The organism is Saccharopolyspora thermophila (assembly GCF_014646075.1).
GTDB lineage: Bacteria > Actinomycetota > Actinomycetes > Mycobacteriales > Pseudonocardiaceae > Saccharopolyspora > Saccharopolyspora thermophila.
This window is the reverse complement of the sequence record NZ_BMMT01000019.1, coordinates 1-57,671: the sequence shown is the minus strand read 5'-3', so window position 1 is coordinate 57,671 and position 57,671 is coordinate 1. Positions and strand designations below refer to the sequence as shown.

The following is a 57,671-nucleotide window of genomic DNA, read 5'->3' as shown; positions in this document are numbered from 1 at the left end:
GGACGTGGACTCGGGCGCCTTGCGCGAGCGCAACCTGTGCGCACAGGTGGGCGCTGCCGCCGAACCCGTAGAGGCCCAGTCGGCCACCTTCCGGCAGCGACGCCCGGCGGAGTGCGCGGTAGCCGATGATGCCCGCGCACAGCAGTGGCGCGAGTGCGACGCTGTCGATCTCGGTGGGCAGTCGGTAGGCGTAGGCCGCGGGCACGGTGGTGTACTGGGCGTAACCGCCGTCGGCGTCCCATCCGGTGTAGCGGGATCGTGGGCAGAGATTCTCGTCGCCCCGGCGGCAGAACGCGCATTCCCCGCAGGTGTGGCGAAGCCAGGCCGCACCGACGCGTTCGCCGACCCGGAAGGTGGTGGCGTCCTCGCCGTGCGCGACGACCCGGCCGACGACCTCGTGGCCGGGCACCACGTGCTCGCGGTGCACCGGCAGGTCACCCTCGCTGACGTGCAGGTCGGTCCGGCACACCCCGCACGCCAGGACCTCGACCAGCAGTTCGTCCCGCGCGGGAGTCGGCACGGGCCGCTCTTGGCAGCTCAACGGCCCGGTCTCGATCGCGCCTGGTGCGCGCACGCTCCACGCCCGCATCCTCGGCACGCCGGATGACGTCACGAGCGGATCCTTCCCATCGGTCCTGACCCACGGGTACCCACGCACGAGCCAGGCGGGTCCGCCTGCACGGCACGCGGTGCCCCGCATGGCACGCGGGGCATCGCGAAGCCGGGAAGGCTCACCGCGTCGCAGCGACCACCCTGGTCTGAAAGATCGAGGATGCGGAGGTTGACCTCCAGGCGCCAGCGCGGTGGCCTGCCGGCGGCCGCCGGTAACCCGCGGCGTCCGCCGCGGGTTACCGGGCGGCTCGGCCCGTCATGGCCGTGCCGATCCCGATCGCGGCGGCGACCGGCCATTCGATCACGCCCAGGGCCGCGACGAGGCCCAGGCCCGCGTAGTAGGTCAGCTGGTCCGGTGGTGGCAGGTACCGGCGTGCGGTGCTGACCGCGTTGTCGAGATCCTGCCGGCTCGGCACGTGCAGGTCCGGGCGGTGGAACTCGGCGGTGACCCCGGGGAGGTGGAGGGTCGGGCCGTGGCTGGTCTCGGCCTTCGCTCGCTGGGCCCCGGCGGCCCGGCCGCCTGTTGATCGGGTGCGTTGAGGGCTTGCCATGAATCCTCCTCGCCTGATCTCGGGCCGGGGCGTGCCCGGTGCGCGGCCGGCGCGCCGAGGTCGACGACCCCGGCGACCCGAACGTAGGCACCACGCGGCGAGGGGCGCAACGGCAAGAAGTCCCGGTGCCGCGTGCCGATCAGAAAGCGTTCCGCCAGAAAGCGTTCCGCGGAACTTCGGTCGCGGCGGTCACCTCCGTCCACTGTGCTCGGTGTGCGGGGGCACGTCAGCGGATCGGAGCGCCCGGTGCATCTTGCGGCAGAGCATCGCCGAAGAGCGGGGTCCGCGTCGATTGTCCCGCCCGCCTCGGCGCCGCGAGTGGTTGGGGCGGTCCGCTTGTTGCTGTCCTCACAGGACGCGGGCGCGTCGGGCTGTGTGAGCTGAGAGACGAAACCGACTGCGGCGCAGCTCTTTTCGCGTTACATGTGATCTGTTTCACATGAAATGGCCGCGTGTGTTCGCTTGTCGGGGGCATCGACGCGTGTTAGCACTCTTTGTGGGGGAGTGCTAACTGAAAACCAGGCGGTGGCTCGCCTGGCGGCTTGAGGAGGCAGCTTGAGCAGCGCGCATCGTCCTGCGTGGCCCGTTCGACCTGTTTCGAAGGCCGGGGTCCGGTCCATCCCGGAAGCCGGTCGTCCGCTGCGCGTGGCATTGGTGGCCCCGCCCTACTTCGACGTGCCGCCGCGGGCCTACGGCGGCGTGGAAGCGGTCGTCGCCGACCTCGCCGACGCGCTGGTGGCACGCGGCCACGCCGTGACGCTCCTCGGCGCCGGGCGCCCCGGAACCAAAGCGCGGTTCGTGCCCGTCTGGGACCGGACCGTGCCGGAACTGCTGGGCGAGCCTTACCCGGAGGTGATGCACGCCATCGCGGTCCGCCGGGCGGTCGAACGGCTCGCAAGGACCGAAGGGCTCGACGTGGTCCACGACCACACCCTCGCCGGTCCGCTCAACGTCCCCGCCTACGGCGTGCCGACCGTGGTCACCGTGCACGGACCGGTGGTCCCCGACATGGAGCGCTACTACCAGCATCTCGGGTCGGACGTGCACCTGGTGGCGATCAGCAACCGGCAGCGGGAACTGGCCCCGGAGCTCAACTGGGTTGCGACCGTGCACAACGCCGTGCGCGTGGCCGACTGGCCGTTCCAGGCGGACAAGGACGACTACGCGCTGTTCCTGGGTCGCTTCCACCCGGACAAGGCGCCGCACCTGGCGCTGGAGGCGGCCCACGCGGCGGGTCTGCGGCTCGTCCTGGCGGGCAAGTGCGCCGAACCGGTCGAGAAGGAATACTTCGAGCGCGAGGTACGGCCCCGGCTGACCGAGTCCGACCACGTCTTCGGGGTCGCCGACGCACAGCAGAAGCGGCAGCTGCTGGCGTCCGCGCGGTGCCTGCTGTTCCCGATCCGCTGGGAGGAGCCGTTCGGCATGGTCATGATCGAGGCGATGGCCTGCGGCACCCCGGTCGTGGCGCTGCGGTCCGGCGCCGTGCCCGAGGTGGTCGTGGACGGCGTCACCGGCCTGGTGCGGGACGATCCGGCCGAGCTGCCCGCGGCGCTGACCGAGGTCGCCGAGCTCGATCCCGCCGCGTGCCGGGCGCACGTCGCCGAGCACTTCGACGTCGATGGCCTCGGCGCCGGCTACGAGGCCGCCTACCGGCGTGCGATCGAGCTCAGCGCGCTGCGCCGGGACTACGCCGCACTCGACTCCGCTCTGGACCGCGCCTACGACCGGGCGGGCGACGGCGGTCCGACCCTGCAGGCGTCAGGGGACCGGCCATGACCCCTGGGGTGTTCAACGCCGGGGAGCCAGTGCCCGTCGCGACCGTCGGGGGAACCGTGACCCTGGTGGAGGGCAGCACCTTCTGCCTGTCCGACTCCTGCGGCGACGTCCGCCCCGGCAGCTCCCACGGGTTGTTCTTCCGCGACGCGCGGCTGCTGTCCCGCTGGGAGCTGCGCCTGGACGGGCAGCCGCCGTTCCCGCTGACGGTGATCTCCGCAGACGCGTTCGCGGCGCGGTTCGTGCTGCGCCGCCCGCCGAAACCCGGGCAGGCCGACAGCACGCTGCTGCTGGTCCGCGAACGCCTGGTCGCGGACGGGCTGCGGGAGCGGATCACACTGCGCAACCTCGGATCGGAGGCCACGGTCGCCAGCCTCTCGCTGCACGTCGACGCGGACTTCGCCGATCTGTTCGCCGTCAAGGAAGGGCGTGCCGGGCACGGCGGCGCCGAGGTCACCGTCGCCGGCGCGGAACTGCTGCTGCGCGACCGGTCCGACGGTCTGCGCGGCCTGTCGGTGAACGCCTCCGGCGACCCGGTGGTGGCGCCGGGCGCGCTGACCTGGCGCGTGGTCGTCCCGGCACGCGGGCGGTGGGACACCGAGATCGTGGTGCAGCCCAGCGTCGGCAACCACCGGGTGCGGCCGCAGTTCGACCGGGGCGACGAGGTCGAGGACACCGGTCCGGCGCGCAAGATGCAGGCGTGGCGGCGGGTCAGCACGGTCGTCACCGCCGACGACCCGGTGCTCACACAGGTCCTGCACCGCACCGAAAGCGACCTGGGCGCGCTGCAGATCCACGACGGCAGCCACGACGGCCGGCCCTTCGTGGCTGCCGGCGCCCCGTGGTTCATGACGCTGTTCGGGCGGGACAGCCTGCTCACCGCCTGGATGGCCCTGCCGCTGGACGTGGACCTGGCGCTGGGCACCCTGGCGAAGCTGGCCGAGTCGCAGGGCAAGCGCGTCAATCCGCTCACCGAGGAGGAGCCGGGCCGCATCCTGCACGAGTCCCGCCTGGGCCCCGACCACGACCAGGTGCTCGGTGGCAGCCACTACTACGGCACCGCCGACGCGACACCGCTGTTCGTCATGCTGCTCGCGGAGTGCTGGCGGTGGGGTGCCGACGAGGCCCAGGTGCGCTTCCTGCTCCCCGCGGCGGACGCGGCGCTGGGGTGGGTGGACGGCTACGGGGACCGGGACGGCGACGGTTTCGTGGAGTACCGCAGGGCGACCGACCGCGGCCTGGTCAACCAGGGCTGGAAGGACAGCTTCGACGGCATCAACGACGCGGCGGGGCGGGTGGCCACCGGTCCGGTCGCCCTGTGCGAGGTGCAGGGCTACGTCTACGCGGCGTGGCTCGCCCGGGCCGAACTGGCGGAGGCGTTCAACGACCCGGCCACCGCCGCACGGTGCCGGGACCGGGCGGCGGACCTGCGCGCCCGGTTCCACGAAGCGTTCTGGCTGCCGGAGCAGGGGTGGTATGCCGTCGCGCTGGACGGCCGCAAGCAGCCGGTGGACGCTCTGACGAGCAACGCCGCGCACTGCCTGTGGTCGGGTATCGCCAGCGACGAGCACGCCGCTGCGTTGGTGCGCAACCTCGGAACTCGGGACATGGACAGCGGTTTCGGCCTGCGGACGCTGTCGGCGTCGATGGGCGCCTACAACCCGATGAGCTACCACAACGGCTCGGTGTGGCCGCACGACACGGCGATCGCCGTGGCCGGTCTGCTCCGCTACGCGCACCTGCCCGGGGCGGCGGAGCTGGCCCAGCGGCTGGCGACCGGCCTGCTCGACGCGGCGGCGGCGTTCGGGAGCAGGCTGCCGGAACTGTTCTGCGGTTTCTCCCGCGACGAGTTCAGCCCGCCGGTGCCGTATCCCACGTCCTGCTCGCCGCAGGCGTGGGCGAGCGCGGCCCCGCTGCTGCTGGTGCGGTCGTTCCTCGGCCTGGAACCGCACGTGCCGCGGCGCCGCCTCCACCTCCGCCCGCACCTGCCGGACCGGTGGGGACGCCTCGTGCTCACCGACCTCCGCCTGGGCGCGACGACGCTCCACCTGGAGGCCCACGGCACCACGGCGGAGGTGCGCGGACTACCGGAGGACTGGGAACTGCACAAGGAGGAATAAGCGGCCACGGCGCGCACCCGATCCGCCTCCGCGGTGCGAACCTCGTCCTCGTGGCGCTCCCAAATTCGCCTGAAGTGGGGAACTTCGTCCGCACGACCCGCGGGATCCGGCGAGCCGCACGACCCGCGGGCGGGGGAGCCGCAGGCCCGCGGGCGCGGTAGGCACTGACCGTGCTGGCGTCCGGATCTCGCACGGTCCGAAGTGGACCGAGTCGTCGGGGGTGAGCCGCACGTAAGCGGCCGCGGCACCGGTTGTCGGCCAGAACCACGACCCGCTGAACCGGTTCTGTCACGGTTCGGCGGTTGACCCTCCGCTCGGGCGTTCCTAGGCTGGGCCGCCGGACGTGGTGGGAAAGGTGGCGGTGCCGGTGGCTGGGCTCCGGTACGTCGAGCTCGACGCCGGATTCGGGTGCTACATGCCGGAATCCGGGGACACGACCGAAATCAAATTCATTTACTCGGAGATCTTCCGCGGCAACTGTTACCTGCGCGGTGGACTGGCGCTCCACGACGACGCGGTCGTGGTCGACGTCGGCGCGAACGTCGGGCTGTTCACCCTGTACGTCAAGCAGCGCTGGCCGCGGGCGCGGGTGGTCGCGATCGAACCGATGCCCCGCACCTACGAGGCGCTGCTCGCCAACCTCGACCGGCACGGCGCCACCGGTGTCACGCCGTTGCGGCGGGCGCTCGGTGCGCGGGCGGAGCCGGACGTCGCGTTCACGTACTTCCTCGACCTGCCGGGCAACTCCACCCGGTACCCGGAGCAGAAGGCCCGGATCGGCGAGCTGGCAGGCACACCGGAGGAACGCGCGCACCGCCGACGGCTGCTCGCGGACCGGTACGAGGTACGGATGCCGGTCGAACGGCTCTCCGACGTGCTCGCCGAGGTCGGCCCGTCCGGCCCGATCGACCTGGTGAAGATCGACATCGAGGGTTCCGAGGCGGACGCGCTCGCCGGTATCGACGACCACGACTGGGCTCGGATCCGGCAGGTCGTGCTGGAGGTGCAGGACTTCGCCGGCGCCCCGGCCGTGCTGGCGGAACGCGGGTTCACCGTCACCTCGGAGCAGCCGGGCGACGTGCTCGGCGACCTGGGCACCCAAACCGTCTACGCGCGGCGGTGACCGTGCGGATCGTCCTCACCTGCCTGCCCTACTACTCTCACCTCGTGCCGATCGTGGTCCCGGTGGCGCACGCGCTGCGGCGCGCCGGACACGCCGTGTGCGTCGCGACCGCTCCGGCCATGGCCGCGGAACTCGCGCGGCACGGCGTCGAACACCTGCCGCTGCCGAACGTCCGCACCCTCGAACAGCTGCTCGCCGACCCAGCGTTCCGCACCAGTCCCGGCATGCCCGGCGCGGAGGGGGAGGACGAGGCGCAGACCGAGCGCGCCCGCGCCGACCCCGGTCCGCTGACCAGGGCGTTCGCCGGGCCGCTGGCCGGGATCTTCGCCCGCGACCTGATCGCGGCGGCCGCGCGCTGGAGGCCGGACGTGATTGTCCGGGAGTGCAACGAGTTCGGCGGTTACCTCGCCGCGGAACGGCTCGGGCTGCCTCGAGCGGTGCTCGACATCGCGCCGTACTCGTCGGCGCACCTGCCCGTCCTGCGCGGCGTACTCAACAGCCAGCTGGCCGATCTCGGCGTCGCGCCGTCGGACGATCCGTGGCGGCCGAACGACGGTCTGCTCGCCGCCGTCGTGCCCGCCGCGTGGTACCCGGAGTGGCTGCGCGTGCCGTCGCTGCGGTCCTATCGGCCCAACATCCCTTCGCCACAAGGGTTTTCGTATTCGGCTGAACGGCCGCTGGTGCTCGCCGGCCTCGGCACGGTCGCGCACACCGTCATACCGGAGGCCCCGCGGCTGCTCGCCGCGATGGTCGCGGCACTCGGCGAACTGCCGTGCAGGGGGCTGGTGTCCGTCGGCCCGGCGTTGGACACCTGGTCCGGGCCGCGGCCGGAGAACGTCCGGCTGGTGTCCTTCGCGCCACAGCGCGAACTGCTCGGCGGGGCCGCGCTCTTGCTCTCGCACGGCGGATTCGGCGGTGTCCACGAGGCGCTGCAGGCCGGGACGCCGATGGTGAACGTGCCGTTGTTCGCCGACCAGCCGGACAACGCGCGTCGCGTTACCGACCTGGGCCTGGGCCTGCACGTCGGCCCCACCGAGGCGACGCCCGAAGCACTGGCCGACGCGGTCCACCGCGTGCTCGCCGACGACGGTTTCCGGTGTCGTGCCGCGAACTTCGCCCGACAGGTGCGGGACGCGCCGGGCTTCGACGTGCTCGCCGAGGACATCGCCGCTCTGGTTTGAGCCGGGAACCGACCGCACCACCCGGGAAGCGAAACGCTCCCTCGTCGGGCGCGCGATCCTACGACAATGCCCTCGGGTTGTCGATCCGCCAGCGGAACTGTGCGCGAAAATGTCCGGGTTTCTGCCCGAAGAAACACGATTCCTTTCTGTTGCGCCCCCGTTCGCGGTAGTGCGGAACCCCCGTTCGTCCCTGGAAAAGGTGCTTTCACGCTTCTTGACATTTGATCACGGTGGCCAGCACACTGACCGTGACTGAACCGGAATGTGGCGGCAGGCAACGGAAAGCCTGTGCGCGGCACGGGAAAGGCCGACATTCGCGTGGCCCAGATCATCCATCAGCTGTCGTTGAACGAAAACTGTTCCCCTCCATTGCCCGGCGTGCTCGAGGCGGCCGAGCGCAGTCTGCGCACCATGCACCTCACCCTCGACGCGTTGGCCACCGGCCTCACCGGTGCGATCGCGGAGCGGTTCGCGATCGCACCGGAGCGGGTGGTCGCCGGTGCCGGTTCGGGCGCGCTGCTCCAGCAGTTCCTCACCGCACACTCCGGTCCCGGCGCGGCCGTGCTGCACGCCTGGCCGTCGTTCGAGCTCTACCCGTTGCTGATCCGCAACGCCCTGGCCGAACCGGTCGCGGTGCCCTCGGACGGCGACCGCCAGGACCTGGCCGCACTGGCCGACGCCGTCACACCGGAGACGAAGGTCGTGCTGCTGTGCAACCCGAACAACCCGACCGGCGAGGTGCTCGGCGAGGCGGAGCTGGCCGACTTCCTCGCCGCGTTGCCACCGCACGTGCTCGTGCTGATCGACGAGGCATACCGCGAGTTCGCCGACCCCGCGCGGATCGCCGACGGGCTCGCCCTCGCGGCGGCCGACGACCGGGTCGCCGTCGTGCGCACCTTCTCCAAGTCCCACGGCCTGCTCGGACTCCGCGTCGGCTACCTGGTGGCGGCCGAACCGGTGGCTGCGGCATTGCGGCCGACGCTGCCGTTCTACCGCGTGCCGACGGTCGCGCAGGCCGCGGCGCTGGCCGCGCTCGACGCCGAGGACGCGATGCGCGAGCGCTGCCGCGCGGTGGCGGCCGAACGCGACCGCGTGCGGGCCGGACTGCTCGAACTGGGCTGGGACGTCCCGCCCAGCGGCGGCAACTTCCTGTGGCTGCGGCTGGGGGAGCGGAGCAAGCCGTTCGTGGCGTACCTGGCCGCCAACGGCGTCGCGGTGCGCGAGATCGCCGGTGCCGGGGTGCGCGTGAGCACCGGGACACCGGAGGCCAACGACGCGGTGCTGATGCTCGCCAAGGAGTTCGCCGCCAAGGAGTTCGCCGGATGACCACCGACGCCCTGAGCCACGAGGTCGCCGCGTCCCCGGTCGCGGCGGAGGTCCGGCGCGCCCTCACCGAACGTTGGCCCGCCACCGGGGAACACCTCGACGAGATCTCCCGTTACGCGCTGCTGTCCCCGGGGAAGCTGCTGCGACCGCTGCTGCTGGTGGCCTCGGCCGAGGCCGTCGGCGGCGACCGGGAGGCGGTGATGCCCGCGGCGCTGGCGGTGGAGTATCTGCACGCGGCGACGCTGGTACACGACGACATCATCGACGGCGACGACACCCGCCGCGGCCGGGCGTCCGTGCACGCCCGCTACGGCGTGCCCGCGGCGATCGTCATCGGGGACGCATTGATCATCAGGTTGTTCGGTGCGCTCGCCGAATGCGCGGCGCCGGAAGCCGACATCGTGACCGCGGTGCGCATGCTCGCGCGGGCGGGCGAGGACCTGTGCCGCGGCCAGGTGCAGGAGGGGCTGCTGGTACCTCCCGGACCCGGCACGCCGGGCAGCGGTCTCACGGCGTACCTCAGGGTGGCCGCGCTGAAGACCGGTGCGCTGTTCCGCGGTGCCTGCCAGGCCGGTGCGGTGCTCGGCGGCGGCACGGTCGGCGAGGTCGACGTCGTCGCGGAGTTCGCCGAGCACACCGGGCTCGCCTTCCAGATGTACGACGATCTGCTGCCGTTCCTCGGCGACCCGGCGGTCACCGGGAAACCGGGCACCAGCGACGCGGCCAACCGCCGCGCGACGTTCCCGGTACTGCTGGCCCACCGTGAGGGCGGGCCGGCTGAGCGGCGGCGGATCGAGCGGGTGCTGGCGGGCGAGCTCGCGCCCGGTGCGGCGCTGGCCGCCCTGCGTGAGGTCGTGGCGGCGACGGGGGCGCTGGAGCTCGGTCTGGCGCGCGCCCGGGAGGAGGTGCGGCTGGCGAAGTCCGGGCTCGGCGTGCTGCCGGTCGCGGAGGCAGCCGGTCTGCTCGGCGCGATGGCCGAGTTCGCGGTGCGGCGGGACCGCTGACCGTGGCGCTGGCAACCACGGGACTGCCGCGGCGGATCGGCCGGTCGGTCCTGGCGCACGTGCAGACCTGGCGGCCCTACACGTCCTGTTATCCCGGGCTGCTCGGGCTCGCCGGGGCCGTGGTGGCCGGCGGCGCCGACCGGCCGGGCACGCTGGTCGCCGCGGCGCTGGCCCCGGTGCTGGGCTGGTTGTCCGGGCACTACCTCGGTGACTACTTCGACCGCGGTCTCGACGCGATCGGCAAACCGCACCGGCCGATCCCGTCCGGACGGCTGTCCATTGCGGCCGCGCTGCGCGGCGGCCTGGTGTGCGCGGCCCTCTCGGCCGTGCTGGTGCTGTCGGCGAACTGGCGGATCGTCCCGCTGTTCGTCGCCGCGATGGCCGGGATCGTCGGCTACAGCACGGTGTTCAAGCGACGCGGCATCGCCGGGAACCTCGCGCGCGGCGGGCTCACCGCGCTCGCCCTCGTCATCGGTGCGATGGTGGCCGCGCCGTGGCCGCCGTGGAGGCTGCTGCCGGTGGTGGTGGGTTTCCTCCTGCACGACACCGCGTCGAACCTCGTGGGAACCATCCGCGACGTTGACGGCGACCGTGCCGGGGGATACCGCTCGGTGCCGGTCCGCTGCGGCGTCCGGCACGCGGTGCGGCTCGCGCTGCGTCTGTACGCCGGAGGTCTCCTGCTGGTCGTGCTCGGCGCGGCCTGGGCGGTGGCGGACCCGGCCGCCCAGCTCGCGCTCACCGCTGTCGCCGCCGCCTGCGGGGCCTGCGCGTTCACGCCGCTGCTGCGCGCGGGCGACGTCGTGGCCGCGCGGACCGCGTTGCGTGCACACGAACTGCTGGTGGCCGAGCGGCTCGTGCTCGCCGCCGCGGTCGTCGCCGGCGCCGCCGGCGGCCGGTTCGCCGTCGCACTCGTGCTCCCCGTCCTGCTGTTCTCCCTGCTCACCCAGGCGTTGATGCGAGCCCACCACGAGTTCCCGCCCGCCGCGGTGGCGGCCGGGGGAAAGGACCCGGCATGACCTTTCTGCGCGCTGACCGGATCACCGAGGCGATCACCGAAGGCGCCGAGGCGCTGTTCGCCGCCCAACGTGCGGACGGGGTGTTCGACTACGGCGGAGCGAACCTGACCTCCACGCTCGGCACCGTCGGCGCGGTGTGCGCGCTGCACTTCGCCGATCCCGGTGGGGCGGCGGATCTGATCGAAGCCGGTGTGGGCTGGCTCAAGCGCACTCAGGCGGACGACGGCGGCTGGGCGATGGTGCCCGGCGGCGCCTCCGAGTCCGGGCCGACGGCGGTGGCGTCGGCGGTACTGCACCTGGTGGATCCGCGCGGCAACGCCGCCGAGGTCGAGGCAGGCCAGGAGTGGATGCGCAGGACCGGGGACCTGCAGGCGATCCCGCACGCGGAGGTCGTCGCCTGGTGCCGCCAGTTCTACGGCTTCGCGGGCTGGCTCGACCCGCGCCAGATGCGGCGGTTCCCGCTCGAACTCGCGCTGCTGCCCGGGCTGTACCGGCGGCTGTTCGACCTGCGCGCCCCGATGGTCTCCGCACTCGGCCTGGCCCAGACGCGGCACAAACCGCTGACCCGCCTGCAGCGGGCGCTGGCGAGGCTGGCGGAGCCGAAGGCGCTTGCCGTGATCCGGCAGGTCTACGAGCACGAGGGCAGCACCGGTGCCTGGTGCGAGGACGCCTGGGTGACCGGGCTGATCTGCACCGGGCTCGCCCGCGCCGGGCTGGGCAGTGACATGGTGGAGGGCGCCGTCGGCTGGTTCCGCCGGATGGTCGCGCCCGACGGTTCGTGGTCCAGCGGCCCGCTGGATCTGACCTGGACGGTGTACGCCACCGCCGGGCTGCTCGAAGCCGGGTACGCCGACGACCCGCGGCTGGCCGCCGCCAAGGAGCTCTTCCTCCGCCTGCAGCAGGACCGGCCCTTCACCGCGTTCGGCTGCCCGCCCGGGTTCTGGGGCTGGTCGGGCACCCGCGGCTGGCCCGCGACCCTGGAGACCGGCGAGGTGCTGTCCGTGCTGAACCACCTGCCCGGCGTGGACCAGGCCGACGCCATACGGCGCGGCGTCACGTGGCTGACGCTGCAGCAGGACACCCGCGGCTCGTGGGGCCTGTGCGTGCGCAACACCAAGGTGGCCAACAGCGGACCGTGCCCGCACATGACCGCGCAGGCCGTGGACGGGCTGCTGGACTCGGGCGTCCCCGCCGACGACCGCCGCGTCCGCCGTGCGCTGCGCTGGCTGGCCACGGCGCAGCGGCCGGACGGCAGCTACGAGTCCGTCTGGTACCGCATGCACACCGCAGGCACCTCGGCCGTGCTCCAGACGTTCGCCAAGGCCGGTGCCGCGGGCAGTGAACCGGCGCGGCGGGCGCGGGCCTGGCTCGAACGCACACGGCTGCCCGACGGCTCGTGGGGCACCGGCGACGGCGAACCCGGAACCGTCGAGGAAACCGGGTGGGCGGTGTCGGCGCTGCTCGCCGCCGGGGCGGAACCGGATGCCGTGCGGCCCGGTGTGGACTGGCTGCTGGCGCACCGGCTGCCCGGCGGCGGCTGGCCGGCCGCGAACGTCAACGAGTACGTGCGGCACGTGTGCCGGTACCCGAATCCCGCGCTGGCGCATGGTCTCGCGCTCAAAGCCCTCGCCCGCTACCGGAAGGCGGTGGCGCGATGACCTACGACATCGTGGTGTGTGGTGCGGGCGTCGCCGGGCTGGCGGCCGCGTGCGCGCTCGGTCGGCTGGGCCGGCGCGTGCTGCTGCTGGACAAGCAGGAGCGGGTGCGGCCGGTCGCCAAGGGAGAAGTGCTCCAGCCGGGATCGCTGGCGATCCTGCACGAGTGGGGTGTCCTACCACGGCTGGCGGAGGCTGGGGCGTTACGGCTCGAGAAGCTGGTGGCCCGCGACGCCGAGGGACGCGCGCAGATGGTCCTCGACTACGCGCGCCTGCCCGCGCGGCACAACTGGCTGCTGGCCCACGACTATGCGGTGATCCTCGAGGCGCTCGAGAAGTCCCTGCCGGACAGCGTCGAGTTCCGCCGCGGTGCACTGGTCACCGGCCTGGCGTCCGCCGGTGGTCGGGTCACCGGCGTCCGGCTGGCCGGTGACGTCGTCGAGGCGGCGCTCGTGGTCGCCGCCGACGGCGTGTCGTCCCGGCTGCGTCGCGCTGCCGGGATCGAGTTCCGCCGCGACGACTACCCCCACCGGCTGGTCGCGTTGGAACTGCACGACGCCCCGGCCGTCGAACCCGACTTCTCCGCCTACGTCACGCCGCGCGGGCTGCGGCTGCGCTATCCGTTGCCGGACGGTCGCATCCGACTCTACGCACAGACCGGTGCGCACGAGCTGCGCGGGCTCGACGCCGACGGGCTGGACCGCTGGGCCACCGGCCTGGTCCGGGAGACTCCCGCGCTCGCACCGCTGGCGGAGTCGATACGCGTGAGCCTCGCCGGACGGCAGGTGTTGCCGGTGTCCCGGTTTCTCGCGCCCTCGCTGGCCGCACCGGGACTGGCACTGGTCGGGGAGAGCGGGCACGCCGTGCACCCGATGGCCGCGCAGGGCATGAACAGCGCGATCGCCGACGCCCACGAACTCGCCGCGATGCTGCGGCAGGGCGGGTCACTGGCCCCCGCCGTGGTGGACCACGCGCTCGCGCGGTACTCGGCCGCCCGGCGCGCGAATCTCGCGCACGTCGGGCGGACGAGCCACAACGCGGCGCGGATGATCACCGACCTGTCGTGGGTGGGCCGGGTCGTGGGCCGCCGGGCGCTGCGCGGCACCGGGCGCAACGACCGGATCCGCTACACCGTGATGCACACGATGTCCGGGCTCGGCGTGCACCCGCTGACGCCGCTGGACCGGCTGCACCAGCTCGGGGTGCTGCCGGATCCGCGGGCCCGGCGGCTGCCGAGCTGGGCATGAGCGCGGTGTCAGTTCACGCACTCGACGACGACCAGCCCGCTCGGCCAGTCGTGCGTGGCGCACACCGACAGGCCCGCGGCCGTGGCCAGCGCGTGGAAGTCGGCGACGGTGCGCTCGCGACCGCCCAGCAGCGTGAGCGACTGCAGGTCGAACGACGAGTTGTTCTTCGCGTGCTCCTGGCCGGCGAGCACCTCGACGATCAGCACGCGTCCGTCCGGCCGCGCGGCCTCACCGCAGCGGCGCAGGATCGCCGTGGCGTTCTCGTCGTTCCAGTCGGTCAGCACCCGCGACACCAGCAGCACGTCGTAGCCGCGGGGCAGCGGGTCGAAGAAGCTGCCGCCGACGAACTCCGCGCGCCCGGTCAACCCGGCGTCGGCGAACGCCTGCTCGGCCTCGGGACGCACCGGCGGCAGGTCCAGCACGGCACCGGTCAGGTGCGGGTGTTTGAGCAGAATCTCCGACAGCAGGGCCCCGGTCCCGCCGCCGACGTCGAGCACCCGCCGCACCCCGGTCCAGTCGTACTCCGCGGCCACGGTCGGGCCGGTCTGCCAGGCGTGCCCGGCCATGATCGCGCCGAAGAACAGCCGCAGCCGTTCGTCGCGCTGGTAGTCCGCCCAGAAGTCGATGCCGTGCACCCGGCCGTACGCGGATTCGCCGGTGCGCACCGAATGCAGCATCCCGGTGTAGGCGAGGTCCATCTTCGCGCCCGGGCCGTCGATGTCGAGCCAGCGGCGCTGCCAGCGGTGCTCCGCACCGAGCAGTTCGCGCGACAGCGGCGTGAGACCGTAGGTGCCCGGTGCGGTTTCGGCGAACAGGCCGACGGACACCAGGTGTCGCAGCAGCCGCGCCAGCGAGTCCTTGTCGCACTCGGTCGCGGCGGCGAGCTCGGCGAGACCGGTGGTCCCCGCCTCGACCAGCTCGGGCAGCCGCAGCGCGACCGCGGTGCGGATCGCGAACGGGGTAGCCAGGTCCACGAGGCGGGCAAGCTCGGCTGCGGCGTCCTGCGGCATGGGCGTCCTTTCGACGGGGGAGTACGGGATCCGCCGGGAACGATCACCGGCACGGTCAGCGTGTCAGTCGAAAACAATTCCTGTCAACCATCACCCGCATTTCCTGGTTTTGTTCCGGAATGCTGCTCCACGCTGCCCGGAAACAGCAAGAAAATGGAGGAAGAATGACCGAGAACCGTTTCGACGTGCGTCCGGTGTCCGGTGCCCTCGGCGCGGAAGTGCGCGGTGTGCCGCTCGATTCGCTGACCGACGCCGATTTCGCCACGGTGCGGGAACTGCTCCTCAAGCACCTCGTGCTGTTCTTCCCCGACGCCGCGGGGCTCGAACCGGAGGCGCACAAGGCGTTCGGTCGCCGGTTCGGTGAACTGGAGGTGCACCCGTTCCTGCCGAAACTGCCTGGGCACGACGAGATCGTGGTGCTGGATTCCGACGAGGGCGCGCGCGCCGACGTCTGGCACACCGACGTCACGTTCAGCCCCGCCCCGCCGATCGCGTCGGTGCTGCAGCTCGTGGAGTGCCCACCGGCCGGCGGCGACACGATGTGGAGCAACCAGTACCTGGCCTACGAAGCGGTGTCCGCGCCGGTGCGCGACCTGCTCGACGGGCTCACCGCGGTGCACGTCTTCGAACACCCCAACGGCTCGTTCCGCAGCGAGGCCGAGCATCCTGTGGTGCGCACGCACCCGGAGACCGGCCGCCGCTCCCTGTACGTCAACCGCATGTTCACCCGCCGCATCCCGCAGCTGACCCCCGGCGAGAGCGACGCGCTGCTGAATCACCTGTTCGAGGTTTCCGAGAGCCCGCAACGGGTCTGCCGCTACCGCTGGGTGCCGGGCGCGGTCGCGGTGTGGGACAACCGCGTCACCCAGCACTACGCGGTCAACGACTACGCGGGCCGCCGGGTCGGACGCCGCGTCACGATCCTCGGCGACAAGCCGGTCGGCGAAGCACCCCGCTGGCCCCACCACGAGGCAGGAGCCCTGAGCGCTTCCACGAGCCGCTGAACCACCAGCGCGGCTCGGCGGTCCGGGCGACGCCGACGTCAAGGCATGAGGGTGCGGGCACTCCCAGCGCCGCGGGGGCGTTGGGAGTGCCCGCAGGTTTCACTCCTCGAGGAGGTCCTCGATCTGGATCGGGAGCTTGCGGACGCGGATGCCGGTGGCGTTGGCAACGGCGTTGGCGACGGCCGCCGCCATGCCGACCGTGCCGATCTCGCCCAGGCCCTTCGCGCCGACCGCGTTGTGCAGCGTGTCCGGGTACTCGACGAAGTGGACGTCGACCTCGGGGATGTCCGCGTTCACCGGGATCAGGTAGCCCGCGAAGTCACCGTTGGCCAGCCGGCCGTTCTCCTCGATCTCCAGGCCCTCGTGCAGCGCTGCCGACACGCCCCAGATCATGCCGCCCATGATCTGGCTGCGCGCCGTCTTCTCGTTGATGATCCGGCCGGCGTCGAACACGCCCAGCATGCGCGACACCCGAATCTCGCGGGTCCACCGGTGCACCCGGACCTCGCAGAACTGGGCGCCGAACGAGCTGAAGGAGTGCTTGGTCACCTCCTCGCCGGGTCCCGACGACCCGGTCGCGGAGATCGACGGGCGGTTCACCGCCCGCAGGAGCTCACCGAAGGTCATCGACCGGCCGTCGGCCAGCACGCGCCCGTCCGCGTAGGAGACCTCCAGGCCGTCGAACGGCGCCCCCGGGGACGACGCCAGGGCCAGCAGGTCGTCGATCACCTGGGCGGCGGCGATCACGATGGCCGAACCCGCGCTCGCCGTGGCGGTCGAGCCGCCGGACAAGCCACCGGGCGGCAACGCCGAGTCGCCCAGCCGCGGCGTGACCCTCTCCGGTGCGATGTCCAGCGATTCGGCACCCACCAGGGACAGCACGGTCAGCAGACCGGTTCCCGGGTCCGCCCCGGAGGTCGCGACCACCGCCGTGTCGTCCGCGTGCAGGGTGATCTCGACCGTGGCCGGGAACCGCAGGGCGGGGAACATCGCGGTGGCCGTGCCCATGCCCACCAGCCAGTCGCCGTCGGTCCGGCCCCGTGGTGAGCGGTTCGCCCAGCCGAACCGGGCCGCGCCGATGCGGAAGCACTCGTCGAGGTGCTTGCTCGACCACTGCAGGTCCTTGCCGGGCGGTGCGGTCGAGTTGTTGCGCAGGCGCAGCTCGATCGGATCCATCTCCAGCGCGACCGCGAGTTCGTCGATCGCGCTCTCCAGCGCGAACGACCCGGGCGCCTCGCCCGGCGCCCGCATGAACGTCGTCGGCGGGACGTGCAGCGGCACGATCTTCTGGCTGATGGCCAGGTTCTGCGTGGCGTACCACTCCCGCGAGGTGCCGTGCGAGGTCCGCTCGACGAAGGACCGGTCCACTGGTGTGCTGCACCACGAGTCGTGCCGCAGCGCGATCAGCGTGCCGTCGGTGTCCGCGCCGAGGGCGATCTTCTGCACCGTCGCGGCGCGGCCCGCGGTCGCCGTGAAGACCTGCTCCCGGGTGAGGACGGCCTTGACCGGGCGCCCGAGGTCCCTGGCCGCGGCCGCGGCCAGGAACGCCGGAGCGGACGTGCGGGCCTTGCCACCGAAAGCGCCGCCCACGAACGGGTTCACCGCGCGGACCGACGACGCTTCCACGCCCAGCGCGGCGGCCAGCTCCGCCGCCTGGAGGTCCGCGCCCTGGTTCCCGCTGTAGATGGTGAGGCCGTCGGAGTCCCACACCGCGACCGCGGAGTGCGGCTCCATCGCGGCGTGGTTCTGGGTCGCGGTGGTGTACGTCGCCTCGACGACCACCGGGCTCGCCGCCAGGGCGTCCTCAATGGACTCCACGTCGGGGGCGAGAACCTCCAGGGCCGCGGGCGAACCGTCCCAGGAGACCGGCGCCTCCTCGGCCGCGGCGAGCCCGTCCTCCAGCGAGGTCAGCACGGGCCGCTGCCGGTACGAGACCTCGACGAGCATCGCCGCGTCCCGGGCCTGCTCGAAGGTTTCCGCCACCACGAAGCCGATCGGCTGGCCGTAGTAGGTGACCTCCCTGTTCTGCAGCGGAACCCACGTCTTGCCGAACATCGAATCCGGCGTGTGCAGCTTGAGCGGGTCGAACGGCGAGTACACGCCGAGCACGCCCGGAGCGGTCTTGGCCGCCGTGACGTCCATGGCCTCGATCTCGCCGTGGGCGATGGTGCTGAGCACGATGTACCCGTGGACCATGCCGGGGAAGCTGTGGTCCGCCCCGTACTTGGCCCGTCCGGTGACCTTCACCGGACCGTCCAGCCGGTTGCTCATCAGCGGCTCCCCTCGGTCAGTTCGATCAGTGCGCGGATCACGGTCCGCTTCAGCAGGGACACCTTGAAGCCGTTGGCGGACAACGGCCTGGCGCCGTCGGCGGCCGCGGCGGCAGCGGTCTCGAAGGACGCCGGCGTCGCGGGCGCACCGCGCAGCGCCTCCTCGACCGCGGAGAGCCGCCACGGCACGGTCGCCACACCGCCGACCGCCACCCGGGCGTCGACGATGTGCGAGTCCCGCACGTCCAGCGCGACCGCGGCCGAGCACAGCGCGAACTCGTAGGACTGGCGGTCCCGGACCTTGACGTAGGTGGAGTGCGACGCCCAGTCTAGCCGCGGCACCAGGACCTCGGCGATCAGCTCGCCGGGTCGCAGGTCGTTCTCCACCTCGGGGGTGTCGCCCGGCAGGCGGTAGAAGTCGGCCAGCCGGACGGTGCGGCTCCCGGTGGCGCTGACCAGCCGGAGCTCCGCGTCGAGCGCGACGAGGGCCACCGCCAGGTCGCTGGCGTGCGTTGCCACGCACGCGTCGCTGGTGCCCAGCACGGCATGCATCCGGTTGGCCCCGGTGATCGCGGGACAACCGCTGCCCGGTTGCCGCTTGTTGCACGGCATGGCGACATGGCGGAAGTACGTGCAGCGGGTGCGCTGCAACAGGTTTCCGCCGATGCTGGCCATGTTGCGCAGCTGCTGGGAGGCGCTCTGCAGCAGGGCGCGGGTGACGGCCGGGTACACCCCGGGGTGCGCGGCGACGTCGCTCATCCGCTCCAGCGCGCCGATCCGCAGTCCGTCGCTGGTGTCGATGCCCCGCAACGGCAGCTCGTTGATGTCCACCACGTGCTGTGGTGTCAGCACGTCGAGTTTCATCAGGTCGACGAGCGTGGTCCCGCCGGCCAGGAACGCGCCGGGCGAGGTGAGCGCGGCTTCGATGGTGGTGGGTCGGGTGAGTTCAAAGGGACGCATCGGCCTGCCTCGCTTGTTCGACTGCCGCGATGATGTTCGGGTAGGCCGCGCAGCGGCAGAGGTTGCCGGACATGAACTCCCGGACGTCCTCGACGCCCTGTTCGACCGCGGCGACCGCCGACATGATCTGCCCGGACGTGCAGAATCCGCACTGCAGCGCGTCCTGGTCGACGAACGCCTGCTGGACCGGGTGCAATCGGTCCTCGGTGGACAGTCCTTCCACCGTCGTTACCGGCTGCCGCACGGTGGCGGCCAGGGTGAGGCAGGACAACACGGGCCGGCCGCCGACGTGCACCGTGCAGGCGCCGCACTGGCCCCGGTCGCAGCCCTTCTTCGGGCCGGTGATACCGAGGCGCTCCCGCAGGGCGTCCAGCAGCGTCACACCGGGGTCGATGCTGAGCTGTTCGGTCCGGCCGTTGATATCGAGTGAGATGTCCACTGGGTCTCTTTCCCGCGGATCGTCCGCGTAGGAAGCCTGACGGCGTGGCTGCGGTGGTGGCTGCGCCGAACCCACCGCGAGATGAAACGGATATTTATCCGCTTCACGATCTGAGACTAGCGGATGACAATCCGCTTCGCAACGAGCGCGCACCGGCGCCGCTCGGGCCCGAGCGGCGCCGTGCATTACATTCAGGCCGGACGAGGCAGACGACCGGGGAGGGACGATGACGACGGGATCGGTCAGCCCCCGGCGTGCGGACACCCGGCGCAACCACGAGCGCATCCTCGCGGCGGCGGCGAAGTCGCTGGCCTGCTCGAGCGAGGTCTCGTTCAACGCCATCGCCAAGCAGGCCGGGGTGGGCGTCGGCACGGTGTACCGGCACTTCCCGACGCCCGAAGCGCTCATCCTGGCGGTCTACCAGCGCGAGCTGCGGCATCTCGTCGAGGTCGTGCCGAGCCTGCTGGAGAAGCACACCCCGGAACAGGCGTTCCGGGTGTGGACGACCGACCACCTGGCGCACTACATGATGACCAAGCGGGGACTGGCCAAGGCGCTGCGCGCCGCGACGGCCGCCCAGGGCGAACTGCCCGTCGTCAGTGCCCACGAGAGCATGGTCGGCGCGGTCGCCACCCTGCTGGAGGCCAACGTCGCGGCCGGCACCGTCCGTGCCGACCTGGACCCGGAGACCGTCCTGCGCGGACTGGGCGGCCTGCTGTTCCTCGACCCGGGCGGGGACTGGCGGAGCCAGGCCGAAAGCCTCACCGACCTGCTGTGGTGGGGCATCCGCGCGGAACGCGACGAAGCGTGAGCGGATCGAGTCGCCGGATTCCCGTGCCTCGACTGTCCTGTTCGGACTCCGTGCTCTCGCTCGCGTCGGCATGACCGGGAAGCCGCTGATGCGTCGGGGTGTTGCGGCCTTCCCGGGGTCCCACTGGATCTCCGCAGCGCGGTTTCACGGCGGGGTAAAGGTCCTGAGGTTCTCCAGGGTGTCGGTGAGGCCCGCCCAGGCCATCTCGGTGTCGGTGGTGCGGAGGTGCGGGCTGCGGAACCACTCAAGGAACTCGGCGAGGTCGGTGAGGCTCCAGCGCAGGCGGTACAGCGCCAGCGCCGCCGGGTCCGGGTCGTTGCCGGTGAGCTCGGCGTAGTGGCCGAGCGCCGCGGGATCACCGGAGAGCAGGGCGAGGTCGCGTTCGGGCACGGCAAGCCCGACGGTGTCCCAGTCGATCAGCAGGAGGTGGCCGTCCTCGGTGCGCAGGAGGTTTCCGGGATGCGGTTCGCCGTGCGTGACGACCTGCGGCCTGCCGCTGCGCCGGACCTGCTCGGCCAGGCGGTCGAAATCGGCCAGGCGCGTGCGGAGCAGCTCCTCCGCGTCGACCACGAGCTTACGGGCGGGTTCGGCGAACGGGCCGCCGGACCAGGGGGCGGACAGCTCAGCGAGGGTGTTCTCCAGGTCGGCCCGTCCCGGTGGGTCCAGCACGGTGGCCGGAGTGGATGCCGGCGGTGCGCTGCGGTGCAGCCGGGCGAGCAGCCCGAGGACCTGGTCCCGCTCCGCGCCGGGCAGCTCCTGGCGGAAGTCGCCGGACTGGCCCGCGATGCGGGGGAAGACGCTGAGCGCGAACCGGTCGTCCAACGCGACCACGGGCGATCCGCCGCGCGAGCGCCGCGGTGCCACCACGAAGTCCAGGCCGTCGCGCTCGCGCAGGGTGGCCGCGGTTTCCATGGCCTCGCGCAGGCCCGCACACGCCGTCTCGGCAGTCGGTCCACAGTGCTGCTTGTGCGTCAGGTCGGAGACCGTGACGAACCACTGCCCGCCGTCATCGCCGGTCACGTGCCAGTGGTGGTCGCCGAAACCGACCGGGGCATAGGACATCGTGGTCGCCACGATGCCGAAGTGCTCGGCGAGCCCGATCGACAGGTCTTCGTCGTCGACGTTGTCCGGACGGGTCTCCACGCCACCACGCTAGCAGTCGAACTGCGCACAACGCCCGCGGTTTTCGGTCGTCGACGTTGGTCATGGTGCTCTGGACTGGTCGAAGGTGCCGTCGATGATCAGACCACCGTCGACCGGCAGCAGCACGCCGGTGATGAAGCCGGCGGCAGGGGAGACGAGGAAGCCGATTGCCGCGGCGATGTCCTCCGGGGTGGCGAGCCGCCGCAGCGGGGTGCGGTCCAGCAGAGCTCGTTCGTCCAGGGTGCCGGCCCGGAAACCGGAACGGACCATCTCGGTGTCGACATACCCCGGCGCGACCGCGTTGACCCGGATCCCGTGCGGTCCCCACTCGGCGGCGAGAGTCCGCGTCATGCCGACGACGCCGGTCTTGGCGGCGGCGTAGGCCACGCGGCGGGGCAGCCCGAGCGTCGCGGCGACCGACGCGATCGTGACGACCGAGCCGCCGGTTCGCCGGAGGTGCTCGAACGCCGACTGCGCCAGCAGGAAGCTGCCGGTCAGGTGGATGTCGAGGTGCCGCCGCCAGACGTCCGCCCCGAGCTCGGTGGCCGGTGCCCGCACCAGGTTGCCCGCACCGCACACCACGGCATCGATCCGGCCGGACGAGCGGGCCACCAGCCCGGTGGCCCGCAGCACCTCCGCCTCGTCGGAGACGTCGCAGCGGATACCGAGGTGACCGCCGTCGACCGGGAACTCCGCGTCGAGCTGCTCGGCCCGCTGCTCCGCGCCGTCGCCGTTCACGTCCAGGACGGCGATCCGCCACCCGTCACGGGCGAGTTGCGCCGCGGTCGCGGCACCGATCCCCTGGGCCGCGCCGCTCACCACGGCCGTGCGCCGCGGATCGCCGGTCATGACAGTTCCTCGGCGATCGCGGTGACCTGAGCGGCGACCGCTTCGGCCGACAACCCGTACCGGTCGAGGAGGTAGTCGTTCGACCCGGACTCGACCCAGGTGTCCGCGAGGCCGATCCGGCGCACCGGGACGGGGCGCGGTCCCCCGGAGACGATCTCGGCGACGAGCCCGCCCAGACCGCCGAACGTGGAGTGGTCCTCGACAGTGACGACGTAGGGCGCGTCGCCGATCGCCTCGATCAGGGACTGCTCGTCGAGCGGTTTGATCGTGGGCAGGTGCAGCACCCGCAGGTCCAGGCCGTCGGCCGCGGCCAGCTCGGCGGCCTGCAGCGTCCGAGCGGTCTGGGACCCGGTGGACACCAGAACCGCGGTGGTGCCGGAGCGCAGCTCGCGGACGGCGCCCAGCTCGAACCCGGCCGGTGGGAGGTCGGGGCCCGGGTCCCGGGCCACCCGCAGGTAGACCGGTCCCTCGTACGCGGTCGCCCAGCGCGTCATCGCGGCGCATTCGGCGGCGTCGCCCGGCGCCAGCACCACCATCCCCGGCATCGCACGCATGATCGCCAGATCGGCGTGGTCGTGGTGGGACTTGCCGGCCATGCCGAAGCAGATCCCGGTGTACCCGGCCGCGATCTTCACGTTGGCGTTCGTCTGCGCGACGAGCATCCGGATCGGGTCCAGGGCGCGGTGGGAGAAGAAGACACCGAACGAGGACAGCCACGCAATCATGCCCGTGGTGGCCAGCCCGGCCGCGGCCCCCACCAGGTTCTGCTCGGCGATCCCCATCTGCAGGAACCGGTCGGGGTACGCCGCGGCGAACTTGTCCGCCTTCGTGCTGGTGCCGAGGTCGCCGTCGAGCACCACGAGTTCGGGCACGTCCCGGCCGAGCTCGACCAGCGCGGTGCCCCACGCCTCCCGCATCGCGATGCTCATGCCGGTACTCCTTCGCCGTGATCGGTCGTCGTCTCGCGCAGTTCGGCCAGCGCCCGGGCCAGCTGCGCGTCGTCGGGGGCACCGGTGTGCCACCTGATCGACATCTCCATGAACGAGACGCCGGCTCCCTTGCGGGTGTGCGCGATGATCATCGTGGGCGGGTCCGTGGGGTCGGCGGTGCGTGTCCGCGCCAGCGCTGACCTGATCTCGGTGATGTCGTTGCCGTCGATGTCGACCACCCGCCAGCCGAGCCCACCGAACGTGGCGGCGAGGTCAGCCCCGGCCCAGGGGTCGCGCCGGTCTCCGCGCTCGCCGGCGCGCGGTGGCCAGCCGTACTGCTGAAGGCCGTTGTGATCCAGGATCGCGGTGAGCCGCCCGAGCCGGTAGCGCGGCGCGATGTGCAGCGCCTCCCAGGTCATGCCCTCCTGCAGCTCGCCGTCGCCGAGCAGCACGAAGGTGCGGGCGTGCGAGGTGCTGGCGGGTCCGCCGAGACGGGCGCCCAGCGCCATGCCGACGCCCGCGGACAACCCCTGCCCCAGCGAGCCCGTTGACATCTCGATGCCGGGCAGCTTGGTCATGTCGGGATGCATCTGCAGGCGCGACCCGCCCTGGTCGAACGTGGTCAGCTCCGCCTCGTCGAAGAAGCCGCGCATCGCGAGCACCACGTAGAGGCCGAGGGCGCAGTGCCCCTTCGACAGAACGAACCGATCCCGGGACGCATCGTGCGGTGCGGCCGGGTCGATGCGCAGCTCGTCGAAGTACAGGCTGACGAGCAGATCAGCCGCCGACATCGACCCGCCGACGTGCCCGGCACCCACGTGGTGTGCGGTCCGGAGGATCAGTTCGCGCGCTCGCGCGGCGAGGTTCCGGAGCTGCTCGTCGCTGTACCGGATCGAGAGAACACCTGTCATGACTGGATTCCTTCGCGGTCCACTGCGGACTCCGGATCAGAGTCTGATGACGAACGTCTTGGTCTGCGTATAGGCGTTCATCGCCTCGATGCCCTTCTCGCGGCCGTACCCCGATTTCCGGAATCCGCCGAACGGCAGCTCCACACCGCCGCCCGCACCGAACGCGTTGACGTACACCTGCCCGGCCTCGATGGCGCGGGCCGTCGTCAGGGCATTGCTGAGGTCGCGCGTCCACACCGCCCCCATCAGCGCGTAGTCGGTGCAGTTCGCGAGCCGGATCGCGTCCTGCCGCTCGGTGAAGGTCATGACCGCGAGAACCGGGCCGAACACCTCCTGCTGCGCCAGCGGACTCATCGGATCCACACCGTCAACGATGGTCGGCAGGAAGTACGCGCCGTCGGCGAGGTCGGGCTCCTGCGGTGCCCGGCCGCCGACCAGCACCTCCCCGGTAGCCAGCTCGTCGAGAAACCCCCGCACCCTGGCCTGCTGCTTGGCGCTGATCAACGGGCCGAGATCGGGGTCGTCGACACCAGCCCCGATCCGGACCCGGGTGAAGCGCTCCACCAGCTTCGCCACCAGCTCATCGTGCACCTGCTCCGCCACGATGAGGCGCGAACCGGCCGAGCAGGTCTGCCCGGCGTTCTGCAGGATCCCCCGGGTGATCGCGTCCGCCGCCTCGTCGAGCGCCGCGTCGGCAAAGACCACGTGGGCCGATTTCCCGCCCAGCTCCAGCACCACGGGCGTCACGCGGTCCGCGCCCGCCCGGGCCACCTCGGCGCCCACCCGCGTCGAACCGACGAAACCGATGTGGCGCACCCCGGGATGCGCGGTCAGCGCCGCGCCCGCTTCGACGCCGTACCCCGGCACCACGTTGATCACGCCGGCCGGAATGCCCACCGCCGCGGCGAGTTCGGCGATCCGGACCGCGGTGCGCGGAGTCTCGTCGGCAGGCTTGACCACCGAGCAGTTCCCGGTCGCGATGGCCGGCGCAACGCCCCGGGCGAACAACTGCATCGGGTAGTTCCAGGCCACGATGTGCCCGGTGACGCCGAACGGCTCGCGCGTGGTGAACGCGTGGACGCCAGGCTGCACGGGAATGGTGTCGCCGTAGTAGCTGTCGATGGCGTGCCCGTAGAACCGGAAGTAACGAGCGCACACCGCCGCGTCCGTTCTGGCCTGGGTGAGCGGCTTGCCGGTGTCCTCGCTCTCCAGTCGGGCCAGTTCCTCGGTGTGCGCACCGATCGCGTCGGCCAGCCCGGTCAGCAGCGCCGCGCGCTCGGCGGGAGGGGTGTCGTTCCAGGCCGGTTGCGCCGCCCAGGCGGCCTGCACGGCCGCGTCGATCTCCCCGGCGCCGGAACGGATCACGGTGCCGAGCGGCTTGCCGGTGGCCGGGTCGATGTTGTCGTACGCGGCGGACCCCGCGACGTGCAGACCGGCGATGAAGGCAGGGGTGTGCGTCACGAACTGCTCCTCTTCGGAGGGGGACTAGGCTGCGTCCGCTTCGGTGTAGAGATCGCGGTCCCGCGTTTCCGGGGTGCGGACGGTGGCGATGAGCGAGACGACGGTGACGGCCATCATCAGGATCGCGACCGGGACCCAGCTGCCGGACGCCCACGCGACCAGCGCCGAGCAGACCAGCGGGCCGGTGCCGCCGACCATCGAGGCCATCTCCCGGCCCAGCGTGACGCCCGCGTACCGGTACCGGGAGCCGAAGATCTCCGGCAGGAAGGCCGCCTGAGCGCTGACCGATCCCTCGGCCGCGAACACGAAGCCGAGGACGATCACCAGCGCGATCAGTACCGGGTGGCCGGTGTCGAGCAGCAGGTACGACGGCACCGGCATGGCGATCATGCCGACCGCGACGACGGTGAACGCGCGGCGCCGGCCGATCCGGTCGGACAGCCAGCCGAAGAAGTAGGCCGCGGGCATCCCGGCCAGCGCGCCGACGAGCAACGACTGCGTGAAGACCGACTTGTCCACCTGGACCTCGGCCACCAGGTAGCTGCCCAGGAACACCTGGTAGATGTAGGAGTTGATGCTCACCCCGACGACCATGGCGAAGACCCGGAGCACGTTGCGCCGGCTGTTGCGCCAGACGTCCTTGATGGGCGAGGTCTCGACCGCGGCCTGCTTGCGGGTCTCGGTGAACACGTGCGAGTCCCGCAGTGTGCGCCGCAGCACGAAAGCCAGGACCGTCACGGCCGCCGAGCTGAAGAAGACCAGCCGCCAGCCGTGGGAAACCAGGTCTTCCTCCGGCATGAGCTGCACGACCAGCCAGACCAGCGCGCCGAGTGCCGTGCCACCGGACGCTCCGACCCAGACCATGGCCGCATTGCGGCCACGCCGCCCCTCCGGCGCGGTCTCGGTGAGCAGGACCGTGCCGCCGGCCATCTCGGCCCCCGCGCCGAAGCCCTGCGCACAGCGCAGCAGCACCAGCAGGACCGGTGCGACAAAGCCGATGGAGGCGTATCCCGGCAGCAGGCCGATCGCGAACGTCGCCGTCCCCATCAGGGCCAGCGTCGCCACCAGCACCCACTTGCGGCCCAGCCGGTCACCGAACCGGGAGAAGAACAGGCCGCCCAGCGGGCGGGCGAAGAAACCGACGGCATAGGCAGAGAAACTGCCGAGGTAGCCGACCGTCGCACTGACGTCGGGGAAGAAGACGGTGTTGAAGACCAGGGCTGACGCCGTGCCGTAGATGACGAAGTCGTACTGCTCCAGCGCGGTGCCGATCAGTCCGGCCCAGCGGGCACGTCGTTGGTTGTGGTGCATCTCGGCCGCGCCGGGCTCTGTGGGCGCGCCGGTGGGTAATCCAAACAAGACGATCTTCTCCGTTGAAGTCGTGGATGTCGCGTGGCATCACGTGGCGGTAGGGGGAGCGGTGCACGAGTCGGCGGGCTCGAAGGTGGTGGGTAGCTGGACGGTGCGGGCGGGTTGGCCGTCGAGCGCGGCGAGCAGCAGATCGGCGCTGAGGCGGCCGATCTCCTGGACGTCCCGGCGGATGGTGGCCAGCCTGGGGCGGACGAACGCGGCCATCGGCACCTCGTCGCAGGTGACCAGGCTGACGTCGCGCGGCACCTCGACGGGCAGCTCCGCCAGGGCGGACAACACGCCCACCAGGATCTGGTTGCTGCCCGCGATCAGGGCGGTCGGCCGATCCGGCCGGCTCATCAGGTTGTAGGTCTGCTTCGCGCCGTGCTCGCTGCTGAAGTCACCCGACACGACCTGCACCCGGAGATCCGGTGCGGCCGAGGCGATCTCCCGCAGCGCCCTCGCGCGTTCGCGGGACGGGCGCACGGTCGGCGAGCCGTTCACCAGACCGATCGAGCGGTGCCCCAGCGCGACGAGGTGCTCGACCGCGGCGGTCAGTCCGGTGGCGTGGTCGAAGCGCGCCGCCGAGGCGTCGGCGAGTTCGGGGATGTCCCGGTCGACGAGCACGATCGGCACGCCCGCGGCCGTCAGCTGCCGCACCGTCTCGGGGTGCTGCTCGTCGGTCACCGACACCAGCAGGCCGTCCACCCGCCGCTGCTGCAGCCGGCGCAGGTGCTCGACCTCGAGGTCCGGGTCGTGCAGCGAGCTCATCATCAGCAGGGAGTAGCCCCGCTTCTCGAGCCTGGTCTCCGCGGCGTGCGCGATCTCGGAGAACAGGGGGTTGCGGATGTCGCTGAGCGGGAAGCCGATCGTCATCGTCGCGCCCGTGCGGATGCTCTGCGCGGCGAGGTCGGGCACGTACCCGAGTTCCTCGATCGCCCGGAGCACCCGCTCGCGCATCTTGTCGCTCACGTCCGGGTGCCCCGAGATGACCCGCGACACGGAGGAGACCGCGACTCCCGCGTGCTGCGCGACCTCCCGGATTACCGGACGACGCGGCTTCGCACCGCGCATCCCCAGGCTCTTGTCCGCCATGTCACCCCCCGAGGTCGATGCGGTGCCGGCCCACGTAGTCCTCGTCGAGCCGCCAGCCCAGCCCGGGTGCGTCGGAGAGCTGGAGCTTGCCGTCGACGAGCGGCCGTTCGGACTCGATCAGGTGCCACCAGAACGGATCGCGGTCCGGGTGGAAGCATTCGGCGTAGGTGCCGTGCGGCTGGCTCGCCAGCAGGTGCGCCGCGATGTGCGGTTCTTCGTGGTGCCCCATCTCCACGTCGTAGGCCAGGGCCACCGCCGCCGCGCGCCGCCACGCGGTCGGCCCACCGGACCAGGAGGCGTCGAAGTTGCAGACGTCGATCGCCCCGGCCTCCATCAGGTCGCGGCAGCCGCTCGGGCTGTGTTCGCTCTGCCCGGCGGCGATCGGAATCCGGCACCTGGTCCGCACGTCGCGCAGTGAGCGCCGGTCGTTGTGCCACCGCACCGGTTCCTCGAACCACCGGATGTCGAGGTCCTCGACCCGCCAGGCGAACTCCAGGGCCTCGGCCACCTCATAGCCCTGGTTGGCGTCGACGGTGATGATGAAGTCGTCCCCGGCGGCCTCGCGGACCAGGGCGACGCGTTTCGCGTCGACCTCCGGTGTGGCTCCGCCGACCTTGAACTTCACCCCGGCCAGCCCGCGCTCGCGGTAGAACGCGATCTCGTCGGCGATTGACCCCAGCGGTTCCCCGTAGTAGCCGCCGATCGCCATCAGCTCGACCTCGCGTCGGTATCCGCCCCACAGCCGGTGCAGCGGCATCCCGAGCGCCTTGCCGACGGCGTCCCAGATCGCGCTGTCCACACCGGCGAGCGCCACCAGGCCGAGCCGGCGGTCGCGCAGGATGTCGAAGGTCGCCGGGTAGGCGAGTTGCCAGCACCGTTCGGTGGCGAAGGCGTCCTCACCGAGGAGCTTCGGTTCGATCTCCCGCTTGATGATCGCGGCGATCGCGGCCAGGGCGCCGTCCTCGTCGCCCACGTATGCCTCGCCGGTGATCCCGTCGGCCGTGCGCACGCGGGTGATCAGCGTGGCCCGGTGGGTCATCCGGTAGTAGCTGCCCTTGAACTCGCGGGGCAGGGGTGCGCGCACCCCCACGACCTCGATGCCCGTGATGGTCAGGCCAGCGAGCTGCGCGCGGGCATCTCGCTGCTCGACAGGGGTCCCGACGCTCGTCATCCGCGCTCCATTGCCGGGTCCCGGCGGGCCGGTCGGGGTGGTGGACCGGCCGTTTGCCGAGACGGGAATCGGTTCTGGTATCGATTCCAGAAACTAGGGGCCCGACTCGGCGGCGTCAAGGCCCGAAGTCCGAGGGGCGTTCCTGGGGACGACGCCGGACTTACTCCGGGCGCGGTGGCCCGGAGGTCTCCCGGATGACGAGGCGGGCCGGGGTCACGATTTCCTCGCCCGGTGCGGGGTTCTCCGCGCGCCTGATGGCTCGTTCCACCGCGGTCCGCGCGAGCTGGGCGGCGTCCTGGCTGACCGACGTGAGCTGGACCGTGGCCAGGGCGGCCATCCGGGTGTTGTCGAAGCCGACGACCGAGATGTCGTCGGGAACTGCGATCCCCCGCGAGCGCAGGGTGTGCAGCAGGCCGAACGCCATCATGTCGTTGTGCGTGCAGATCGCGGTGGGCAGCGGTTCGCCGGAGTCGAGGATGCGGGTCGCGGCCGCGATCCCGGACTCCTCGGTGGAGTCCCCGCTGAGCACGCGGGCGTGCTCGCCGAGTCCCCGCGTCCGCATCGCCTCGAGGTAGGCCGCGCGGCGGACGGCGGCCATGGCGGTGGTCCCGCCGTCGACGTAGGTGATGTGGCGGTGTCCGAGGCCCACGAGGTGGTCGACGACGTCGGTGACGCCCTGGCGGTCGTCGGAGTGCACGGAGTCCACCGCGCCGACCCGCAGTTCCGAGCCGATGGTCACCACCGAGGCGCGGGTGCTCAGGTCCGCCAGCTGCGACTCGTCGAGCGCGGGGCTGATGAGGATCAGGGTCTCGCACCGGTCGCGCAGCAGGTCGTCGACGGCCTCGGATGCCGAGCGGGTCGGGGTGGTGGCGCTGAGCAGCAGGTCGTAGCCGCAGCGGTCGGCGGCGCGGTAGAGGTTGTCGATCACCTCCGCCTGGAAGGTCTGGTTGACCGCGAAGGTCACGCCGAGCAGCCGTGACTGCTGCTCGCGCAGCAGGCGGGCGCGCTGGTCGGGCCGGTAACCGAGGCGTTGCGCGGCGTCGAGGATGCGCAGCCGGGTCTGCTCGGAGACCCCGGGTTCGCCGCGCAGGGCGACCGAGACCGAGGACACCGAGGTGCCCGCGGCACGTGCCACGTCGACGATCGTGGGTTTCCCGGTCTTCCTGGCCATCTCCACCTGCCTCTCGGACGCCGTGGGCCCGTACGGCTGCGGACAAGGTAGCCGGTGAACGACTTGTGACTATGTCTTGACATAAGCACCATGGCAGGCATAGTGTCTGCCATCACACGCTACCGGAACGTTCCGGTAGCTGTCCGGAACATCTCCCCGGGCGCGGTACCGGCCGTTGTCCGGTGGGCCGGCGCTCGAAGACTCCACCGGACCAGAGCTTTTCCCAACGGGCGCACCGTTGGGCAACCCCAGCAGGAGGACGCGCAAGCATGTCGAAGCAACCACTGTCCGTAGCGGTCATCGGGGCAGGCATGGCCGGGCGCAGCCACGCGGCGGGCTACCGGCAGGTCAACACCGTCTTCGGCGAGGGACTCCCGCCGATCCGGCTGGCCGCGATCGCCGACGTCAACACCGAGCTGGCCGAGGACGCCGCGCGCCGGTACGGCTTCGAGAATGCGGTCGCCGGCTGGGAGGAGATCGTCGAGGACCCGTCGATCGACGCGGTGAGCATCGTGGTCGGCAACGACCTGCACCGCCCGATCGCCGAAGCCCTGGTGCGCGCCGGGAAACACGTCCTGTGCGAAAAACCGCTCGCCGGCTCGATGGCCGACGCTGAGGCGATGGTCGCCGTGGAGCGGTCCGCCGAGGTGGTGACGGCCGTGGGCTACACCTTCCGCCGGTCCCCGGCGATCGCGGCCATCCGCGACCACGTCCAGGCTGGTGAGCTGGGCGAGACGACGCTGTTCAACGGCCGCTACTGGTGCGACTACGCCACCGACCCGCGTGGTCCGCTGAGCTGGCGGTACAAGGGTGGGCCCGGCAGCGGTGCCCTGGGGGACATCGGTGCCCACATCATCGACGTGGGCGAGTTCGTCTGCGGGCCGATCGAGTCGGTCTCGGGTGCGGCGCTGTCGACGACGATCCCGAAGCGGCCGCTGCCGCTGGGCGCGGTCGTCGGGCACAACGCCGCGCCGGTCAGCGACGAGGTCGGGGAGGTCGAGAACGAGGACACGGCCGTGTTCACCGCGCGGTTCCGCTCCGGGCTCACCGGCGTGTTCTCCGTGTCGCGCACCGCGTTCGGCATGCCCAACGGGCTGGGCTTCGACGTCTGCGGGCTGTCCGGCCGCGCCTCGTTCGACTGGCACCGACCCGCTGAGTACGTCTTCGACGACGCCCAGCCGGAGGCCCGCACCCGCGGCGCCCGGCAGGTCATCGCGGGGCCGCAGCTGCCCTACTTCGCCGGCGGGTACCCCATGCAGGCGCCGGGCAACGGCGGCGGCAACGCCGAGATGTTCGTCTACCAGTGCCGGGCGTTCCTCGACCAGATCGTGGGGACACCGGACCCGCTGCCCGCGTGCGCGTCCTTCGCCGACGCGCTGCACACCATGCGCGTCATCCAGGCCGTGGTCGCCTCCGCCCAGGCTGGTGGCGCGCCAGTCGACGTCTCCTGAAGTTCCTTCCTCCACACGACGAAAGGCCCTCACCATGCCACTCAAACTCGGTGCCTACACCGCCTGCCTGCACGACCGGCCGCTGGCCGATGCACTCGACTTCCTCAAGGCCAACGGGCTGACCTCGGTGGAGGTCAACACCGGCGGCTTCCTGCCCGCCCCGCACTGCCCGGTGGACCTCCTGCTCGCCTCGGAGAAGGCCCGCAAGGACTACCTGGCCACCTTCGCCTCGCGGGGCATGGAACTCACCGGCCTGAACTGCAACGGCAACCCGCTCAACCCGCTGCCCGGGGTGGGGCCGAAGCACGCCGAGGACCTGCGCCGCACCATCCGGCTCGCCGGACTGCTCGGCGTCAGGAACGTGGTGACCATGTCGGGCACCCCCGGCTCCGATCCCGACGCGAAGTACCCGTCCTGGGTCGTCAACCCCTGGGACGGGGTCTACATGGACGTCCTGGACTACCAGTGGGGCGTGGCCGCGGAGTTCTGGACGGAGATCGACGCGCTCGCCCGCGCCAACGACGTCCGGGTCGCCATCGAGATGCACCCGCACAACGTGGTCTTCTCTCCCGTCACGCTGACCAGGCTGGTGGAACTGATCGGGGCCACCAACGTGGGCGCCGAGATGGACCCGTCGCACCTGATGTGGCAGGGCATGGACGTCGTCGCCAGCATCCGCTACCTCGGCCCGCTGGTGTTCCACGCCGCGGCCAAGGACGCCATGATCTGTCCCGGCGTCGACGTCCGCGGCGTGCTCGACACCTCCTACACCCGGGTCCCCGCCGACAATCCCAACAAGGTCCCCACCGGCATCGGCTACTGGTGCAACTCCTGGCCGGCCAACCCCGCCTGGAAGTTCGTCGCCGTCGGCATCGGCCACGACACCAGCTACTGGGCCGAATTCCTCGCCGCACTCGCCGAGATCGACCCGGACATGGCCGTCAACATCGAGCACGAGGACGCCGCCTACTCCCAGACCGAAGGACTCGCCCTGGCCGCCAAGAACCTCCACGCGGCCGCCGCCAAGCTCTGACGCGTTCCGGCCGGCGAGGCGGTTCCCGGGTCGCCGTGTCTCATATGGACTGGCCTTCCCGCCCGCCGGCCCACCAAAGAGGAAAGGACTCCGGGATGTTGTGTTGCCCGGCAAAGCAGACCCCACTCGAGATCCACCACGTGTCGTTGATGGTGCACGACCTCGACGATGCGCTGGACTTCTACACGGGCGTGCTGGGCCTGCGCCTGCGCACCGACCGTCCCGCGTCAGCCGGGCGCGGCGCCTGGCTGGACGTGGGCGGTCACCAGATCCACCTGATCGAGGGCACGCCGCCCCCGGCGCTCGGGCAGCACTTCGCGCTGCGGACCGCAGACCTGGACGCGGAGCGGGAACGGCTCCTGCGCCGCGGGGTGCCGGTGAGCGAAGCGGTCACCATCGGCACCGCGCGCCAGGCCTTCCTGCGGGACCCTTCGGGCAACCAGATCGAACTGCACGAAACGGCGTCGTCCCGCGCCGAACCCTGAAAACGACCAGCTGGCAGGGAGAACTCCCCCGTGAAGATCGCACTCGACCCGTACATGTTCCGGTCCACCCCGCTGCTCGAACTGCCCCGCCTGGTGGCCGAGCTCGGCTTCGAGTGGATCGAGCTGTCGCCCCGCGACGATGCGCTGCCCTTCTTCACCCACCCCCGCATCGACGACGCCACGGTCCGTAGGTTCCGGGCGGAACTGGACGCCGCCGGAGTCGGTGTCGCCTCCGTGCTGCCCCTCTACCGTTGGTCCGGTCCCGACGAGGACGACCGGAAGGCCGCCGTCCGCTACTGGAAGCGCGCCATCCAGATCACCGTCGACCTCGGCGTGGACGTGATGGTCTCCGAGTTCAACGGCCGACCCGAGGCGCCGGAACGCAGCGAGGCCGGGTTCTGGCGGTCGATGGAGGAGCTGCTGCCCATCTTCGAGCGCGAGGGCATCTCGCTCAAACTGGAGCCGCACCCGGACGACTTCGTCGAGGACGGCCACGCGGCGGTGGACCTGGTGCGCGGGATCAACTCGCCCAACGTGCAGTTCCTGTACTGCGCCCCGCACACCTTCCACATGGGCAACGACGCGCCCGGGATCATGAAGCACGCCGGGGACCTGCTCACCCACGTGCACCTGGCCGACACGTTCGACCACACCGCGTCCTCCGGGCTGCGCTACATCGTCAACCCTCCCGGCTCGCCGGCCCGCGTCCACCAGCACCTCGACATCGGCCAAGGCGAGGTTGACTGGGATGAGTTCTTCAGCAATCTCAGGGCCAACGACTTCGACGGCATCATGGTCTCGTGCGTCTTCGCCTGGGAGGACCGCGCCCGCGAGTCCACCGCGACCATGCGCGCCAAGATCGACGAGTACGTCACCCGGTACTGGTGAGCCCGGGACCCGTGAGGTCCACGCCGCTGCGGCCCCGCCGACCAGGACCGGGCCGCAGCGGCGCTCCGCACCCTTCGGGACAGCGGCTACGGGGCCGTGGTGGCCTCCCGGCCGTAGCGGTCCTCGATTGTTCGCGTGACGCGGTCAGCTCCGGCCCAGCGCAGCGACCACGTCCAGGTACCGCTGGCGCTGCACCGGCCAGGACAGCGGGCGGACCACCTCGGATGCGCGTTGGGCGTACTTGTGGGCCAGCTCGGGTTCGTCGTGCAACCGGCGGAGCGCTCGGGCGAGGTCCTGGGCGTTGCCCGACTCGAAGGGCTCGAAGCAGCCGTCGCCGAAGGTCTCCTCCACCGATGTCGTGATCGATACGACCATGGGGGTGCCCAGGGCGATGAAGTCGAACATCTTCCCGGCCAGCGTGAGATCGCGGAACGGGTCCCGCTTCATGGCGACGACCCCGACGTCGGCGGCGGCGAGCTCGGCCACCAGCTGGTCCAGCGGCACGAACCCTTCGCTGAACCACACGTGGTCGGCCACGCCGAGGTGTTCGGCGAGGGCGCGCAGTTCTGCCCGCTGGGATCCGGTCCCGAAGATCCGCAGGCACAGGCCCGGGATCTCCTCGGCCAGCAGCGCGACCGCCTCGATCGCGGTGTCCAGGCCGTACTGCGGCTCGATGGTGCAGTGGCTGATGAGCACGAAGCGGTTCGGGTCCCGTTCCGCGCGCGGGAACCGGTCGGGATCGAAGACCCGTTCGTCCGCCCCGTCCATGACGACGGTGAGCTTGTGCGCCGACGCGCCGCGCGCCACGAACGTGCGGCGCATCGGTTCGGTCACGGTGATCGTCGCGTCGGCGAAGCGGATGCTCCACCGCTCCAACGCCGCGATCAGCCGGACGAGCGGGCGCTTGCGCCCCGGGCCGAAGCGCGTGGCGAAGAACTCCGGCATGGGCTCCTGCACGTCCAGCAGCACCCGGGCCCCGGTCAGCTTCGGCAGCAGCGCCACGAAAACCAGCGCGTCCGGGACCGAGTTGACCTGGACCACGTCGAAGCGGCGCCGTGCGTGCAGCGCGGCGACGATCGCGGTCGCCAGCAGGAAGAACAGCCCGTACTCGAACAGCAGCCGCACGATTCCGGCGCCGGTGTCGTGCCGCAACGGCACCCGGCGGATCGTCAGCCCCGGTCCGCGCTCGACAGCGGGCTTGCCGGGTTCCTTCAGGCAGACGACATCCACCTCGTGACCGGCCAGAACCAGCGCGTCGATCTCCCGCTTCACCCGCGAATTGCGGAGGTAATGGCACCGAACAACGCACACCCGCATCGTTGCTCACCCCTCGCAGGAAACGAGCGCATACCGGAAAAGTGCGGACACGCAACCCTAACGTCCACCACCGGTGCCCGCAGACCGCGAACCGGGGCCACCACGGAATCCGCGAATCCTTCGAAAGAACAAGGGGTGTCATGCGGCCAGGTGCCGGTGTTCCGCGCCGGATCACGCGGGGCAACCGGGCTTGCCGTGCCGTGGCCGAACTCCGAGCGTCCACATGCGACCGTTCCGGCGAACGCGGAGGTGTCCCTGGCTCACGGTCTGCGAAGCACCGCCCCGCGAGGAACACACGCTCGTGTTGCCCCGCAGTCCAGCCGGGCCGAGCGGTGGGGCCATCTGGCCGGGCCGTCAGTGGCTGGGGGGAACGGGCCAGCGCGCCGCACCGAGTTCCCGCGAGATGGCGCGTGCGGTTTCGCGGACCGCCGCGCACGCCGCGTCCGACGGGGGCCAGTCCTCCTTGGGAACGACGAGACCGATGGCACCGACGGCCTGGTCGGAGGCGTCGAAGATCGGGGCCGCGACGCCGCAGTCGCCGAGCACCGCCTCCTCCTGCTCGGTGGCCAACGCGGTGTGCCGGACCCGGTCGAGCTCGTCGCGCAACGCCTGCGGGGCGGTGATCGTCTCCGCGGTCATGCTCCGGAGTTCCCGCCGGGCGAGCTCCTCTGCCTGGTCCGGGAGGAAGGCGAGCAGCGCCTTGCCGAGGGCGCTGGCGTGGATCGGGATGACGATGCCCACCTCGGGCATCTGCCGGGAGCCGTCGGGCCGGGGGTCGTGGTGGATGACCACGACCTCGTCGAGGTTGCCCACCGCGGTGCGCACCGCGAAGCCGGTGCGGCGGGCCAGCTCGGCCGACCAGCTCACGCTGCGCGAGCGCAGCTCCAGCGTGTCGAGGTAGACGTTGGCCAGCTTCAGCACGGCGGGACCGATTCGGTACCGGGCGGACTCGCGGTCCTGCACGACCATCCCGTGCGCGGCGAGGGTCTTGATGATCCCGTGCACCGTGGAGGGGGGCAGGTCCAGCCGCGCCGCGATCTCCGACAGGCTGAGGCGTCGGGCCCCCTGCAGCACGCCGAGCACGTGTATCGCCCGGTCGACGGACTGGATCATGGCCCTCCCTGCCGCGGTTCCCCGGTGGCTGCACTTTACAACCAGCGCGGTCAGGCCCTACGGTGCGAATGCGATTCGACAATGTCGAATTGTATTCGGTAATGAAGCAGACACTGCGATGAGGTGGTGTGACCGTGCCCGTTCGGCAGCTGATCAACGATCCGGACGAGTTCGTCTCCGAAGCGCTCCAGGGCCTGCAGCGGGCCCATCCCCACCTGCTCCGGCACAACCCCGACCCGGCCTACCTCGTCCGCGCGGACGCCGGTCGGCGGGACAAGGTCGCACTGGTGTCCGGGGGCGGTTCCGGGCATGAGCCGCTGCACACCGGATTCGTCGGCGTCGGCATGCTCGACGCGGCCGTCCCGGGCGCGGTGTTCGCCAGCCCGACCGCCTACCAGATCCGCGCGGCCGTCGAGGCGGCCCACCGCGGTCGCGGGGTGCTGCTCGTGGTCAAGAACTACACCGGTGACGTGCTCAACTTCTCCATCGCCGCGGAGCTGGTCGCCGATGACGGCATCGAGGTCGAGACCGTGCTCGTCGACGACGACCTCGCCACCGACGGCCACGACGAGGGACCCGGACGCCGCGGCACGGCCGCCGTCGTCGCCGTGGAGAAGATCTGCGGCGCCGCCGCCGAGCGCGGAGCCGGCCTGGCCGAGGTCGCCGGCCTGGGGCGCCGCGTCGTGGACTCGGCACGCACCATGGCCCTCGCGCTGGAGTCCTGCACGCACCCGGGCCAGAGCCGCCGGTCGTTCGACCTGCCCGACGGCGAGATCGAGTTCGGTGTTGGCATCCACGGTGAACGCGGGATCGGTCGCCGCCCTCTCGCGCCGGTGCGCGAGCTCGTACCGGAACTGGCCCGGCCGGTCGTGGACGCGCTCGGGCTGCGCCGCGGCGAGTCGGTGCTGGCCATCGTGAACGGGCTGGGCGCCACGCACGCGCTCGAGCTGTCGGTCGCGCACCGCGAACTCACCGAGTTCCTCGACGGCCAGGGGATCCACGTGGCCCGTTCGCTGGTGGGCCCGTACGTGACGTCGCTGGACATGCGCGGGTGCTCGATCACCCTGGTGCGGGCCGACGACGAGTTCGTCGACCTCTGGGACGCCCCGGTCCGCACGCCGGCGCTGACCTGGTGAACCACCCGCGGGTAGTCGACGAAGATCGGAGAAAAGGGTATGGACGCAACGACGACGTTGAGCACGCGAGCCTGGATCGACCGCTTCATCGCCGCGGTGGAACGGGAATCGTCTGAGCTGACCGAACTGGACCGGAAGGCCGGCGACGGCGACTACGGCACGAACCTCCGCTCCGCCCTGCGCCGCACGGCCGCCAACCTCGATGCGGAACCGTCCGAGTCGCCGCGCGCCGTCTTCACGGCCGTCTCGGATGCCTTCCTGAACACCGGCGGCACCAGCGGACCGTTGTTCGGGATGTGGTTCCGCGAGTTCGCCAAGGCGCTCGGCGCGGACGTCACCACGTCGGCCCTGGCCGTGGCCGCGACCAACGCCGCCGCCGTCGTGCAGCGGCTGGGCAAGGCCGAGGTGGGCCACAAGACGATGGTGGACGCCATGGTGCCCGCCGCGCAGGCGCTGGCGGACGCGGCCGACCGGGGCGTGGACGTGCACACCGCACTCGCCGAGGCAGCGCGGGCGGCGCGCGCCGGGGCGGCGTCCACCGAACAGCTGCTCGCACGCCGCGGACGCGCCAGCTACGTGGGCGAGAACGCGCGCGGAGTCGTCGATCCGGGGGCTCTCACGGTCGCGATGTTCTTCCGCGCGGCCACCGACGAAGCCCCGGCCTAGTGCGCACGCGGCGTGCGGGGCGCGTTGCCACGAACGCAGCCGGTGTCACCTGCGGTGGGTCAACGCGGTCCGGGGGAGAGGCGCACCACCGACTCGACCACCTCGGGACCGTCCAGCAGCGCGCGATCGTTGTGGCCCGCGTTCGCCACGACCAGCTCGGTCGTGCCCGGCCGGATGCGGGCCACGGCCCTGCTCTCCTCCGGGGGCACGATCGTGTCGGCGCTGCCGTAGACGGCGATCACCGGGCACCGGACGTCGCGCAGGTGCGTCACGAGCGGGAACCGGTCCAGGAGCAGCATCCTGACCGGCAGGTACGGGTAGTGGCGCCGGCCGACGGCGGCGAGGTCGGTGAACGGTGACCGCAGCACCAGCCCGGCTGGTTCGTGCTCGGCGGCCAGCTCGGTGACCACCGCCCCGCCGAGGCTTTCGCCGTAGTAGACCAGCCGGTCCGCTGGCAGGTCGGCTTCCTCGACGAGGTAGCGCAGCGCCGCGCGGACGTCCTTGGCCAGCCCCTCCTCGCTCGGGCGGCCCGGGTTGCCCCCGTAGCCGCGGTAGTCGAACAGCAGCACGGCCAGTCCGCGGTTGGCGAGCGCGTCGGCCAGCGGAGCCCGCAGGGAGCGGTTCCCCGCGTTGCCGTTGGCGACCAGCACACCGGTGCCGCGCGGCTGGCCGCGGCCGGGCACGTACCAGGCGTCCAGCCGCAGCCCGTCGCTGGTGCGCAGCACCACCTCCCGGCCGCCGCTGAGCACCGTGGACACCGGCGGTGGCTGCCCGGAGGGGAAGTAGATCAACCGGCGTTGGAACGCCCAGACACACGTCAGCACCACGGTGACCACCACCACGACGACGAGCACGACGCGCAGCACAGCACCAGTGTGTGCGGGATCACCGCCTGCGGCTCTTCCGGTGGCCGGGCGACCACGCGGGTCGGCCAGGACCAGAAGTAGGTAGTCGCCTTGGTAGTGCTCCCGTGTCCGGGTGGGGCCGGCCGAGCGAATCTGGGGGCTGTCAGATCCACCCATCACACGAGCCACGACCAGGAACGACCGACCATGCACTCGCCCCGAACCCCGATGAAGCAGCTCCGCCGGCAGAAGCCGCACGTGTACCGGAACTACTGCACCGGCACGTGGGTCTGTGACGCCATGGGCACCCGGATCAACCCGGGACCGGACCGGGCCCGAACCGTGTGCCGGACGCACCTGGAGGCGGTGCGCGTCGCGATGAGCATCGCCCCGCCCGGAGGCTGACACCTGAAGCCCCTGATCGGCGAGCACGCGGACGCACCAGTGCGAACTCCGTGAGGGAACACGAGGCAACGTCCCCCCGATCTCGCCCAGCACCACCGCGCGCACACGCGTGCCGCCCTCACCGAGCAGGAACGCCGCGCATACGGCGTCGACCGACCAAACGGATCCACCCTTCGGGTCGGCGCCGGGTTTTCGGGTTCAGGTGAGTAGGTGGGAGCCTTCTCGGGCCGCCACCCAGGTGGCGATCTGGGCGCGTGAGCGGAAGCCCAGCTTCGTCAGGATGTTCTGGACGTGCGCTTCGGCCGTGCGCTGGGGGATCTCGAGGCGGGTGGCGATGTCCCGGTTCGTCAGGCCCGCGGCGACGAGTTGCGCGATCTGGAACTCGCGGCGGGTCAGGGCCTGATCCTCCGCGCCGGAACGGTCACGCGAGCGCTGCTGCGCAGCGGACCGGGGCGCGGTCTCCAGCGCGAAGTCGATCGCGTCGGCGATCGACTGCCGGGAGGCGTCCTGGAAAGATCTCTCGTAGGCGCTGTCGCCCAGCGCTGCCCTGGTGCGCGCCAGGAAGTCATGGTGCCAGCCGGTCAGGGCGGTGTAGAAGACGTGCGAGCCGCTGATCTCCGCCCACAGCGCGCCGGCGGAGCCGAACAGCCGGGCAGCGCGATCGTGGCGCCCGCGTCCCTCGGCGACCCAGGCGAGGGCTTCCACCGCCAACGCCATGGCGGACCTGTCCGAGAGCACCAGCGCCGTGCGGAGCGCTTCCTTGCAGAACCGCTCGGCGCTGTCGAACCGGTCGTCGTGCACGTCGATGCAGCCGCGCGCCCACAGCGCGTAGGACCGCCAGAAGACATCGCCGACCCGCACGGCCTCGTCGATGCACATGTCGAGCAGCTCACGGCCACGTGCCGGATCGCCGTTGAGTCCCGCGGCCAAGCCGTACAGGCCCAGCGCGAACAGTTCGCCGCGCAGGATTCCGGCGCGGCGGAACCGCTCGAACGCGGCGCCGAGCAACTCGACCGCTCGGCCCAGGTCGGATTCGAGCAGTGCGGCCATCCCGGAGACCTCCACCAGGTAGGCCACCTGCTCATCGGTGCCCACTCGTCCGGCCAGCGGCACGGCCTCGGCCAGGCACGCCCGGGCGGTGGTTCGGTCGTGTTCCTCGACGGCGAACCAGGCCCTGAGCACCAGGCCGGCCAGCCGCTCCCGCGACTGCCCGGGCACGCGGTCGAGAAGGCGGTCGAGCCAGACGCGCCCTTCGGCGAGCGTCCCGCGCAACGTCCAGTAGTCGACGAGCTGCACGACCATCCGCAGGCCGATCCCGGCTTCGCCGTCCGCGTGGGCACAGTGGTCCAGGGCCGACCGCAGGTTCGGGTAGTCCTGGTGCACCCGGGCGTGCCACGCGGGCTCCTCCGGGCCGATCCACCGCCCGCCGAAGCTCGCCGCAAGGTGGGCGAACCAGTCGCGGTGGCGGTGGCGGACGGTGTCCTGCCGGCCCGCGGCGGCGAGCTTCTCCTCGCCGTACCGGCGGGTGGTGTCCAGCATCCGGTAGCGGGTCCCGGTCGTGGTGCGCTCGGGCAAAAAGATCGACTTGTCCACCAGCGCGTCGACGAGCCCCAGGACGTCCTTCCGCGGAACCGCGTCGTCGGCGGCGACGTGCTCGATCGCAGCCAGGTCGAAGGTGGCGGAGAACGCCGACGCGCTCACCCACACGTGGCGCTCGGCCTCGCTGCACAGCTGGTAGCTCCAGTCGATCAGCGCCTCCAGGGTCCGGTGCCGCGGCGGCAGGCCGCGTCGGCTGCCGCCCGGCAACGCGTGGCGTTCGCCGAGCCGGTCGGCGAGCTGCTCGAGGGTGAGCGCGCGCAGCTGGGGCACGGTCAGCTCGATGGCCAGCGGGATGCCGTCGAGGTCGTGGCAGAGCCGGGCGAGCGCTCGGTAGTTGCCGCTGTCGACGGTGAAGTGCGGCAGCACCGCGGTCGCGCGATCCACAAACAGCCGCGCGGAGTCGAAGTGGGTGACCGAGGCGGGCGAGCTGACCCGGTCCGGGTCGGGCACCGGGAACGGTCGGAGCTGGTAGGTGCGCTCGCCGGTCAGGCCGAGCGACTGCCTGCTGGTGGCGAGGATCCGCAGCTCCGGGCAGGTTCGCACGAGGGTGCTCGCCAGCGTCGCGCAGGCGTCGACGAGGTGCTCGCAGTTGTCCAGCACCAGCAGCACGGGCTCGGCGGCGATGCGGTCGATGATCGTGTCGACGGCGGGCTCGGCGCTCCCCTGATGCACCCGCAGCTGCTCGGCGACGGCTTCGGCGAGCAGCCCGGGCTCGCGCAACTCGGCGAGGTCGACGACCCACATCCGGCCGTGGAACGCGCGCCGGACCTCGTCGGCCACCCGCAGCGCCAGCCGAGTCTTGCCCACCCCGCCGGGACCGGTGAGCGTGACCAGCCGGTGCTCCGACAGCAGCCGCTTCAGCTCGGAGATCTCGCGCCGACGTCCGACGAAGCTGGTCACCTCGGCCGACCGGTCATCTCTCCGCCGCAGACCCGCGGTGATGCCGGACACAACGCCAGCCTAGTACGCGGCGGCCGGAGCGGCCCGGACGCGCGGGCCGTTCGGTTGCTGATGCGGACCGGCGGTGCAACGCTGAACCGAGGGGAGTCATCATGACCGTGACCGACCAGGAGCGGATCGTCGCCCAACGCCGGACGATCGACGAGCACATCCGCGGCGAGAACGAGCACGACTGGGCGCGCGTGTACGGGACCTTTCTGACCGACGAGCGGGCGTACTACGACGTCGTCCCCCTGAGCACCCGGTTTCCCGGGTTCCAGGGGGTCCAGGACTTCTACCAGCTCATCGAGGCGGCCATCCCGGACTTCCGGGTCGTCGTCACCGGCGCGTACGACACCCCCGGGACGTCCGTGCGTGAGGTGACGATCACCGGGACACACCGCGGCGAGTACTGCGGGGTCGCGCCGCAGGGCCGACCGGTTTCGGTGGAAGTGGCCGCGTTCTACCTCTTCGGAGACGACGACGAAGCGGGCAAGCTCGTCGCCGAGCGCGTCTACTACGACAACGAGACCCTGCTCCGCCAGATGCGCGGCGAGGAGGACGCCCAAACCGGCGTGGGCCTCTCCAGGAGGGCCTGAGCCAGGCCCGGTCCTCCCTGCCGCTGCGCCGGTGGGGCCCGTCAGCCCGGCTGGTGGGCGGCCTGCCGTTCGACGACCCAGACCGCGACCTGGGCGCGTGAGGTCGCGCCGAGCTTGGTCAGGATCCGTTCCGCGTGCGACTCGACGGTGCGCTGCCCGATGAGCAGCCTGGCGGCGATGTCCCGGTTCGACAAACCCTCGGCGATCAGCAGGGCCACGTCCCGCTCCCGGCGGGTCAGCGGTGCCCACCGCTGGTCGTCGCGCTTCGACGAGGGCTTTCGCCGCGCGGCCTGCCCCGAAATGCCTTCGTCGCCCAGCACCCTGTCGAGCGCCTGGTACGGGTCCAACCCCGCGACCGCGCCGAAGGCGGTGTCGAAAGCCGCTTTGCCGAGCGCGGCCCGGGTCTTCGCCTCGTTCTCCCGGTGCAGTTCGGCGAGCGGCTGGATTCCCATCAGAGGGACGCCGACCAACGGCCAGATGCGCTCGAGGGTCCCGAACAGCCGGGCCGCGTCCTTGTGGCGGCCGGTGCAGGTCAGCGACCAGGCGAGGAACTCCACCGCCATGCCGAGGCCGAACAGGTCGTGGAGGCCGCGCTTGGTGGCGATGCTCTCCCGCAGCGGCGGGATCGCCGCCCGGTGGTCGCCGCGGAGCCACAGGGCGAGCCCGAGCACCACGAGCCCCCACGAACGGGTCCAGTCCTCACCGTGTTCCCCGGTGATGCTGACGCATTCCTCGGCGTACGCGACGGCCTGGTCGACGTCGCCCTGCAGCGCCGCGACGAAGCCCTGCTGCATCAGCGCCATGACCGCGGGGCTGGCGACATGACCGAGGGCGCGGTGGCGGCGCCACGCCTCGGCGCACAACGACCGCGCGCTCGCGAGGTCACCTCTGCTCATCGCGCCCAGCCCGGCCACCTGCAGGGCATACGCCCCCATCTGCGGGTCGCCCAGCTGCTCGGCCAGCCTGCGGCACTGCTCGGCGCGGGTTTCGCCGGCGTCCGGTTCGCCCTGGTGGGAGGCCGCCCAGCTGTAGACCCACAGCACTGTGCCGTACGCGCTGGTCGGCTCGGGGTCCAACTGGAGCAGGCGGTCGATCCACTGCCGCCCTTCCGCGAGGACCCCGCACGGCATCCAGTAGCACCACAGCGATCCGGCAATACGCAGTCCGGCCTGGACGTTGGTCCGCTCGGAGAGGCAGAACTCGATGGCCGCCCGCAGGTTGGTGTGCTCGCTGCGCAGGCGGGCGACCCACTGCGCCTGGTCCGGGCCGAACCACTGCGCCGCGGCCCGTTCGGCCAAGCTCCGGTACCAGTCGCGGTGCCGCTGCCGCAGCCGCTGCTCTTCGCCGCAGGCGCGGAGCTTCTCCAGTCCGTACCGGCGAAGCGTGTCCAGGATGTGGTACCGCGCGCGTTGGCCGTGCGGCGGGTCGGACCGGGTCAGGATGGACTTCTCCACCAGCTCCGACACGAGGACGACGACGTCGTCGGGGGAGATGCCGTCGCCGGAGCAGACGCTCTCGGCGGCCTCGAGGTCAAAATCCCCGGCGAACACCGAGGTGCGGGCCCACAACCGCCGTTCGTCGGGTGAGCAGAGGTCGAAGCTCCAGTCGATGGTCTCCCGCAGGGTTTGGTGGCGGGGCAGTGCGGTGCTGTTTTCGCTGGTGAGCAGGCTGAAATGCTGCTCCAGGCCGGAGAGCAGCTGCTCGATCGGCATGGTCCGCAACTGCACGGCGGCGAGCTCGATGGCCAACGGGATCCCGTCCAGCCGCCGGCAGAGCCGCACCGCGGGCGGGATGGTGTCGGCGGTGAGGGAGAACCCGGGTGCCGCGGCCGAGGCTCGCTGGTCGAGCAGGTCGATCGCCTCGTATCGGGTGATCTCATCCGGCCGCAGCGTGTGGTCGGGGTCCGGCAGCGACAGCGACTGCACGGCCATCAGCTGTTCACCCGGGATCCGCAGCGACTCGCGGCTGGTGGCCAGCACCCGCAGTCCGGGCGCCGCGCCGAGCGACACCTGCACGAACTCCGCGCAGGCGCCGACCAGGTGCTCGCAGTTGTCCAGGACCAGCAGGATGTGCTTGTCGGCCAGGTAGCCCAGCAGCACGTCCAGGGTCGGCCGCGACGACCAGTCGCGGATTCCCAGCGTCGTGGCGGCGGCCTGCACCAGCAGGTCGGGATCTTCCAGCGCCGCCAGTTCGACCAGCCAGGCGCCGTCCCGGAACGCCGTGCGCACTTCGGCGGCGATGCGCAGCGCCAGCCGCGTCTTGCCCACGCCACCGGGACCGGTCAGGGTCAGCAGCCGAGTGCCCGACAACAGCTCCTCCGCCGAAGCGACCTCGCGGGTGCGGCCGACGAAGCTCGACGTGTCAGCGGGCAGGTTGCCTGGCGGCTTTGCGACCATGGCTCGACCAACCGATCATTCGAGCTGGGACTTTCCTGGTCAGGCTGATTGTTCCACCGCCCGGCGTCGGCGCAACCATGGGCACCGTCCGGGGCTTCCGCGAGGTCGCCGACCTGGATTGGCGACACTCTACAAATCTTGGTCATGAACGACTGTCTCGCTCCGCCTAACGCGACTCGTCGGCAACTGGCAGAGTTGGGGGCGAGTTCGGCGACGTTCCGCACGCGGGCCGTCGCCTTTTCGCGTTGTTGTCGGACTTGTGAGGCTTGTCGGTGTTCCGTCGTATCGCCATCGTGAACAGGGGAGAAGCCGCCATGCGGCTGATCCACGCCGTGCGGGAGATCAACGCCGAGGGGGCGGCGAGGATCCAGACCGTCGCACTCCACACCGACGTGGACAGCACGGCCACGTTCGTTCGCGAGGCGGACATCGGCTACTGCCTCGGCCCGGCGTCCGCGCGACCGTACCTGGATCTCGACGTGCTGGAACGCGCCCTGCGCGAAACGCGGGCCGACGCGGTGTGGGTCGGCTGGGGCTTCGTGGCCGAGGACCCGGCGTTCGCCGAACTCTGCGAGAAGCTGGGGGTGACCTTCGTCGGTCCGAGCCCCGAGGCCATGCGCAGGCTGGGGGACAAGATCGGCGCGAAGCTGCTCGCCGAGGAGGTCGGGGTGCCGGTGGCGGCCTGGAGCCGCGGCCCGGTCGAGGACCTCGACGGCGCGTTGCGGGCAGCCCAGGAGATCGGCTACCCCCTGATGCTCAAGGCGGCCGCGGGCGGTGGCGGTCGTGGCATCCGCGTGATCCACTCCGAGGTGGAGCTGAAGGAGGCCTACGACCGCACCCGCCTGGAAGCGGAGCGTGCCTTCGGCAGCGGCGTGGTGTTCCTCGAACGCCTGGTGACCGGCGCCCGGCACGTCGAGGTCCAGGTGATCGCCGACGGGCAGGGCACCGCGTGGGCGCTGGGCGTGCGGGACTGCTCGGTGCAGCGTCGCAACCAGAAGATCATCGAGGAGTCCGCCTCGCCGGTGCTGGGCGCCGAGCAGGTGCGCGAGCTCAAAGAAGCCGCCGAGCGGCTGGCGCTGGCCGTCGGTTATCGCGGGGCCGGGACCGTCGAGTTCCTGTACCAGCCAGCCGAGAAGCTGTTCGCGTTTCTCGAGGTCAACACCCGGCTGCAGGTCGAGCACCCGATCACCGAGGCCACGACCGGCATGGACCTGGTCAAGGCCCAGCTGCACGTGGCGGCGGGCGGCACGCTCGACGGCGACATCCCGCCCGAGATCGGGCACGCGGTGGAGGCGCGGCTCAACGCCGAGGACCCGGACCGCGACTTCGCGCCGGCGCCTGGCCGAATCACCCTGCTCGACCTCCCGTCCGGGCCCGGCATCCGCGTCGACACCGGGGTGAGCGAGGGCGACGAGATTCCCGCCGACTTCGACTCGATGATCGCCAAGATCATCGCCTACGGCCGCACCCGCGACGAGGCGCTTGGCCGCCTGCGCCGCGCGCTCGCCCAGACCACCGTGCTCATCGAAGGCGGCACCACCAACAAGAGCTTCCTGCTCGACCTGCTCAACGAGCCCGAGGTGATCGACGGCAGCGCGGACACCGGCTGGATCGACCGGGTGCGCGGCGAGGGCCGGCTGGTCTGCGACAGGGGCTCCGGGATCGCGCTGGCCGCGGCGGCGATCGCGGCCTACGAGGACGAGGAGCAGGTCGAGCTGCAGCGGCTGCTGTCCACCGCGCACGGCGGTCGCCCGCAGGTGCAGCACAAGGGTGGCCGCACGATCGACCTCAAGCTGCGCGGTGCCGGCTACCGCGTGATGGTGGCCCGGGTGGGCCAGCAGCGGTTCCGGGTCGGCTTCGTCAGCGGTGACGACGTGCGCCTGATCGACGCCGAACTCGAGCGGTTCGACGCCGGCACCGGCCAGATCGTGGTCAACGGGCAGCGGTTCCGCCTGGTCACCGGCACCCACGGGCCGATCCACCTGGTCGAGGTGGACGGCGTGACGCACCGGATCAGCCGCGACGAGGGCGGCGTGCTCCGTTCGCCGGCACCGGCCCTGGTGGTCGCCACGCCGCTGGAGGTCGGTGCCGAGGTCGATGCCGGTGCGCCGGTGCTCGTCCTGGAGAGCATGAAGATGGAGACGGTGCTGCGCGCACCGTTCCGCGCGAGGCTGCGGGAATGCCTGGTCTCGGTCGGAAGCCAGGTGGAGACCGGCGCCGCGCTGCTGCGCCTGGAACCGGTCGGTGAGGACGATGACGGGGCCGAGAGCACCGACGAGTCCACCGCGGACCTCGAGCTGCCGCCGGAGCCGGACGGAGTGTCGGCGCAGGACCGCGTGGCACGCGGCCTGCAGGAACTCCGCAGCCGCCTGCTCGGGTTCGACGTCGACCCGCACGACCAGGAGCGCTGCCTGGTCGACTACCTCGCCGCCCGCGCCGAACTGGGCGCCGCGGGACACCGGCCGCTCACCGGTGAGGTCGAGCTGCTGCAGATCTTCGCCGACCTGTCCGAGCTGAGCCGGAACAAACCCGCCGACGAGGACTCCGGCGCGGACACCCGGGTGCACAGCCCACGCGAGTTCTTCCACACCTACCTGCAGAGCCTCGACGTCGAGCGGGCCGGGCTTCCCGAGACCTTCCAAACCCGGCTCACCCGGGTCGTCGGGCACTACGGCGTCGACGGTCTGGACCGGACCCCGGCGCTGGAGGAGGCCGTCTTCCGCATCTTCCTGGCCCAGCAGCGCGCGGCTTCGGACGTGGCGCTGGTGACCGCGCTGCTTGAGCAGTGGCTGTCCGAGCCGGTGCCGCCCACCGCGCTGCGGGAGACCGTGGGACAGGTGCTGGAGCACCTGATCGTGGCGACCCAGGTGCGGTTCCCGGTGGTCGGCGATCTCGCCCGCAGCGTGGTGTTCCGCTGGTTCGCCCAGCCCGTGCTGCGGCGCACGCGCGCCGAGGTCTACGCCAACGTACGCAGGCACCTGCGCCACCTCGACGAGAACCCCGACGCGCCGGACCGGGCCGAGCGCATCGCCGCCATGGTGGCCAGCCCCGAGCCGCTGGTGCGATTGCTCGGCCAGCGGATCGGCCGCAACGGCGCGGACGACGGAGCGCTGCTGGAGGTGCTCAGCAGACGTTACTACCGGGACCGGGCGCTGACGGACGTTTGCTGCCGGAGGGCTTCCGGCCGCTCGCTCGTCACCGCCGACTTCACCCTGGACGGCCGGCGAACGCGGCTGGTCGCCACGGCCGCGGACTTCGCCGACCTCGCCGAGGCCGTCCAGGCGGTCGCCGGCGCGGCCGACAACTCGGCCGACGTCGTCGCCGACATCTACCTGGCCTGGAGCGACCAGCCGGCGGACCCCGACGCGACGGCCGCCGCGTTGCGCGATGCGCTGGCGCACCTGCCGCTGCCGCCGCAGGTGCGGCGCGTGACGACCACGGTGGCCGGCCGCCGCAGCACGGCGACGCACCACCACTTCACCTTCACACCCGCCGAGAGCGGGCTGATCGAGGAGCGCGTGCTGCGCGGTCTGCACCCGCTCGTCGCGGAGCGGCTGCAGCTGCAGCGGCTGGAGAACTTCGACCTGACCCGGCTCCCGTCGGCAGACGAGGACGTCCACCTGTTCCGGTGCGTCGCGCCGGAGAACCCCGCTGACGAACGTCTCGTCGCGATGGCGCAGGTCCGCGACCTGACGCCGCTGCGCGACTCCGACGGCCGGGTCATGGCGCTGCCGGCCGCCGAGGCGGTGCTCGACGCCTGCCTGGACGCGATCCGCCGGGTCCAGGCGCAGCGTCCGGTCAACAAACGGCTCGACACCAACCGGATCGTGCTCTACGTCTGGCCGTCGACCGAGCTGTCCGAGCAGGACCTCGACGCGGTGGCCGCGCGCGTGGCGCCGAGGACCGCGGGGGCCGGGCTGGAGGAGGTCCTGTTCCTCGGCCGCCAGCGGGACCGGTCCACGGGCGAGTTGCGCGACGTGGCGGTGCGGCTGGCCGACCAGAACGGCTCGGGCCTGCGTATCGAGATCACCGAACCGCCGACCGAGCCGATCCAGCCGCTGGACGACTACGGGCAGAAGGTGCTGCGCGCGCGGCGCCGCGACACCGTCTACCCGTACGAGCTGATCGACGTGGTGGCCGGGCCCGGCGGGACGTTCGTCGAGCACGACCTGGACGACACCGGCGCGCTGGTCCCGGTGGACCGGCCGAAGGGCCGCAACGAAGCGGCCATCGTGGTGGGCGTGGCCAGCACGCCGACCGAGCGCTGCCCCGAGGGCCTCACCCGCGTCGTGCTGCTGGGCGATCCCACCAAGGCCCTCGGCGCGCTCGCCGAACCGGAGTGCAGCCGGGTGATCGCGGCACTGGACCTCGCCGAACGCAAGGGCGTGCCGGTGGAGTGGTACGCGCTGTCGGCGGGCGCCCGCATCTCGATGGAGTCCGGCACCGAGAACATGGACTCGATAGCCGCGGCGCTGAAGCGGATCGTGCACTTCACCCAGGACGGTGGCGAGATCAATGTCGTGGTGGCCGGCATCAACGTGGGCGCCCAGCCGTACTGGAACGCCGAGGCGACGATGCTGATGCACACCAAGGGAGTCCTGGTGATGACACCGGATTCGGCGATGGTGCTGACCGGCAAGCAGTCCCTGGACTTCTCCGGTGGCGTCTCGGCGGAGGACAACTTCGGCATCGGTGGCTACGACCGCGTGATGGGCCCCAACGGCCAGGCCCAGTACTGGGCGCCCGATCTCGCCGGGGCCTGGCGGGTGCTCATGGCGCACTACGACCACACCTATGTCGTGCCCGGCGAATCGTCCCCGCGCCGGGCGCGGACCTCCGACCCGGTCGACCGGGACATCTCCGGCTACCCGCACGCGGTGGTCGGCAGCGACTTCACCACGGTCGGGGAGATCTTCTCGCCGGACAGCAACCCGGACCGCAAGAAGCCCTTCGACATCCGGACGGTGATGCGGGCCGTCGCCGACCAGGACCACCCGGTGCTGGAGCGCTGGGCGGGGATGGCCGACGCGGAGACGGCGGTGGTGCAGGACGTCCACCTCGGCGGCTGGCCGGTCTGCCTGCTCGGCATCGAGTCGCGGTCGGTGCCGCGCCGGGGCTTCCCGCCCACCGACGGTCCGGACACCTACACGTCCGGCACGCTGTTCCCGCGGTCGTCGAAGAAGGTGGCGCGGGCGATCAACGCGGCCAGCGGGAACCGCCCGCTCGTGGTGCTGGCCAACCTGTCGGGCTTCGACGGGTCGCCCGAGTCGATGCGCAAGCTGCAGCTGGAGTACGGCGCCGAGATCGGCCGGGCGGTGGTGAACTTCGAGGGCCCGATCGTCTTCTGCGTGATCTCCCGCTACCACGGTGGGGCTTTCGTGGTGTTCTCCAAGGCGCTCAACCCGAACATGACGGTGTTGGCGGTGGAGGGATCGTTCGCCTCGGTCATCGGCGGCGCTCCTGCGGCGGCCGTGGTCTTCGCCGGAGAGGTCAACGCCCGCACCGCGAAGGACCCGCGGGTGCGCGCACTGGAGGCCCGGTTGGCGGAGGTCGCCGACGTCGAGCGCGCCTCGGTTGCGACCGAGCTGGCGGAGGTGCGGTCCTCGGTTCGGGCGGAGAAGCTCGGCGAGGTGGCCGCGGAGTTCGACGCGGTGCACAGCGTCCAGCGCGCGGTGGAGGTCGGGTCCGTGGACGCGATCATCCAGCCCTCTCGGCTGCGTCCCGAGATCATCGCCGCCATCGAGCGGGGACTGGGCAACGACGGCTGATACCACAGCTCGCGGTTCGCGGGGTCCTTCCGCGAAAAAGGACCCCGCGAACCGCCTTGGTCGGCCGGAAGGCCCCGTTTGCCGAGGCGGTGGTCGGCGAATCATCGCGGAACGCATCCGCCAGACCCGGCCCGTTGGGATCATGGGGGCGACCGATCACCGCAACCGAGGGAACCGGAATGGCAGACGAGGAAGCGACGACGCACGAATTCGACCCCAGGACGTTCTTCGCGGCGTCCGACGTCGACGCCAACGGCGTGCTCGACCGCAACGAGATCACGGCACTGCTGCTGAGACTGTTGAACGAACTCGATCGACGAGGCGACGCGGCGGACGCCGTGCTGACTGCCAGCGAGATCGAGCAGACGGTGGAACACCTCATGCAGCAGCTCGACGAGGACGGGGACGGCCACATCACCTTCAGCGAGTTCGTCGACGGGATATCCCGATGGGGCCTGTCGACGTCCCGTCCCGTCCGCGAGGACTAGCGGCCCCGGACCGTCGCAGCGTGCGCGGTCACCGGGTGCGCGCGTCCGTGTCGGTGGTGGCCTCGTCCTGGTCGCCTTGGTCGAGGGTCGCGGCCCAGCTGGCGAGGAGGTTGAGCGCATCCTCCGACGCGGATCCGGGCTCGGCGGTGTAGGCGATCAACCGCAGGCCGGGGGCGGCGGCGAGCTCCAGCGCATCAAACGTCAGAGCAAGGTCGCCGACCACGGGGTGGTGGAAGTGCTTGAGCCCGGTTTGGTGCAGGCGGACGTTGTGCCTGGCCCAGCGGGTGCGGAACTCCTCGCTGCGGGTGCTGAGTTCTCCGATGAGGTCGGACAGGTCCTTGTCGTAGGGGTCGCGACCAGCCGACGTGCGCAGGATGGCCACGGTGGTGTTGGCCACCCAGTCCCAGTCACGATAGAACCTGGTCGACCGCGGGTTGAAGAATGTGAACCGGGCGAAGTTGGCCGGGCGCCCCGAGTCTTCGAACATCGGCGCGTACATCGCGTGGCCGAGCCGGTTGACCGCGAGCACGTCCAGGCGCCTGTTCTCCACGAACGCGGGCGTGCCCTCTGACCTGTTCTGAGCACCGGGGCGGGGAACCGGACCCGGGATGGGCGTTGCGGTGGGGTTTTCAGGACAGCGGCGCATCCAGGGCGGGCTTGGCGATCTGTCGTCGGGCCCGGCCGAACGCCCGGGGCTGGTTGAACGCGAGGACCCCCACGAGCCGGCCCCCGCGTTCGTAGTGCGCCAGGAAGCAGCGGTCCGCAACGTCGCCGTCCACGACGGTGACCTCGTCGCCGGGCTGGACGGTTCCGGCGAACTGGATCCGCACGCCGTACTGATCGGACCAGAAGTAGGGAACGTCGTCGTGGTGCTCGACGGTGCGCCCGGCCAACAGGTTCCGGATCGCGGCACGCGGTTGGCTGCTGGCCGCCGTCCAGTGCTCGGTGCGCACGGAACGGCCGAGATCCGGTCGGTGCACCCGTGCGACATCACCGACCGCCACGACGTTGGGCAACTCGGTGACCCCGCCCGCGTCGCAACCGACACCGTCCGCGAGGGTGAGTCCCGAGTCCGCCAGCCACCCGGTGTTCGGGCTGACGCCGATGCCGACCACCACAACGTCGGCGGGCAACTCCTCCCCGCTGGTGAGGCGGACGCCGGTCACGCGGTCGGAGCCCGACCGGATCTGCTCGACACCGGTGCCGAGCCGGACCCGCACCCCGTGATCGCCATGCAGTTCCACACAGGCCGCGGCCATGCGCAGCCCCAACGCGTGCACCAGCGGCAGCTCAGCAGCCTCCACCAAGGTCACGTCGAGGCCGAGAGCGGCGCACGACGAGGCCACCTCGGCGCCGATGAAACCGGCTCCGACGACCACGACGCGGCGATCGCCGGCCAGTTCGTCGCGCAGCCGGGCGGCGTCCTCCAGTGTGCGCAGGGCGTGCACCCCGGCGATGCCCTCGGTCCCGGGGAGGGTCCGGGGAGCGGCGCCGGTGGCGATGACGACGCCGTCGGCGCCGATCCGCTCGCCGCTGAGCAGTTCGATCGAGGCGTCGGAGCACCGGAGGCGCACCGCGGGGTCGCCGGTCCGCCACTCGGCTGCGAGCTCGTCGATGTCGGACTGGTCGGCGAGCGCCAGGGCGTCCTGGTCGATCTTGCCGAGCAGGAAGTCCTTCGACAGCGGAGGCCGGTCGTAGGGGAGGTGCACCTCGTCCCCGACCATCACCAGGCGGCCTTCGAACCCCTGCGCGCGCAGCTGCTGCGCCGCCGAGTACCCGGCGAGGGAGGTGCCGACCACCGCGATCGTCCTCACGCGACGCCCTCCTGTTCCCACGCGTACTCCGGCTGGCGGTCCTGCCCGGCCACATGCACGTACACGACACCGTCCTCGACCGTCACCGGGTGGGTGCGCACCGGTCGCTTGGCGGGCAGGCAGGTCGGCATGCCGGTGCGCAGGTCGAAGGACGCCGCGTGCAGCGGGCACTCGACGAAGCAGCCTTCCAGGAACCCGTCGGACAGCGAGGCGTCCTGGTGCGTGCAGGTGTCGTCGATCGCGTAGAACTCGCCGTCGGCGTTGAACACGGCGATGGGCGCGTCGGCGATGAACCGGATCGACTCCCCAGGGGGCAGCTCCTCGACACGGCAGACGGCGATCATGGGCGATTCCCTTCCCGAGTTGTTGCGCATAGGAGAACATGGGCCGTGATGCGCAACAGGATCGCTGACGTACGGATGGTCGTCAAGGGTGTGAGCGGGGCGTCTTCGAGACGTTTTTCCTGGGCGACACACGGGAATCGACGCGGTTCCGGGTGAGGGTTCGGGCTACCAGGTGGTAACCCCGAGCGTGTCGCCGAAACCCCTTGACAGTGGCCGGGCCCGGCCTCATCGTGTTGTCTCGCATCAGGCAACGAGGTGTGCATTACGCAACCCACCTGTTCGCGGCTCTGGTCCGCTCACCCCCGATACCCCCGCGCTCGTGCGAAGAGGAGCTGCCCGTGCACCACGAGGTCCGAGGCGTCGTTTCACGCAAGGCAGGCGCACCCGTGGAGGTGCTCGACATCCTGGTCCCGGACCCCGGTCCCGGGGAGGCGCTGGTCGCCGTGCAGGCCTGCGGGGTCTGCCACACCGACCTGCACTACCGGGAAGGCGGCATCGGCGACGAGTTCCCGTACCTGCTCGGGCACGAGGCCGCCGGCGTCGTCGAGGCGGTCGGCCCCGGCGTCACCGACGTCGAGCCCGGGGACTTCGTGGTGCTCAACTGGCGGGCGGTGTGCGGCCGGTGCCGGTCCTGCCGCCGGGGCCGCCCCCAGTACTGCTTCGACACCCGCAACGCCGAGCAACCGATGACCCTGACCGACGGCACGCCGCTGTCCCCAGCCCTGGGCATCGGCGCGTTCGCGGAGAAGACGCTGGTCGCCGCGGGGCAGTGCACCAAGGTGGATCCCGAGTCCGACCCGGCGGTGGTCGGGCTGCTCGGCTGCGGGGTGATGGCCGGGATCGGGGCTGCGGTCAACACCGCGCCGGTGCAGCGCGGCGACACCGTCGCGGTGATCGGCTGCGGCGGGGTGGGCAGCGCCGCGATCGCCGGCGCGGACCTGGCCGGTGCCCGGCGGGTGATCGCCGTCGACGTCGACCCGCGCAAGCTCGAGTGGGCCGAGAGGTTCGGGGCGACCGACCTCGTCAACGCTCGGCACGCCGACCCGGTCGAGGCGATCCGGGCGCTCACCGACGGCGTGGGCGCCGACGTCGTGATCGACGCGGTCGGCCGGCCGGAGACGTTCCGGCAGGCGTTCTACGCCCGCGACCTGGCCGGAACCGCGGTGCTGGTGGGGGTGCCGACCCCGGACATGGAGCTGAACCTGCCGCTGATCGACGTGTTCTCCCGCGGCGGCGCGGTCAAATCCTCCTGGTACGGCGACTGCCTGCCCAGCCGCGACTTCCCGGTGCTGGTCGAACTGCACCAGCAGGGTCGCATCGACCTCGACGCCTTCGTCACCGAGCGGATCGCGCTGGACGACGTCGAGGCCGCCTTCGACCGCATGCACCGCGGCGAGGTGCTGCGCTCGGTGGTGGTGCTCTGATGGGCGCGCCGGTGGAGCAGGTGGTGACCTCGGGGGTGTTCGCGCTGAACCCGGCCACGACCGTGCACACCGGCCCCAGCGCGGAGTCCGCGCACCTGGACGAGTGGCTCGCCCGAGGCCGCTGATGCCGGAGAGGACGAAAGGACAACGCTGGTGACTTCTTCCGCTGGCCCACGGGTGGTCATCATCGGCGCCGGCATCGTCGGCTGCGCGCTGGCCGACGAGCTCACCGAGCGTGGGTGGACGAACGTGACCGTCGTCGAACAGGGCCCGCTGTTCGCGACCGGCGGCTCCACCTCGCACGCGCCGGGGCTGGTGTTCTGCACCAACCCGTCGAAGTCCCTGACCGAGTTCGCCGACTACACCGTGCGCAAGTACCGCGAGCTGCGGCTCGACGGCGCGCCCTGCTTCCTGCCGATCGGCGGCCTGGAGCTGGCCACCACGACCGCGCGGTGGGACGACCTCAAGCGCAAGCACGGACTGGCGCAGTCCTGGGGCGTGCGGTCCGAACTGCTCGACCCGCAGGAATGCGCGCGGCTGTGGCCGCTGGTCGACCGGGACAGGGTCGTCGGCGGTTTCCACACGCCCGACGACGGTCTGGCCAAGGCGCTGCGGGCGTGCGAGGCGCAGGCGCGGCGCGCCATCGAGCGGGGAGCTGTGTTCCTCGCGCACCACGAGGTCGTCGACATCGAACAGCGCGGCGGCCGGGTCAGCGCCGTGGTCACCTCCCGCGGCGCGTTGCCCGCTGACGTCGTCGTGTCGGCGGCCGGGCTGTGGGGCCCCAAGATCGGCCGGATGGCGGGCGTGCACGTGCCGCTGCTGCCGATGGCGCACCAGTACGCCAAGACCAGCCACGTGGTGGGCACCTCGGGGCTGCCCGATGACGGTGCGCAGCGGCCGATCCTGCGACACCAGGACGCCGACCTGTACTTCCGCGAGCACGGCGACCGCCTCGGCATCGGCTCCTACGCGCACCGGCCCATGCCCGTCGACCTCGACGAGGTGCTGTCCCCGGACGCCGCCCCGGTGATGCCCTCGATGCTGGAGTTCACCCCGGTCGACTTCGATCCGGCGTGGCGGGACGCGGTGGCGCTGCTGCCCGCCCTGGCCGACGCCGAGGTCGAGGAGGGCTTCAACGGCATCATGTCGTTCACCCCGGACGGCATGCCGCTGGTCGGTGAATCTCGCGAGGTGGCCGGTTTCTGGCTGGCCGAGGCGGTGTGGGTGACGCACTCCGCCGGGGTGGCGCGAGCCGTCGCGGAGCTGCTCGTCGAGGGGCGGTCCACGGTGGACGTGCACGAGTGCGACGTGCACCGCTTCGAGGACGTGCAGCTCGACCCGGACTACGTGCGCGAGCGCTCGACGCGGGCCTTCGTCGAGGTCTACGACGTCGTGCACCCGCTACAGCCCGCCGAGCAGCCGCGACCGCTGCGGGTCAGTCCGTTCTACCCGCGGCAGCGGGAACTCGGCGCCTTCTTCCTGGAAGCCGGTGGGTGGGAGCGACCGCACTGGTACGAGGCGAACGCCGAGCACACCGCGGATCTGCACCTCCCACAGCGCGGCGAATGGGCGTCCCGATACTGGTCACCGATCGCGGCCGCCGAGGCCCTGGCGACCCGCGAGCGGGTGGCGCTGTACGACATGACGCCGTTGAAGCGACTGGAGATCAGCGGGCCCGGCGCGTTGGAGTTCCTGCAGCGGATGACCACCAACCAGATGGCGGTCAGGCCCGGCACGGTGCGCTACACGCTGCTGCTCGACGAAGCGGGTGGTGTACGCAGCGACCTGACGGTGGCGCGGCTGGACCACGACCGCTTCCAGGTTGGGGTCAACGGCAACCTCGACCTGGACTGGTTCCTGCGGCACGCCCCCCGGGAGGTGTCGGTCCGCGACATCACCGCCGGAACCTGCTGCGTCGGCGTGTGGGGCCCGCGCGCCCGCGACCTCGTCCAGCCGCTGACCCGCGACGACTTCTCGCACCGCGGTTTCGGCTACTTCAAGGCGAAGCGGGCGAGGATCGCCGGGGTCGCGGTGACCGCGATGCGGGTGTCCTACGTGGGCGAGCTCGGCTGGGAGATCTACGCCGACGCCGACGTCGGGCTGCGGCTGTGGGACGCCCTGTGGACCGCGGGGCAGGAGTTCGGGGTGGTCGCCGGTGGCCGCAGCGCGTTCAACAGCCTCCGTCTCGAGAAAGGCTACCGCGCCTGGGGGACCGACATGACCCCCGAGCACAACCCCTACGAGGCGGGGCTGGGGTTCGCCGTCCGGCTGGACAAGGGCGACTTCGTCGGCCGGTCCGCACTGGTGGAACTCGCCGACCAGCCGCCGCGGCGCAGACTCGTCCCGTTGCTGATGGACCGGCCGGAGCACGTGGTGATGGGCAAGGAACCCGTGCGCGTCAACGATGCCGCGGTCGGTTACGTCACCAGCGCCGCCTACGGCTACACCATCGGCCACTCGATCGCCTACGCCTGGCTGCCCAGCCGCTACGCGGAGCCGGGCACCCCCGTGCACGTCGAGTACTTCGGCGAGCAGCTCCCCGCGACCGTCGCGGCCGAGCCGCTGTTCGACCCGCGGATGGAGCGAATCCGTTGTTGAAGCGGACGGGTTACCAACCGTCCCCGTTCCCGAACCACCCGAACCTACCGAAGCGAGGTTGCTATGACGACGACCGGTCCGACGGAGAGCCTGCTGACGACGCTGCCGGGCCAGTACTACACGGATCCGGCGATTTTCTCCCTGGAGCAGTCCCGGATTTTTGAGGAGCTGTGGTTCTGTG

General features: G+C 71.6%; 47 protein-coding genes (1 of these 47 running past the window's edge). 24 read left to right on the top strand and 23 right to left on the bottom strand.

Going from position 1 to position 57,671, the window contains the following annotated elements:
- Both IEY17_RS21850 and IEY17_RS25615 read right to left on the bottom strand, forming a co-directional pair.
- Positions 1-589: the 5' portion of a zinc-binding alcohol dehydrogenase family protein gene (locus tag IEY17_RS21850; protein ID WP_188990806.1), read on the bottom strand. Its footprint begins 446 nt before the window's first position; 589 of the gene's 1,035 nt are visible here — the first part of the coding sequence; it begins with the start codon at positions 587-589; its stop codon lies off the left edge, out of view.
- A 259-nt stretch (positions 590-848) separates the two neighbouring features.
- The gene (locus IEY17_RS25615) at positions 849-1,163 is read right to left on the bottom strand and encodes a hypothetical protein (RefSeq protein ID WP_229680411.1); all 315 of its coding nucleotides are present in this window, start codon (positions 1,161-1,163) and stop codon (positions 849-851) included.
- Between the two features lie 645 nt (positions 1,164-1,808).
- Here IEY17_RS25615 and IEY17_RS21840 point away from each other — a divergent pair.
- The 9 genes from IEY17_RS21840 to IEY17_RS21800 all read left to right on the top strand — a co-directional run bounded on the left by IEY17_RS21840 (position 1,809) and on the right by IEY17_RS21800 (position 13,608).
- Positions 1,809-2,939: a glycosyltransferase family 4 protein gene (locus tag IEY17_RS21840; protein ID WP_229680410.1), complete on the top strand. Its 1,131-nt coding sequence runs from the start codon at positions 1,809-1,811 to the stop codon at positions 2,937-2,939.
- Positions 2,936-5,056 (top strand): amylo-alpha-1,6-glucosidase, encoded by a 2,121-nt coding sequence (locus IEY17_RS21835; protein WP_188990734.1) that lies wholly within the window; start codon positions 2,936-2,938, stop codon positions 5,054-5,056. The genes IEY17_RS21840 and IEY17_RS21835 overlap by 4 nt, the downstream gene beginning before the upstream one ends.
- A 367-nt stretch (positions 5,057-5,423) precedes the next feature.
- The gene (locus IEY17_RS21830; protein ID WP_188990732.1) at positions 5,424-6,179 is read left to right on the top strand and encodes an FkbM family methyltransferase; all 756 of its coding nucleotides are present in this window, start codon (positions 5,424-5,426) and stop codon (positions 6,177-6,179) included.
- 44 nt (positions 6,180-6,223) lie between these two features.
- On the top strand, positions 6,224-7,360 hold the full coding sequence (locus tag IEY17_RS21825; protein WP_229680409.1) for a glycosyltransferase: 1,137 nt from the start codon (positions 6,224-6,226) through the stop codon (positions 7,358-7,360).
- A 264-nt stretch (positions 7,361-7,624) separates the two neighbouring features.
- The gene (locus tag IEY17_RS21820; RefSeq protein WP_308424016.1) at positions 7,625-8,686 is read left to right on the top strand and encodes an aminotransferase class I/II-fold pyridoxal phosphate-dependent enzyme; all 1,062 of its coding nucleotides are present in this window, start codon (positions 7,625-7,627) and stop codon (positions 8,684-8,686) included.
- Positions 8,683-9,690, top strand: coding sequence for a polyprenyl synthetase family protein (locus tag IEY17_RS21815; RefSeq protein WP_188990728.1), 1,008 nt, complete (start codon positions 8,683-8,685; stop codon positions 9,688-9,690). Before IEY17_RS21820 ends, IEY17_RS21815 begins: the two co-directional genes overlap by 4 nt.
- Positions 9,691-9,692: 2 nt before the next feature.
- Positions 9,693-10,706 (top strand): UbiA family prenyltransferase, encoded by a 1,014-nt coding sequence (locus IEY17_RS21810; protein WP_229680407.1) that lies wholly within the window; start codon positions 9,693-9,695, stop codon positions 10,704-10,706.
- On the top strand, positions 10,703-12,364 hold the full coding sequence (locus IEY17_RS21805) for a prenyltransferase/squalene oxidase repeat-containing protein (RefSeq protein WP_188990726.1): 1,662 nt from the start codon (positions 10,703-10,705) through the stop codon (positions 12,362-12,364). The genes IEY17_RS21810 and IEY17_RS21805 overlap by 4 nt, the downstream gene beginning before the upstream one ends.
- Entirely contained in the window at positions 12,361-13,608 is a 1,248-nt protein-coding gene (locus IEY17_RS21800; RefSeq protein WP_188990717.1) for an FAD-dependent oxidoreductase, read from the top strand. The genes IEY17_RS21805 and IEY17_RS21800 overlap by 4 nt, the downstream gene beginning before the upstream one ends.
- Before the next feature lie 8 nt (positions 13,609-13,616).
- Here IEY17_RS21800 and IEY17_RS21795 read toward each other — a convergent pair whose 3' ends face one another.
- Entirely contained in the window at positions 13,617-14,618 is a 1,002-nt protein-coding gene (locus IEY17_RS21795) for a methyltransferase (protein WP_188990715.1), read from the bottom strand.
- A gap of 164 nt (positions 14,619-14,782) precedes the next feature.
- On the opposite strand from IEY17_RS21795, the gene IEY17_RS21790 reads away from it, so the two are divergent.
- Positions 14,783-15,622 (top strand): TauD/TfdA dioxygenase family protein, encoded by an 840-nt coding sequence (locus IEY17_RS21790; RefSeq protein ID WP_188990713.1) that lies wholly within the window; start codon positions 14,783-14,785, stop codon positions 15,620-15,622.
- A gap of 99 nt (positions 15,623-15,721) precedes the next feature.
- Here IEY17_RS21790 and IEY17_RS21785 read toward each other — a convergent pair whose 3' ends face one another.
- From IEY17_RS21785 to IEY17_RS21775, 3 genes are read right to left on the bottom strand one after another with little or no spacing between them, the layout of a single operon-like run.
- Complete coding sequence (locus IEY17_RS21785; protein ID WP_188990711.1) at positions 15,722-17,893, bottom strand: xanthine dehydrogenase family protein molybdopterin-binding subunit; 2,172 nt, start codon at positions 17,891-17,893, stop codon at positions 15,722-15,724.
- Positions 17,893-18,852, bottom strand: a complete 960-nt coding sequence (locus tag IEY17_RS21780; protein ID WP_188990709.1) for an FAD binding domain-containing protein — start codon at positions 18,850-18,852, stop codon at positions 17,893-17,895. The genes IEY17_RS21785 and IEY17_RS21780 overlap by 1 nt, the downstream gene beginning before the upstream one ends.
- On the bottom strand, positions 18,839-19,291 hold the full coding sequence (locus tag IEY17_RS21775) for a (2Fe-2S)-binding protein (RefSeq protein WP_188990707.1): 453 nt from the start codon (positions 19,289-19,291) through the stop codon (positions 18,839-18,841). The genes IEY17_RS21780 and IEY17_RS21775 overlap by 14 nt, the downstream gene beginning before the upstream one ends.
- A 226-nt stretch (positions 19,292-19,517) precedes the next feature.
- On the opposite strand from IEY17_RS21775, the gene IEY17_RS21770 reads away from it, so the two are divergent.
- The gene (locus IEY17_RS21770) at positions 19,518-20,102 is read left to right on the top strand and encodes a TetR/AcrR family transcriptional regulator (RefSeq protein ID WP_188990705.1); all 585 of its coding nucleotides are present in this window, start codon (positions 19,518-19,520) and stop codon (positions 20,100-20,102) included.
- A gap of 144 nt (positions 20,103-20,246) precedes the next feature.
- Here IEY17_RS21770 and IEY17_RS21765 read toward each other — a convergent pair whose 3' ends face one another.
- The 9 genes from IEY17_RS21765 to IEY17_RS21725 form a co-directional block, all read right to left on the bottom strand.
- A complete protein-coding gene (locus IEY17_RS21765) occupies positions 20,247-21,245 on the bottom strand; it encodes a phosphotransferase (protein ID WP_229680406.1) in 999 nt (332 codons plus the stop codon).
- A gap of 60 nt (positions 21,246-21,305) precedes the next feature.
- Positions 21,306-22,094 (bottom strand): SDR family NAD(P)-dependent oxidoreductase, encoded by a 789-nt coding sequence (locus IEY17_RS21760; protein ID WP_188990703.1) that lies wholly within the window; start codon positions 22,092-22,094, stop codon positions 21,306-21,308.
- Positions 22,091-23,023 carry a transketolase family protein gene (locus tag IEY17_RS21755; protein ID WP_188990701.1) on the bottom strand — a complete coding sequence of 311 codons (933 nt, stop codon included), beginning with the start codon at positions 23,021-23,023 and terminating at the stop codon, positions 22,091-22,093. Before IEY17_RS21755 ends, IEY17_RS21760 begins: the two co-directional genes overlap by 4 nt.
- Positions 23,020-23,934, bottom strand: a complete 915-nt coding sequence (locus IEY17_RS21750) for a transketolase (protein WP_188990699.1) — start codon at positions 23,932-23,934, stop codon at positions 23,020-23,022. Before IEY17_RS21750 ends, IEY17_RS21755 begins: the two co-directional genes overlap by 4 nt.
- 36 nt (positions 23,935-23,970) lie before the next feature.
- Positions 23,971-25,395, bottom strand: coding sequence for an aldehyde dehydrogenase family protein (locus IEY17_RS21745; protein ID WP_188990697.1), 1,425 nt, complete (start codon positions 25,393-25,395; stop codon positions 23,971-23,973).
- Between the two features lie 24 nt (positions 25,396-25,419).
- On the bottom strand, positions 25,420-26,754 hold the full coding sequence (locus IEY17_RS21740) for an MFS transporter (protein WP_229680405.1): 1,335 nt from the start codon (positions 26,752-26,754) through the stop codon (positions 25,420-25,422).
- A gap of 39 nt (positions 26,755-26,793) precedes the next feature.
- Positions 26,794-27,840 (bottom strand): LacI family DNA-binding transcriptional regulator, encoded by a 1,047-nt coding sequence (locus IEY17_RS21735; RefSeq protein WP_229680404.1) that lies wholly within the window; start codon positions 27,838-27,840, stop codon positions 26,794-26,796.
- Position 27,841: 1 nt separating this feature from the next.
- Positions 27,842-29,011 (bottom strand): mandelate racemase/muconate lactonizing enzyme family protein, encoded by a 1,170-nt coding sequence (locus IEY17_RS21730; RefSeq protein WP_188990695.1) that lies wholly within the window; start codon positions 29,009-29,011, stop codon positions 27,842-27,844.
- 160 nt (positions 29,012-29,171) lie between these two features.
- The gene (locus IEY17_RS21725) at positions 29,172-30,182 is read right to left on the bottom strand and encodes a LacI family DNA-binding transcriptional regulator (protein WP_188990693.1); all 1,011 of its coding nucleotides are present in this window, start codon (positions 30,180-30,182) and stop codon (positions 29,172-29,174) included.
- A gap of 269 nt (positions 30,183-30,451) precedes the next feature.
- Here IEY17_RS21725 and IEY17_RS21720 point away from each other — a divergent pair, with 269 nt between their 5' ends.
- The 4 genes from IEY17_RS21720 to IEY17_RS21705 all read left to right on the top strand — a co-directional run bounded on the left by IEY17_RS21720 (position 30,452) and on the right by IEY17_RS21705 (position 34,039).
- A complete protein-coding gene (locus IEY17_RS21720) occupies positions 30,452-31,633 on the top strand; it encodes a Gfo/Idh/MocA family protein (RefSeq protein WP_188990691.1) in 1,182 nt (393 codons plus the stop codon).
- 34 nt (positions 31,634-31,667) lie between these two features.
- Complete coding sequence (locus tag IEY17_RS21715; RefSeq protein WP_188990690.1) at positions 31,668-32,666, top strand: sugar phosphate isomerase/epimerase family protein; 999 nt, start codon at positions 31,668-31,670, stop codon at positions 32,664-32,666.
- Between the two features lie 140 nt (positions 32,667-32,806).
- On the top strand, positions 32,807-33,151 hold the full coding sequence (locus IEY17_RS21710; protein ID WP_268240381.1) for a VOC family protein: 345 nt from the start codon (positions 32,807-32,809) through the stop codon (positions 33,149-33,151).
- Between the two features lie 30 nt (positions 33,152-33,181).
- Complete coding sequence (locus tag IEY17_RS21705; RefSeq protein WP_188990685.1) at positions 33,182-34,039, top strand: sugar phosphate isomerase/epimerase family protein; 858 nt, start codon at positions 33,182-33,184, stop codon at positions 34,037-34,039.
- A 144-nt stretch (positions 34,040-34,183) separates the two neighbouring features.
- Here IEY17_RS21705 and IEY17_RS21700 read toward each other — a convergent pair whose 3' ends face one another.
- The gene (locus tag IEY17_RS21700) at positions 34,184-35,311 is read right to left on the bottom strand and encodes a glycosyltransferase family 4 protein (protein WP_188990683.1); all 1,128 of its coding nucleotides are present in this window, start codon (positions 35,309-35,311) and stop codon (positions 34,184-34,186) included.
- 399 nt (positions 35,312-35,710) lie between these two features.
- Positions 35,711-36,469, bottom strand: a complete 759-nt coding sequence (locus tag IEY17_RS21695) for an IclR family transcriptional regulator (protein ID WP_188990682.1) — start codon at positions 36,467-36,469, stop codon at positions 35,711-35,713.
- Positions 36,470-36,603: 134 nt separating this feature from the next.
- On the opposite strand from IEY17_RS21695, the gene dhaK reads away from it, so the two are divergent.
- Both dhaK and dhaL read left to right on the top strand, forming a co-directional pair.
- Complete coding sequence (gene dhaK, locus IEY17_RS21690; RefSeq protein WP_188990789.1) at positions 36,604-37,605, top strand: dihydroxyacetone kinase subunit DhaK; 1,002 nt, start codon at positions 36,604-36,606, stop codon at positions 37,603-37,605.
- 39 nt (positions 37,606-37,644) lie between these two features.
- A complete protein-coding gene (gene dhaL, locus IEY17_RS21685; RefSeq protein WP_188990679.1) occupies positions 37,645-38,271 on the top strand; it encodes a dihydroxyacetone kinase subunit DhaL in 627 nt (208 codons plus the stop codon).
- Positions 38,272-38,330: 59 nt separating this feature from the next.
- On the opposite strand, the gene IEY17_RS21680 is transcribed toward dhaL, so the two are convergent.
- Positions 38,331-39,137 (bottom strand): alpha/beta hydrolase, encoded by an 807-nt coding sequence (locus tag IEY17_RS21680; RefSeq protein ID WP_188990677.1) that lies wholly within the window; start codon positions 39,135-39,137, stop codon positions 38,331-38,333.
- Positions 39,138-39,323: 186 nt separating this feature from the next.
- Here IEY17_RS21680 and IEY17_RS21675 point away from each other — a divergent pair, with 186 nt between their 5' ends.
- Complete coding sequence (locus IEY17_RS21675; protein ID WP_188990826.1) at positions 39,324-39,521, top strand: hypothetical protein; 198 nt, start codon at positions 39,324-39,326, stop codon at positions 39,519-39,521.
- A 198-nt stretch (positions 39,522-39,719) separates the two neighbouring features.
- Here IEY17_RS21675 and IEY17_RS21670 read toward each other — a convergent pair whose 3' ends face one another.
- Positions 39,720-42,071, bottom strand: a complete 2,352-nt coding sequence (locus IEY17_RS21670; RefSeq protein WP_188990675.1) for an ATP-binding protein — start codon at positions 42,069-42,071, stop codon at positions 39,720-39,722.
- Positions 42,072-42,172: 101 nt separating this feature from the next.
- Here IEY17_RS21670 and IEY17_RS21665 point away from each other — a divergent pair, with 101 nt between their 5' ends.
- Positions 42,173-42,658, top strand: a complete 486-nt coding sequence (locus IEY17_RS21665; RefSeq protein WP_188990673.1) for an ester cyclase — start codon at positions 42,173-42,175, stop codon at positions 42,656-42,658.
- A 41-nt stretch (positions 42,659-42,699) separates the two neighbouring features.
- Here IEY17_RS21665 and IEY17_RS21660 read toward each other — a convergent pair whose 3' ends face one another.
- Positions 42,700-45,054 carry an ATP-binding protein gene (locus IEY17_RS21660; protein WP_188990672.1) on the bottom strand — a complete coding sequence of 785 codons (2,355 nt, stop codon included), beginning with the start codon at positions 45,052-45,054 and terminating at the stop codon, positions 42,700-42,702.
- Positions 45,055-45,326: 272 nt separating this feature from the next.
- Here IEY17_RS21660 and IEY17_RS21655 point away from each other — a divergent pair, with 272 nt between their 5' ends.
- The gene (locus tag IEY17_RS21655) at positions 45,327-50,822 is read left to right on the top strand and encodes an ATP-binding protein (RefSeq protein ID WP_188990670.1); all 5,496 of its coding nucleotides are present in this window, start codon (positions 45,327-45,329) and stop codon (positions 50,820-50,822) included.
- A gap of 179 nt (positions 50,823-51,001) precedes the next feature.
- Complete coding sequence (locus IEY17_RS21650; RefSeq protein ID WP_188990668.1) at positions 51,002-51,310, top strand: EF-hand domain-containing protein; 309 nt, start codon at positions 51,002-51,004, stop codon at positions 51,308-51,310.
- Positions 51,311-51,338: 28 nt separating this feature from the next.
- Here the strand turns inward: IEY17_RS21650 and IEY17_RS21645 are convergent, their stop codons facing one another.
- The 3 genes from IEY17_RS21645 to IEY17_RS21635 are packed head-to-tail and all read right to left on the bottom strand — an operon-like array spanning position 51,339 to position 53,468.
- Entirely contained in the window at positions 51,339-51,956 is a 618-nt protein-coding gene (locus IEY17_RS21645) for an MmyB family transcriptional regulator (RefSeq protein ID WP_188990666.1), read from the bottom strand.
- The gene (locus tag IEY17_RS21640) at positions 51,940-53,124 is read right to left on the bottom strand and encodes an NAD(P)/FAD-dependent oxidoreductase (RefSeq protein WP_188990664.1); all 1,185 of its coding nucleotides are present in this window, start codon (positions 53,122-53,124) and stop codon (positions 51,940-51,942) included. Before IEY17_RS21640 ends, IEY17_RS21645 begins: the two co-directional genes overlap by 17 nt.
- On the bottom strand, positions 53,121-53,468 hold the full coding sequence (locus IEY17_RS21635; protein WP_188990662.1) for a bifunctional 3-phenylpropionate/cinnamic acid dioxygenase ferredoxin subunit: 348 nt from the start codon (positions 53,466-53,468) through the stop codon (positions 53,121-53,123). The genes IEY17_RS21640 and IEY17_RS21635 overlap by 4 nt, the downstream gene beginning before the upstream one ends.
- 338 nt (positions 53,469-53,806) lie before the next feature.
- Between IEY17_RS21635 and IEY17_RS21630 the strand changes: the two genes are divergently transcribed.
- From IEY17_RS21630 to IEY17_RS21625, 3 genes are read left to right on the top strand one after another with little or no spacing between them, the layout of a single operon-like run.
- On the top strand, positions 53,807-54,892 hold the full coding sequence (locus tag IEY17_RS21630) for an S-(hydroxymethyl)mycothiol dehydrogenase (protein WP_188990660.1): 1,086 nt from the start codon (positions 53,807-53,809) through the stop codon (positions 54,890-54,892).
- Positions 54,892-55,017 (top strand): hypothetical protein, encoded by a 126-nt coding sequence (locus IEY17_RS25875; protein WP_268240380.1) that lies wholly within the window; start codon positions 54,892-54,894, stop codon positions 55,015-55,017. Before IEY17_RS21630 ends, IEY17_RS25875 begins: the two co-directional genes overlap by 1 nt.
- 28 nt (positions 55,018-55,045) lie before the next feature.
- Positions 55,046-57,490, top strand: coding sequence for a GcvT family protein (locus IEY17_RS21625; protein WP_229680402.1), 2,445 nt, complete (start codon positions 55,046-55,048; stop codon positions 57,488-57,490).
- The last annotated feature ends 181 nt before the right edge of the window (positions 57,491-57,671 follow it).

What these genes read in the sequence shown, in the direction of transcription:
- IEY17_RS21715 (WP_188990690.1), top strand. Translation starts at nt 31,668, where the DNA reads ATGCCACTCAAACTCGGTGCCTACACCGCCTGCCTGCACGACCGGCCG.
- IEY17_RS21755 (WP_188990701.1), bottom strand. Translation starts at nt 23,023, where the DNA reads ATGAGCATCGCGATGCGGGAGGCGTGGGGCACCGCGCTGGTCGAGCTC.
- IEY17_RS21815 (WP_188990728.1), top strand. Translation starts at nt 8,683, where the DNA reads ATGACCACCGACGCCCTGAGCCACGAGGTCGCCGCGTCCCCGGTCGCG.
- IEY17_RS21730 (WP_188990695.1), bottom strand. Translation starts at nt 29,011, where the DNA reads ATGACGAGCGTCGGGACCCCTGTCGAGCAGCGAGATGCCCGCGCGCAG.
- IEY17_RS21660 (WP_188990672.1), bottom strand. Translation starts at nt 45,054, where the DNA reads ATGGTCGCAAAGCCGCCAGGCAACCTGCCCGCTGACACGTCGAGCTTC.
- IEY17_RS21835 (WP_188990734.1), top strand. Translation starts at nt 2,936, where the DNA reads ATGACCCCTGGGGTGTTCAACGCCGGGGAGCCAGTGCCCGTCGCGACC.
- IEY17_RS21675 (WP_188990826.1), top strand. Translation starts at nt 39,324, where the DNA reads ATGCACTCGCCCCGAACCCCGATGAAGCAGCTCCGCCGGCAGAAGCCG.
- IEY17_RS21665 (WP_188990673.1), top strand. Translation starts at nt 42,173, where the DNA reads ATGACCGTGACCGACCAGGAGCGGATCGTCGCCCAACGCCGGACGATC.
- IEY17_RS21805 (WP_188990726.1), top strand. Translation starts at nt 10,703, where the DNA reads ATGACCTTTCTGCGCGCTGACCGGATCACCGAGGCGATCACCGAAGGC.
- IEY17_RS21650 (WP_188990668.1), top strand. Translation starts at nt 51,002, where the DNA reads ATGGCAGACGAGGAAGCGACGACGCACGAATTCGACCCCAGGACGTTC.
- IEY17_RS21800 (WP_188990717.1), top strand. Translation starts at nt 12,361, where the DNA reads ATGACCTACGACATCGTGGTGTGTGGTGCGGGCGTCGCCGGGCTGGCG.
- IEY17_RS21750 (WP_188990699.1), bottom strand. Translation starts at nt 23,934, where the DNA reads ATGACAGGTGTTCTCTCGATCCGGTACAGCGACGAGCAGCTCCGGAAC.
- IEY17_RS21790 (WP_188990713.1), top strand. Translation starts at nt 14,783, where the DNA reads ATGACCGAGAACCGTTTCGACGTGCGTCCGGTGTCCGGTGCCCTCGGC.
- IEY17_RS21695 (WP_188990682.1), bottom strand. Translation starts at nt 36,469, where the DNA reads ATGATCCAGTCCGTCGACCGGGCGATACACGTGCTCGGCGTGCTGCAG.
- IEY17_RS25615 (WP_229680411.1), bottom strand. Translation starts at nt 1,163, where the DNA reads ATGGCAAGCCCTCAACGCACCCGATCAACAGGCGGCCGGGCCGCCGGG.
- IEY17_RS21720 (WP_188990691.1), top strand. Translation starts at nt 30,452, where the DNA reads ATGTCGAAGCAACCACTGTCCGTAGCGGTCATCGGGGCAGGCATGGCC.
- IEY17_RS21645 (WP_188990666.1), bottom strand. Translation starts at nt 51,956, where the DNA reads ATGCGCCGCTGTCCTGAAAACCCCACCGCAACGCCCATCCCGGGTCCG.
- IEY17_RS21760 (WP_188990703.1), bottom strand. Translation starts at nt 22,094, where the DNA reads ATGACCGGCGATCCGCGGCGCACGGCCGTGGTGAGCGGCGCGGCCCAG.
- IEY17_RS25875 (WP_268240380.1), top strand. Translation starts at nt 54,892, where the DNA reads ATGGGCGCGCCGGTGGAGCAGGTGGTGACCTCGGGGGTGTTCGCGCTG.
- IEY17_RS21725 (WP_188990693.1), bottom strand. Translation starts at nt 30,182, where the DNA reads ATGGCCAGGAAGACCGGGAAACCCACGATCGTCGACGTGGCACGTGCC.
- IEY17_RS21780 (WP_188990709.1), bottom strand. Translation starts at nt 18,852, where the DNA reads ATGCGTCCCTTTGAACTCACCCGACCCACCACCATCGAAGCCGCGCTC.
- IEY17_RS21635 (WP_188990662.1), bottom strand. Translation starts at nt 53,468, where the DNA reads ATGATCGCCGTCTGCCGTGTCGAGGAGCTGCCCCCTGGGGAGTCGATC.
- IEY17_RS21795 (WP_188990715.1), bottom strand. Translation starts at nt 14,618, where the DNA reads ATGCCGCAGGACGCCGCAGCCGAGCTTGCCCGCCTCGTGGACCTGGCT.
- IEY17_RS21735 (WP_229680404.1), bottom strand. Translation starts at nt 27,840, where the DNA reads ATGGCGGACAAGAGCCTGGGGATGCGCGGTGCGAAGCCGCGTCGTCCG.
- dhaL (WP_188990679.1), top strand. Translation starts at nt 37,645, where the DNA reads ATGGACGCAACGACGACGTTGAGCACGCGAGCCTGGATCGACCGCTTC.
- IEY17_RS21785 (WP_188990711.1), bottom strand. Translation starts at nt 17,893, where the DNA reads ATGAGCAACCGGCTGGACGGTCCGGTGAAGGTCACCGGACGGGCCAAG.
- IEY17_RS21770 (WP_188990705.1), top strand. Translation starts at nt 19,518, where the DNA reads ATGACGACGGGATCGGTCAGCCCCCGGCGTGCGGACACCCGGCGCAAC.